52 protein-coding genes, 1 tRNA gene and 2 riboswitches are annotated in these 56826 nt (G+C 66.0%); of the genes, 19 read left to right on the top strand and 34 right to left on the bottom strand.

Annotated features, from left to right (window positions below):
* Positions 1-44 precede the first annotated feature (44 nt).
* Together AC50YA_RS08690 and AC50YA_RS08685 are read left to right on the top strand one after the other, a co-directional pair.
* Positions 45-404, top strand: coding sequence for an ArsR/SmtB family transcription factor (locus AC50YA_RS08690; RefSeq protein ID WP_494981887.1), 360 nt, complete (start codon positions 45-47; stop codon positions 402-404).
* Positions 401-883 carry an SRPBCC family protein gene (locus tag AC50YA_RS08685; RefSeq protein WP_494981886.1) on the top strand — a complete coding sequence of 161 codons (483 nt, stop codon included), beginning with the start codon at positions 401-403 and terminating at the stop codon, positions 881-883. The genes AC50YA_RS08690 and AC50YA_RS08685 overlap by 4 nt, the downstream gene beginning before the upstream one ends.
* A 142-nt stretch (positions 884-1025) precedes the next feature.
* Here AC50YA_RS08685 and AC50YA_RS08680 read toward each other — a convergent pair whose 3' ends face one another.
* Both AC50YA_RS08680 and AC50YA_RS08675 read right to left on the bottom strand, forming a co-directional pair.
* The gene (locus AC50YA_RS08680) at positions 1026-1871 is read right to left on the bottom strand and encodes an aldo/keto reductase (RefSeq protein WP_494981885.1); all 846 of its coding nucleotides are present in this window, start codon (positions 1869-1871) and stop codon (positions 1026-1028) included.
* 40 nt (positions 1872-1911) lie between these two features.
* Entirely contained in the window at positions 1912-2910 is a 999-nt protein-coding gene (locus tag AC50YA_RS08675) for an MFS transporter (RefSeq protein ID WP_494981884.1), read from the bottom strand.
* 169 nt (positions 2911-3079) lie between these two features.
* Here AC50YA_RS08675 and AC50YA_RS08670 point away from each other — a divergent pair, with 169 nt between their 5' ends.
* Positions 3080-3529, top strand: coding sequence for a MarR family winged helix-turn-helix transcriptional regulator (locus AC50YA_RS08670; protein WP_494981883.1), 450 nt, complete (start codon positions 3080-3082; stop codon positions 3527-3529).
* 142 nt (positions 3530-3671) lie between these two features.
* Here the strand turns inward: AC50YA_RS08670 and sucD are convergent, their stop codons facing one another.
* The 6 genes from sucD to AC50YA_RS08640 all read right to left on the bottom strand — a co-directional run bounded on the left by sucD (position 3672) and on the right by AC50YA_RS08640 (position 11688).
* Positions 3672-4574, bottom strand: a complete 903-nt coding sequence (gene sucD / locus AC50YA_RS08665; protein ID WP_494981882.1) for a succinate--CoA ligase subunit alpha — start codon at positions 4572-4574, stop codon at positions 3672-3674.
* Positions 4575-4585: 11 nt separating this feature from the next.
* Positions 4586-5755 carry an ADP-forming succinate--CoA ligase subunit beta gene (gene sucC / locus AC50YA_RS08660; RefSeq protein ID WP_354249575.1) on the bottom strand — a complete coding sequence of 390 codons (1170 nt, stop codon included), beginning with the start codon at positions 5753-5755 and terminating at the stop codon, positions 4586-4588.
* 222 nt (positions 5756-5977) lie between these two features.
* On the bottom strand, positions 5978-6685 hold the full coding sequence (locus AC50YA_RS08655; protein ID WP_494981881.1) for a hypothetical protein: 708 nt from the start codon (positions 6683-6685) through the stop codon (positions 5978-5980).
* Between the two features lie 18 nt (positions 6686-6703).
* On the bottom strand, positions 6704-8023 hold the full coding sequence (locus AC50YA_RS08650; protein ID WP_494981880.1) for a glycosyltransferase: 1320 nt from the start codon (positions 8021-8023) through the stop codon (positions 6704-6706).
* A 132-nt stretch (positions 8024-8155) separates the two neighbouring features.
* The gene (gene pcrA, locus AC50YA_RS08645) at positions 8156-10744 is read right to left on the bottom strand and encodes a DNA helicase PcrA (protein ID WP_494981879.1); all 2589 of its coding nucleotides are present in this window, start codon (positions 10742-10744) and stop codon (positions 8156-8158) included.
* A gap of 98 nt (positions 10745-10842) precedes the next feature.
* Complete coding sequence (locus AC50YA_RS08640; RefSeq protein WP_494981878.1) at positions 10843-11688, bottom strand: inositol monophosphatase family protein; 846 nt, start codon at positions 11686-11688, stop codon at positions 10843-10845.
* A gap of 32 nt (positions 11689-11720) precedes the next feature.
* Here AC50YA_RS08640 and AC50YA_RS08635 point away from each other — a divergent pair, with 32 nt between their 5' ends.
* Entirely contained in the window at positions 11721-12365 is a 645-nt protein-coding gene (locus tag AC50YA_RS08635) for a hypothetical protein (RefSeq protein ID WP_494981877.1), read from the top strand.
* Here the strand turns inward: AC50YA_RS08635 and AC50YA_RS08630 are convergent.
* Positions 12362-13120, bottom strand: coding sequence for a DUF998 domain-containing protein (locus AC50YA_RS08630; protein WP_494981876.1), 759 nt, complete (start codon positions 13118-13120; stop codon positions 12362-12364). The genes AC50YA_RS08635 and AC50YA_RS08630 overlap by 4 nt on opposite strands.
* 83 nt (positions 13121-13203) lie before the next feature.
* Here AC50YA_RS08630 and AC50YA_RS08625 point away from each other — a divergent pair.
* The 3 genes from AC50YA_RS08625 to AC50YA_RS08615 all read left to right on the top strand — a co-directional run bounded on the left by AC50YA_RS08625 (position 13204) and on the right by AC50YA_RS08615 (position 14244).
* A tRNA-Arg gene (locus tag AC50YA_RS08625) sits at positions 13204-13276 on the top strand.
* A 1-nt stretch (position 13277) separates the two neighbouring features.
* A complete protein-coding gene (locus AC50YA_RS08620) occupies positions 13278-13754 on the top strand; it encodes a DUF6314 family protein (RefSeq protein WP_494981875.1) in 477 nt (158 codons plus the stop codon).
* Positions 13755-13815: 61 nt separating this feature from the next.
* The gene (locus AC50YA_RS08615) at positions 13816-14244 is read left to right on the top strand and encodes an NUDIX hydrolase (protein ID WP_494981874.1); all 429 of its coding nucleotides are present in this window, start codon (positions 13816-13818) and stop codon (positions 14242-14244) included.
* Positions 14245-14310: 66 nt separating this feature from the next.
* Here the strand turns inward: AC50YA_RS08615 and AC50YA_RS08610 are convergent, their stop codons facing one another.
* Both AC50YA_RS08610 and AC50YA_RS08605 read right to left on the bottom strand, forming a co-directional pair.
* Positions 14311-16224, bottom strand: a complete 1914-nt coding sequence (locus tag AC50YA_RS08610) for an ABC transporter ATP-binding protein (protein WP_494981873.1) — start codon at positions 16222-16224, stop codon at positions 14311-14313.
* Complete coding sequence (locus AC50YA_RS08605) at positions 16221-17885, bottom strand: ABC-F family ATP-binding cassette domain-containing protein (protein ID WP_494981872.1); 1665 nt, start codon at positions 17883-17885, stop codon at positions 16221-16223. The genes AC50YA_RS08610 and AC50YA_RS08605 overlap by 4 nt, the downstream gene beginning before the upstream one ends.
* 251 nt (positions 17886-18136) lie before the next feature.
* On the opposite strand from AC50YA_RS08605, the gene AC50YA_RS08600 reads away from it, so the two are divergent.
* Together AC50YA_RS08600 and AC50YA_RS08595 are read left to right on the top strand one after the other, a co-directional pair.
* The gene (locus AC50YA_RS08600) at positions 18137-18901 is read left to right on the top strand and encodes a hypothetical protein (protein WP_494981871.1); all 765 of its coding nucleotides are present in this window, start codon (positions 18137-18139) and stop codon (positions 18899-18901) included.
* Positions 18898-19635, top strand: coding sequence for a hypothetical protein (locus AC50YA_RS08595; RefSeq protein ID WP_494981870.1), 738 nt, complete (start codon positions 18898-18900; stop codon positions 19633-19635). The genes AC50YA_RS08600 and AC50YA_RS08595 overlap by 4 nt, the downstream gene beginning before the upstream one ends.
* A gap of 251 nt (positions 19636-19886) precedes the next feature.
* Here AC50YA_RS08595 and AC50YA_RS08590 read toward each other — a convergent pair whose 3' ends face one another.
* The 10 genes from AC50YA_RS08590 to AC50YA_RS08545 form a co-directional block, all read right to left on the bottom strand.
* Positions 19887-22922 (bottom strand): alpha-mannosidase, encoded by a 3036-nt coding sequence (locus AC50YA_RS08590; RefSeq protein ID WP_494981869.1) that lies wholly within the window; start codon positions 22920-22922, stop codon positions 19887-19889.
* 136 nt (positions 22923-23058) lie between these two features.
* Positions 23059-24006: a formate dehydrogenase accessory sulfurtransferase FdhD gene (gene fdhD, locus AC50YA_RS08585; protein WP_494981868.1), complete on the bottom strand. Its 948-nt coding sequence runs from the start codon at positions 24004-24006 to the stop codon at positions 23059-23061.
* Between the two features lie 126 nt (positions 24007-24132).
* Complete coding sequence (locus AC50YA_RS08580) at positions 24133-25566, bottom strand: molybdopterin molybdotransferase MoeA (RefSeq protein WP_494981867.1); 1434 nt, start codon at positions 25564-25566, stop codon at positions 24133-24135.
* Complete coding sequence (locus AC50YA_RS08575) at positions 25532-25825, bottom strand: DUF6457 domain-containing protein (protein WP_494981866.1); 294 nt, start codon at positions 25823-25825, stop codon at positions 25532-25534. The genes AC50YA_RS08580 and AC50YA_RS08575 overlap by 35 nt, the downstream gene beginning before the upstream one ends.
* Positions 25822-26547 (bottom strand): molybdenum cofactor guanylyltransferase, encoded by a 726-nt coding sequence (gene mobA, locus AC50YA_RS08570; protein ID WP_494981865.1) that lies wholly within the window; start codon positions 26545-26547, stop codon positions 25822-25824. The genes AC50YA_RS08575 and mobA overlap by 4 nt, the downstream gene beginning before the upstream one ends.
* A 47-nt stretch (positions 26548-26594) precedes the next feature.
* Positions 26595-27095: an HNH endonuclease gene (locus tag AC50YA_RS08565; protein ID WP_494981864.1), complete on the bottom strand. Its 501-nt coding sequence runs from the start codon at positions 27093-27095 to the stop codon at positions 26595-26597.
* Positions 27096-27331: 236 nt separating this feature from the next.
* Positions 27332-28078 (bottom strand): NlpC/P60 family protein, encoded by a 747-nt coding sequence (locus AC50YA_RS08560; RefSeq protein WP_494981863.1) that lies wholly within the window; start codon positions 28076-28078, stop codon positions 27332-27334.
* A gap of 172 nt (positions 28079-28250) precedes the next feature.
* Positions 28251-28925 (bottom strand): C40 family peptidase, encoded by a 675-nt coding sequence (locus AC50YA_RS08555; protein ID WP_494982034.1) that lies wholly within the window; start codon positions 28923-28925, stop codon positions 28251-28253.
* 70 nt (positions 28926-28995) lie between these two features.
* A riboswitch (cyclic di-AMP (ydaO/yuaA leader) is annotated at positions 28996-29158 on the bottom strand.
* Positions 29159-29306: 148 nt separating this feature from the next.
* The gene (locus AC50YA_RS08550; RefSeq protein ID WP_494982033.1) at positions 29307-30125 is read right to left on the bottom strand and encodes a M23 family metallopeptidase; all 819 of its coding nucleotides are present in this window, start codon (positions 30123-30125) and stop codon (positions 29307-29309) included.
* Positions 30126-30134: 9 nt separating this feature from the next.
* Positions 30135-30353, bottom strand: a riboswitch (cyclic di-AMP (ydaO/yuaA leader).
* Positions 30354-30507: 154 nt separating this feature from the next.
* On the bottom strand, positions 30508-31203 hold the full coding sequence (locus AC50YA_RS08545) for an iron-dependent transcriptional repressor DtxR (protein ID WP_494981862.1): 696 nt from the start codon (positions 31201-31203) through the stop codon (positions 30508-30510).
* Positions 31204-31478: 275 nt separating this feature from the next.
* Between AC50YA_RS08545 and serC the strand changes: the two genes are divergently transcribed.
* A complete protein-coding gene (gene serC, locus AC50YA_RS08540) occupies positions 31479-32609 on the top strand; it encodes a phosphoserine transaminase (RefSeq protein ID WP_494981861.1) in 1131 nt (376 codons plus the stop codon).
* Between the two features lie 67 nt (positions 32610-32676).
* On the opposite strand, the gene AC50YA_RS08535 is transcribed toward serC, so the two are convergent.
* From AC50YA_RS08535 to AC50YA_RS08525, 3 genes are read right to left on the bottom strand one after another with little or no spacing between them, the layout of a single operon-like run.
* On the bottom strand, positions 32677-34011 hold the full coding sequence (locus AC50YA_RS08535) for an MFS transporter (protein WP_494981860.1): 1335 nt from the start codon (positions 34009-34011) through the stop codon (positions 32677-32679).
* Positions 34012-34055: 44 nt separating this feature from the next.
* Positions 34056-34610 carry a DUF3027 domain-containing protein gene (locus AC50YA_RS08530; protein ID WP_494981859.1) on the bottom strand — a complete coding sequence of 185 codons (555 nt, stop codon included), beginning with the start codon at positions 34608-34610 and terminating at the stop codon, positions 34056-34058.
* 9 nt (positions 34611-34619) lie between these two features.
* Positions 34620-35003, bottom strand: a complete 384-nt coding sequence (locus AC50YA_RS08525; RefSeq protein WP_160677866.1) for a cold-shock protein — start codon at positions 35001-35003, stop codon at positions 34620-34622.
* A 147-nt stretch (positions 35004-35150) separates the two neighbouring features.
* On the opposite strand from AC50YA_RS08525, the gene AC50YA_RS08520 reads away from it, so the two are divergent.
* The 6 genes from AC50YA_RS08520 to AC50YA_RS08495 all read left to right on the top strand — a co-directional run bounded on the left by AC50YA_RS08520 (position 35151) and on the right by AC50YA_RS08495 (position 42270).
* Positions 35151-35384: a hypothetical protein gene (locus tag AC50YA_RS08520; protein ID WP_252564047.1), complete on the top strand. Its 234-nt coding sequence runs from the start codon at positions 35151-35153 to the stop codon at positions 35382-35384.
* Positions 35385-35394: 10 nt separating this feature from the next.
* The gene (locus AC50YA_RS08515) at positions 35395-37905 is read left to right on the top strand and encodes a helicase-associated domain-containing protein (protein ID WP_494981858.1); all 2511 of its coding nucleotides are present in this window, start codon (positions 35395-35397) and stop codon (positions 37903-37905) included.
* Positions 37906-37918: 13 nt separating this feature from the next.
* Entirely contained in the window at positions 37919-39562 is a 1644-nt protein-coding gene (locus AC50YA_RS08510; protein WP_494981857.1) for a DNA repair helicase XPB, read from the top strand.
* Between the two features lie 116 nt (positions 39563-39678).
* A complete protein-coding gene (locus AC50YA_RS08505) occupies positions 39679-40389 on the top strand; it encodes a response regulator transcription factor (protein WP_111908573.1) in 711 nt (236 codons plus the stop codon).
* 2 nt (positions 40390-40391) lie between these two features.
* Entirely contained in the window at positions 40392-41873 is a 1482-nt protein-coding gene (locus AC50YA_RS08500; protein WP_494981856.1) for a sensor histidine kinase, read from the top strand.
* Between the two features lie 109 nt (positions 41874-41982).
* Positions 41983-42270, top strand: coding sequence for a WXG100 family type VII secretion target (locus tag AC50YA_RS08495; protein ID WP_056347304.1), 288 nt, complete (start codon positions 41983-41985; stop codon positions 42268-42270).
* Positions 42271-42290: 20 nt separating this feature from the next.
* Here AC50YA_RS08495 and AC50YA_RS08490 read toward each other — a convergent pair whose 3' ends face one another.
* Complete coding sequence (locus AC50YA_RS08490; RefSeq protein WP_494981855.1) at positions 42291-43325, bottom strand: RNase H family protein; 1035 nt, start codon at positions 43323-43325, stop codon at positions 42291-42293.
* Between the two features lie 211 nt (positions 43326-43536).
* Here AC50YA_RS08490 and AC50YA_RS08485 point away from each other — a divergent pair, with 211 nt between their 5' ends.
* Entirely contained in the window at positions 43537-44847 is a 1311-nt protein-coding gene (locus AC50YA_RS08485) for an ABC transporter substrate-binding protein (protein WP_494981854.1), read from the top strand.
* 133 nt (positions 44848-44980) lie between these two features.
* Here AC50YA_RS08485 and groL read toward each other — a convergent pair whose 3' ends face one another.
* The 5 genes from groL to AC50YA_RS08460 all read right to left on the bottom strand — a co-directional run bounded on the left by groL (position 44981) and on the right by AC50YA_RS08460 (position 49541).
* Positions 44981-46609, bottom strand: coding sequence for a chaperonin GroEL (gene groL / locus AC50YA_RS08480; protein ID WP_494981853.1), 1629 nt, complete (start codon positions 46607-46609; stop codon positions 44981-44983).
* Positions 46610-46900: 291 nt separating this feature from the next.
* On the bottom strand, positions 46901-48154 hold the full coding sequence (locus AC50YA_RS08475; RefSeq protein ID WP_494982032.1) for an ABC transporter substrate-binding protein: 1254 nt from the start codon (positions 48152-48154) through the stop codon (positions 46901-46903).
* 23 nt (positions 48155-48177) lie between these two features.
* Positions 48178-48384, bottom strand: a complete 207-nt coding sequence (locus AC50YA_RS08470; RefSeq protein WP_494981852.1) for a cold-shock protein — start codon at positions 48382-48384, stop codon at positions 48178-48180.
* 158 nt (positions 48385-48542) lie between these two features.
* The gene (locus AC50YA_RS08465) at positions 48543-49160 is read right to left on the bottom strand and encodes a LytR C-terminal domain-containing protein (protein WP_494981851.1); all 618 of its coding nucleotides are present in this window, start codon (positions 49158-49160) and stop codon (positions 48543-48545) included.
* Between the two features lie 51 nt (positions 49161-49211).
* The gene (locus AC50YA_RS08460; RefSeq protein ID WP_494981850.1) at positions 49212-49541 is read right to left on the bottom strand and encodes a DUF3263 domain-containing protein; all 330 of its coding nucleotides are present in this window, start codon (positions 49539-49541) and stop codon (positions 49212-49214) included.
* Positions 49542-49645: 104 nt separating this feature from the next.
* Here AC50YA_RS08460 and AC50YA_RS08455 point away from each other — a divergent pair, with 104 nt between their 5' ends.
* Positions 49646-50416 (top strand): uracil-DNA glycosylase, encoded by a 771-nt coding sequence (locus AC50YA_RS08455; RefSeq protein WP_494981849.1) that lies wholly within the window; start codon positions 49646-49648, stop codon positions 50414-50416.
* A 14-nt stretch (positions 50417-50430) separates the two neighbouring features.
* Positions 50431-51270, top strand: a complete 840-nt coding sequence (locus tag AC50YA_RS08450; protein ID WP_494981848.1) for a siderophore-interacting protein — start codon at positions 50431-50433, stop codon at positions 51268-51270.
* A 22-nt stretch (positions 51271-51292) separates the two neighbouring features.
* Here AC50YA_RS08450 and AC50YA_RS08445 read toward each other — a convergent pair whose 3' ends face one another.
* From AC50YA_RS08445 to AC50YA_RS08430, 4 genes are all read right to left on the bottom strand, one after another.
* A complete protein-coding gene (locus AC50YA_RS08445; RefSeq protein WP_494981847.1) occupies positions 51293-52780 on the bottom strand; it encodes a threonine/serine exporter family protein in 1488 nt (495 codons plus the stop codon).
* 39 nt (positions 52781-52819) lie between these two features.
* On the bottom strand, positions 52820-54136 hold the full coding sequence (locus AC50YA_RS08440) for a peptidoglycan bridge formation glycyltransferase FemA/FemB family protein (protein WP_494981846.1): 1317 nt from the start codon (positions 54134-54136) through the stop codon (positions 52820-52822).
* An 86-nt stretch (positions 54137-54222) separates the two neighbouring features.
* A complete protein-coding gene (locus AC50YA_RS08435) occupies positions 54223-55296 on the bottom strand; it encodes a lipid II:glycine glycyltransferase FemX (protein WP_494981845.1) in 1074 nt (357 codons plus the stop codon).
* Between the two features lie 328 nt (positions 55297-55624).
* A partial coding sequence (locus AC50YA_RS08430; protein ID WP_494981844.1) for an aminomethyl-transferring glycine dehydrogenase occupies positions 55625-56826 on the bottom strand: 1202 nt, incomplete at its 5' end.

Here is a 56826-nt window from a genome sequence, read left to right as displayed (position 1 = left end):
TCAATGAATTGGTTGATTACCGACTCAGAAAGGTCTGCACCACGATGAACCCCGACGACGGCACCTTGGACTCGGCCTTTATGGCCCTGGCCGACCCCGTGCGGCGGCGGATCATCGCCCGGCTCAGCCGCGGGCAGGCAACAGTCAACGAATTAGCGGAACCCTTTGCGATCACCAAACAGGCGGTCTCGAAGCACATCCAGGTCCTCGAGCAGGCCGGGCTCGTCACCCGCAGCAGGGAAGCCCAGCGCCGGCCCGTCCACCTGAATCCCGCACGGCTGGAGGCACTCACAGCGTGGATCGACCAGTACCGGCTGGTCCGCGAAGAGCAGTTCCGCAGCCTGGACGCCGTGCTCCGTTCCAATGCCGCCACCGGCGGCGCACACCCGAAGGAATCATCATGAGCAATCCCCTGAACCTCACCGTTCCTGAAGGACTCCCGTTCATCGATTTTGAGCGCGAGTTCGACTTCCCCGTTGCGGAGGTGTTCCGCGCCCACAAGGACCCCGCCCTGATCACCCAATGGCTCGGCCCGCGTGGCATGAAGATGGAAATCAACCACTTCGATTTCCGGACCGGCGGCAGCTACAGCTACCTGCACACGGGGCCCGACGGCGTGCCATACGAGTTCAGCGGCGTTTGTCACACCGTCCGGGAGAACGAATTCGCCATCCAGACCTTCGAATTCGGCGGCTATCCGGACGTCGTCAGCATCGAGTTCCTCACCTTCGAGGACCTCGGCAACGGCCGTTCCCGCGTCCGTGGCCACTCCGTCTACCCCACACTCGAGGCCCGTGACGGCATGGCGCAGTCCGGCATGGAGGGCGGCATGACCGAAGGCTACGAGCGGCTCGACGAACTGCTCAGCGGCGCCAAGGTCTAGGACAGGCCCTAAACGCGTACGACGACGGCCGGTTACCTTTCCGAAAGAAGGTAACCGGCCGCTGTCACACCGGTGGTCGAGCCTGTCGAGACCCGCCGCCACACCGGTGGTCGAGCCTGTCGAGACCCTAGTGTGTGCTTTCCTAGCCGTTGAACTCCGCCGGGTGCGGACCGGTGCGGCCGTCCCGCTCCAGGCCGTCGATGACCGACAGTTCCTCGGCTGTCAGGTCGAAGCCGAAGACGTCCAGGTTCTCCCGGATCCGCTGCGGAGTTACGGACTTGGGGATGATGATCCGGCCCTGCTGCAGGTGCCAGCGCAGAATGGCCTGCGCGGGGCTCACACCATGCCTTGCCGCGATGGACGCGACGGCCGGATCCGCCAGCACGGCACCCTGGGCGAGCGGGCTCCAGGCCTCCGTGGCGATCCCGTGAGCGGCGTTGAAGCCTGCAATGTCCCGCTGCTGCAGGGCCGGGTGGAGTTCAATCTGGTTGATGGCCGGGACCGTGCCGCCCAGGTCAATGACCTTCTGCAGGTGTTCGGGGAGGAAGTTGGAGACGCCGATGGCCCTGGCCCTGCCGCTGGCCAGCAGGTGCTCCAGCGCCCGCCAGGATTCGAGGTACAGGCCGGTCGCCGGTGCGGGCCAATGGATGAGGTAGAGGTCCAGGTAGTCCAGTCCCAGCTTGTCCAGGCTGGCCTCGAACGCAGCGAGCGTGGCGTCGTAGCCGAGATCGGCCACCCACAGTTTGGACGTAATGAACAGCTCTTCCCGGTCGATGCCCGACTCGGCGATGGCGCGTCCGGTACCTACCTCATTGCCGTAGATGGCTGCGGTATCGATGCTCCGGTAACCAGCAGCAAGCGCGTGGCTGACCGCGGCAGTGGTGTCGTCGTCGGACACCTGGAAGACGCCGAACCCCAGCTGCGGCATCCGCACGCCGCTGTTGAGGGTGATCTCGGGGATGGACGTGCTGATGGGGGTGGAAGTCATGGGTTCTCCTGTTGCAGGTTGAGGATTGAGGTTTGAAGGATTAGTGCAGGACGGCGACGGGCTCTGCGGCCACGCGTCCGCCGGGGGCAGAGGATGCCTGCCGGACGGCCCGCTTGGCTCCGGTGGCGGCGATGATCTTCACCACGAGCCCCAGCAGGGCGATGCCCGCGCCGGCCCAGATAGGCGAGGTGTAGCCGAGTCCGGCGGTGATGGTCACTCCGCCGAGCCAGGCACCGAGGGCGTTGCCGACATTGAACGCACCGATATTGGCGCCGGAGGCGAGGGTGGGGGCGCTGGAGGCGTACTTCATCACGCGCATCTGCAGTCCCGGCACGGTGGAGGCCGCGAAGCCGGAGACCTCGGTGAGCGTGAAGGCGATGTACGTGAAGGCGCCGAACATACCGCCGTAGCCGAGGATCGTGACGAGGATGGAGAGCCACACCTGGCCGGGCGCGCAGTTCACTGCGCAGGGTTCCGGGCGTGGTGTCCCCATGGCCGGTCTCGGAACCAGCGCGAGGATTCCCGCCAGGGCGATGACCCCGATGACGGTGATGGCCCAGAACGTCGAGCGCCAGCCTGCGGCCTGTCCCAGCATGGTGCCGAACGGCACGCCCAGGACGTTGGCGGCGGTGAGCCCGGTGAACATGATGGCGATGGCGCCGGCCTTTTTGGTGGGGGCAACCATGTCCGCGGCCACCACGGCTCCGATCCCGAAGAAGGCACCGTGCGCCAAGGCGGCGATGATCCGGCCGATCATCATCATCCCGTAATCGGGAGCGATGGCGGAGACCAGGTTGCCGGCGATGAACAGCACCAGCAGGACGGCGAGAACGGGCTTGCGTTCGAAGCGGGTCACCGCCGCGGTCAGCACCAATGCGCCGACGACGACGGCGAGGGCGTACCCGGAGATCAGCCAGCCTGCCGTGGCTTCGCTGACCAGGAAGTCGGCGGCAACCTCGGGCAGCAGGCCCATGATCACGAACTCGGTGAGTCCGATGCCGAACCCGCCAAGGGCGAGGGCTATCAGGCCAATGGGCATGTGGATGCTCCTTTGAAAACTGTACGGAATGAGATAGGACGCGTAAGCTAGTAGTTGCAGACGCGTTATTTATTGTTGCGCAAGCAGATACACCGCGCAAGCAACTATTATCGATTGTGCTCCGCCTCACGCCACCAGGCGGCTGGAGCACCCGCGAGAGGAAAGACAGATGGGCATCAAGGACGACGCCGTGGAGGTCCGGGCACAGGGTTGGCGCACGCTCACGGCGCTGCACGGCCTGATCGAGGGTGAGCTGGAACGCTCCCTGCAGGCCGAATCAAAGCTGTCAGTGGTGGAGTACACCGTGCTGGATGCGCTCAGCCGCCAGGACGGCTGGCACATGCGCATGCAGCAGCTCGCCCGGGTCACCGCGCTCAGCGCCAGCGCCACCACCCGGCTGGTCAACAGGCTTGAGGACCGCGCCCTGCTGACCCGGATTCTCTGTGCGGACGATCGCCGTGGCATCTACACCGAGCTCACGCCCAGCGGCATCGGCCTGCTGGAGGAAACCCGGCCGGTCCATGACGCCACGCTGGAACGCGCCCTGGCGGAGGCCCAGGAGATTCCCGAGCTGGCCGCGCTGGTGGACGCACTCCCCCGGCTGCACGCGAACGCCTAGTTTCCGCCCACCCTCCGAGTACGACGGCGGACGGTCACCTTCCGGAAGAAGGTGACCGTCCGCCGTCGTACTTAACCAAAAAACGCGGGACCACCTCCGTCCGATGAGGACGGCAGGTGACCCCGCGCTGTACTTTTTGGTGCTAGAGCGTTGCGAAAACTTCGCGCAGCAGCTTGGCGGTCTCGGACGGCGTCTTGCCGACCTTCACGCCTGCAGCCTCGAGGGCTTCCTTCTTGGCCTGGGCGGTTCCGGCGGAACCGGAGACGATGGCGCCGGCGTGGCCCATGGTCTTGCCTTCCGGAGCGGTGAACCCGGCAACGTAGCCAACAACCGGCTTGGTGACGTGTGCCTTGATGTAGTCGGCAGCGCGTTCTTCAGCGTCGCCACCGATTTCGCCGATCATCACGATCGCCTTGGTCTCGGGGTCAGCCTCGAACGCGGCCAGGGCGTCGATGTGCGTGGTGCCGATGACGGGGTCGCCGCCGATGCCGATCGCGGTGGAGAAGCCCAGGTCGCGCAGTTCGTACATCATCTGGTAGGTCAGGGTACCGGACTTGGAAACCAGGCCGATGGGGCCTTTGCCCGTGATGTTGTTCGGCGTAATGCCAACCAGCGCCTCACCCGGGGTGATGATGCCGGGGCAGTTCGGGCCGATGATGCGCGTGACCTGGTTGCCGTCGGCGTCAACCGTGGACTGGGCCAGTGCCCAGAACTCGGCGGAATCCTGGACCGGCACACCTTCGGTGATGACGACGACCAGGCCGATGCCGGCTTCGATGGCTTCAACAACGGCGTTCTTGGTGAACGCCGGCGGGACGAAGACGATGGAGACGTCGGCGCCGGTTTCAGCCATGGCTTCCTTGACGGTGCCATAAACGTTGATTTCGGTGTCGCCGTGCAGGACCGTGGTGCCGGCCTTGCGGGCGTTGACGCCGCCAACAATGTTGGTGCCGGCCTTCAGCATCAGGGCGGTGTGCTTGGTGCCTTCGCCGCCGGTGATGCCCTGGACGATGACCTTGGAGTCCTTGTTCAGATAGATAGACATGGTGCGTCCCTTTACTTAGCTGCGTTGGCGAGCTCGGCGGCCTTGTCGGCGCCCTCGTCCATGGTGGCGGCCAGGGTAACCAGCGGGTGGTTGGCCTCGGCCAGGATGCGGCGGCCTTCTTCAACGTTGTTGCCGTCGAGGCGGACTACCAGCGGCTTGTTCGCGTTGTGGCCCAGCTCGGCCAGCGCGCCGACGATGCCCTTGGCGACGGCGTCACACGCGGTGATGCCACCGAAGACGTTCACAAACACGGACTTGACCTGCGGGTCGCCCAGGATGACGTCGAGGCCGGCAGCCATGACCTCGGCGGAAGCTCCACCGCCGATGTCCAGGAAGTTGGCGGGCTTGACGTTGCCGTGGTTTTCACCGGCGTAGGCAACAACGTCCAGGGTGGACATGACCAGGCCTGCACCGTTGCCGATGATGCCCACTTCGCCGTCCAGCTTGACGTAGTTCAGGTCCTGCGCCTTGGCCTTGGCCTCGAGCGGATCGGCAGCGTCCTTGTCTTCAAGGAGGGCGTGCTTGGCGTGGCGGAACTCGGCGTTCTCGTCGAGGGAGACCTTGCCGTCCAGTGCCACGATGTCGCCGGCGCCGGTCTTGACCAGTGGGTTGACCTCAACCAGGGTGGCGTCTTCCTTCTTGAAGACGTCCCAGAGCTTGAGGATCACGGCGGCGACTTTGCCGCGCAGTTCCTCATCGAAGCCTGCAGCTGCAACGATTTCGTCAGCCTTGGCCTGGTCGATGCCCACAGCGGGATCGATGGCGATTTTGGCGAGCGCCTCAGGGCGTTCGACGGCGAGCTGTTCGATTTCCATGCCGCCTTCTACCGAGCACATGGCCAGGTAGTTGCGGTTGGCCCGGTCCAGCAGCACGGAGAAGTAGTACTCCTCGGCAATGTCGGCACCCTGGGCAATCATCACCTTGTTAACGGTGTGGCCCTTGATGTCCATGCCCAGGATGTTGGTGGAGTGCTCAAACGCCTCATCGGCGGTTTTGGCAACCTTGACGCCGCCAGCCTTACCGCGGCCACCGGCCTTAACCTGGGCCTTAACGACAGTTACGCCGCCGATTTTCTCGGCAGCTGCCTTTGCTTCTTCTGGGGTGTACGCCACGATGCCGGCAAGCACGGGTACACCGTGCGCCTCGAACATATCGCGCGCCTGGTATTCAAACAGGTCCACGGTTTAGTGTCCTTCTACGTCGAAGTAGTTTCTGTACAGTCGGGCACCGCCGAAGACGATGACCGGGCTGCGGATTGCCTGCACCTGCGGCCAGTTCGGAAACGGGCCCCACTGCGCAATGCTCCATTCGGAACTCTAGTCCTCTCTGAGGACCGGCCCGTTCCACAGTACCGCTTATGTGAGTAACGACACTATTCTATGGAGCGTAGAAAAACCCCTAGATTACGGGGTTTTTGAGGCCTCTGCGGGTGCCGGAGAAGCTGTTGCCGCTTCCTTGGAAATAAGTTCGTAGCGGTCCCGGGCCACAAAGAACCCGACGCCGGCCGAGACGTTTCCGCATGCCACGCCGCCGTTGTAGGCGGCACAGCGCAGCCCGTTCCGTTCCAGGTTCTGGCCCTCGGCGAGGACCGGCAGTTCCGTCAGCGGACCGGCCCTATTCCCCTTGGGTCCGTACGCTGCCTCCATTTGTGTGACGCCGGAACGGCACTCCCCGTACGTTGCCTTGTCCGGGCTGAGCAGCGCCGTCCCGCCCAGATAGCCCAGGCCGGTGCCAGCGCAGTCGTCCCTGATGTCGCCCGCGGCAGGTTTGGGGTAACCGGCAAGCTCACAATGCGCCACGGGGACGGTGGCGAGCTTGTTGTTGGCCGCGTCGCTGAAGCTGTTCGACTCATACGGGAGGTTGAGGTGTTCCCCACGGGCCGACGTCAGGGAACACACGATGTTCCGGTCCTCCGTGATGAAGGACAGGACGTCGCCGCTGGCCCTGAACGCGGCGGGGTCGGCCAGCGCTGCCTGTTCGAGTTGCTCCATTGCCGGCAGCGGCGGCGGCACCGCGTACCCCGGGTCCTCTGTGGTGATGCTGCAGGCAGTGCCTGCCAGCAGGAAGAAGGCGGCCAGGATCCCCAATACAGTCCGTCTCATGGCCTCCATTATGCCCCGGTAGCGGCCTCAGCCCGGTGTGCGCCTGCCCGCGGCCTCCACTACTGCGGCAGCAGCTTCAGCGGGATCCTCACCCTCGAACTGCTCCTGCATCTTCCGTGCGCGGCTCTTCCAGCCGGGATCCGCCAGGACCTTTCCCACTGCAGCGGCGATGTCGGCGGGCCTGGGTGACTCCGTTCTGAGGTTAATACCGACGCCGGCGTATTCCACCCGGGCGTTAACATCACTCTTGCCCTCGTTGATGCCCGACACCACCAACGGAACACCCTTGGACAGGCTCAGCTGCACACCGCCAAATCCACCGTTGGTGATGAAGACATCCGTAAAATCAAAGACCTCGGCGAAGTCCACGTAGTCCCGCACCACCACGTTGGGCTGCGCGTAGCGGGCTTTCAACGCCTCGGTGCCGTGCCCGCCGGTCGCGACGATGACCAACGCATCCATGTCCTTGACCGCGTCAAGCGCCGGAACGATGAGTTTGTCCTGATCGAGGTTGTCCACAGTTCCCTGGGTTACAACAAGTGTGGCCGGATACGACCGGGGAAACCCGCCGTCCCCGCCGTCCCCGCTGGACCCGCTGGACCGGGTGGCGGCCTGTCCAGGCGTCCGGTACGGCAAGAGCGCACCGACGTAGTGCACTTTGGGGTTGACCCGGCGCCGCGGGAAATCGAGGGATTCCGGGCCGGTCTGGATAATGGCGGCCGAGCACCGATAAGGTTCGTCCGTCAGCCGGCCTTCCCGCGGAACAGCCTGGCCGTAGGCGGCGTGCTGCCGGCGGTAGCTTTCGCTGGCCGGCCGCAGGATGACCTTGTCGGACAGCAGCCCCGCCAGGCCTTGGACCGCCTTCTCCACGGGATTGCGGGGCGGCCGGAACCCGAAGAAGAGCGGTGGTACCTGCCGGTCGCTTTCCATGTTGGGGATCGCGACAAAATTCACCACCGGCTTGCCCATCAGATGGGAGAGGAGACGGTGAATAAACATGGAGCTGTCCACCACGGCAACATCGAAGGGATACTGCTGCGCGGCTTCACGGATGTCCTCGAAGAAGTGGCTGACGTTGCTGGCGAATATTTTCTCGCCGTCGAAGCCGATAGCCCGTGGGCCCTTGAGCTTGGCCCGCTCCGGGTAGAGCTCATTGAGGTTGTCCGCGCGGTGCTCGGTGGCTCTGAGGAAGGGGAAATGCTGGATTCCCATTCCTCCGAGCCTGTCTGCATAGACGGGACCCGTATACCAGGCCACCTCGTGGCCGCGGCCCTTGAGCCGCATCGCCACGCCCGTCATGGGGTTGAAATGGCCGTCAATGGCCTGGCTGGCGAACAGGATCTTCACGGTGGCGCCCCCGAATCTGCTGTGCTCAAGTGGCCTGCGCTTCACCGGTTTTCCGGCTTCACCGATTTCCCGGCTACGGGCGCGTTCCTGAACTGTAAGCCCGCAGGGGTGCCCGGACAAGGGCAAGCGTGGCTAGGCGTCGAGCTTCGTGAGCGGCGCGTACCGGAGCAGGAGGCGCTTCTCGCCTACGTCGAACTTCACCTTGGCGACCGTCTTATCCCCCGCGCCTTCCAGCGCCAGCACCGTGCCGTTGCCGAAGCTGGTGTGGTTGACCTTGTCGCCCACACTGACGGCCACAATCTCCTTCTGCGGCTGGACCCGGTTCTTGGCGATGGCCGCGGGAACGTCCGCGTTGAAGCCTGCCGACGAGTCGGCGGCCGCACCGCGGGACGTGCCGGCGCCCCAGAAGGATCCGCCGTACCGGCTGGAGCCGATCGTCGCACTGCTCCCCCACCCGCCGGACTGCTTGCTGGTGCCTTCGCGTTTCCACTCCAGCAGCTCGGCGGGAATTTCCTCGAGGAACTGGCTGGCCGGGTTGTACTGGCTTTGGCCCCACATGCTGCGGACTTCGGACCGAGTGACGTAGAGGCGCTTGCGCGCGCGGGTCAGACCCACGTAGGCCAGCCGGCGTTCCTCGGCGAGTTCCTTGGGGTCCGTGGCCGAGCGCTGGTGCGGGAACAGCCCGTGCTCCATGCCGGTCAGGAACACCACCGGGAATTCGAGTCCCTTGGCGGTGTGGAGGGTCATCAGCGTGACCACCCCGAGGCGTTTGGCTTCCGCCACGGCGGCGTCGATGTCCGCGCCCGGCGCATCCGGGATCTGGTCGGCATCAGCCACCAGGGACACCTGTTCCAGGAAAGCGCCCAGGGACCCTTCCGGGTTCTCCTGTTCGTATTCACGTACGACGGCGACGAGTTCCGCCAGGTTCTCCACGCGGGACTCGTCCTGCGGATCAGTGCTGGAACGCAGCCCGGCAAGGTAACCGGTCTGTTCCAGGACGGCCTCCAGCGCAGCGGCGGCGCCGGAACCGGAGGCAACCTCTGCGAGGTCTCCCAGCAGTTTCACAAACCCGAGGACAGCGTTGACGGAACGGGTGGCCATGCCGGGGGCTTCTTCAGCCCGCCGGGCGGCGGCCATAAATGACATCCGTTCGCGCTGGGCCAGCGCGGCCACGGCACCTTCGGCGCGGTCACCAATGCCGCGCTTGGGTTCGTTGAGCACCCGGCGCAGGTTGACGTCGTCGTCCGGGTTCACCAAAACCCGGAGGTACGCGAGGGCGTCCTTGATTTCCTTGCGGTCGTAGAACCGCGTGCCGCCCACCACCTTGTACGGCAGGCCAACCCGGACCAGCACGTCCTCAATGGAACGGGACTGCGCGTTGGTGCGGTAGAAAATGGCAACGTCACCGGGGCGGAGGTTGTCCTCGTCCTGGAGCCGGTCAATCTCCTTGGCAATGAACTGGGCCTCGGCGTGCTCGTTCTCGCCCACGTAGCCGATGATCTTGTGGCCCTCGCCCTCGGCGGTCCACAGCCGCTTCTCGGGGCGGTTGGGGTTGCGTGAAATCACGGAGTTGGCCGCGCTGAGGATGTTCTGCGTGGAGCGGTAGTTCTGCTCCAGTTTGATGGTGCGGGCGTCCGGGTAGTCCTTCTCGAATTCGACGATGTTGCGGATGTCGGCGCCGCGGAAGGCGTAAATGGACTGGTCGGAGTCGCCGACGACGGTGAGTTCGGACGCCCCGGGGCCCTCACCCACAATTTCGCGGACCAGGGCGTACTGGGCGTGGTTGGTGTCCTGGTACTCGTCCACCAGGACGTGCCGGAACCGCCGCCGGTAGGAATCAGCGAGCGCCGGGAAGGCGCGGAACATGTAAACGGTCTCGGCGATGAGGTCATCGAAGTCCATGGCGTTGGCCTGGCGCAGCCGCTGGGTGTAGCCCTTGAAGACCTCGGCCACGGCCTGTTCGAACGGATCGTTGTAGTTCGCGGAGGACGAGTAGGAGTCGGCGTCGATGAGCTCGTTCTTGAGCGCTGAGATCTTGTGCTGGATGGCCTTGGGCGCGAACTTCTTGGGATCCAGGTCCAGGCTCTTGGAGACCTGGATGACCAGCCGCAGCGAGTCCGCGGAGTCGTAGATGGAGAAGTTCGACTTCCGGCCAACGTTGGCTGCCTCCTGGCGCAGGATCCGCACGCAGGACGAGTGGAACGTGGAGATCCACATGATCTTGGCCCGTCCACCCACCAGCGCCGAGATGCGCTCCCGCATCTCGGCGGCGGCCTTGTTGGTGAACGTGATGGCCAGGATCTCACCGTGATGCGCGCGGCGTGTGGCAATGAGGTAGGCGATCCGGTTACTGAGGACGCGGGTTTTTCCCGAGCCGGCGCCGGCCACAATAAGCAAGGCGCCGCCGGCGTGCTTAACGGCCTCCTCCTGCTGCGGGTTGAGTCCCTGCAGGAGTTCCTCGGCATTGGGCCGGTGGTGGACCGGCTCGCCGTTGCCGTCATGAGCGGGCTGCTGATTGGCCCAGCCGCCCGTGCGCTGGGCGCCTTGGTCTGCTGCGTGTTCGGGGCCGTTGGCGGGCCCGCCGCCAGACCCGCTACTGGACCCGCCGCCACCGAATTCGGCGGCCGCGGCAAGGCCTTCCGGGCGCGACTTGGTGCGGGCGGAGGCTGGCGCGGCGGCCTTGAACGGTCCGTCAGAGTACGGGTCAAACAACATATCCATGGTGCCTACAAGTCTAGGCGGTGGGGCTGACAGTCAGGTCCAGCCTGTGGATAACACCGCTAGCCCAATCCCGGAGGCGTCCAAAAACCGGTCCGGACTCAGGCCACGGAGCCCGACTCAAGCGCGGCACGCAACTCCCGTACCGCCGTCGTGCCTCCCGCCATAAACCATTCCAGGCCGTTGACCAGCACAGTGTCCGTGGCGCCGCCGGCGGCGCGGACGATTGCCTTGCCCGGCAGCCAGTCCCATTCCGGGCAGCTGTGCTGGAACCAGCAGCCCAGCTGGCCATCGGCCACCCGGCCCAGATCGCAGGACCCGGAGCCGAACATCCGCAGCGCAGCGGCGGAGGTCGCGGCCGCGTGCCACGGCATGGCGCAGAGCGGATCCATCAGCCAGGTGGGGTGGATGTAGGTGGCCGCGCCGAGTTCGGCGAGCGCGGTTGCGTTGCGCGAGCGGCCGTCCTGGACAGTGCCCGTGGCCCGGTAAGCGGTCAGCACCTCGCCGTTCAGCGTGGCTGCGTGGGCCTTGCCGCCGAGCCAGAGTTTGTCCTCGTCCGGCTGGAAAATCGCGCCGAGCAGCACATCGGACGAGTCCTTCAGCGCGAGGGCCGAGCACCAGTACGTGGATCCGTGCAGGAAGTTGTAGGTGCCGTCCACGGGATCGATCACCCAGGTGCGGCCGCTGGTGCCGGCCACCGAGGCGCCCTCTTCGCCCACGATGCCATCCTCCGGCCGGCAACGCTGCAGTTGCCCCAGCACGTAGGCTTCCGCAGCGTGGTCCGCAGCGGTCACCACGTCGGAGATGGAGGTTTTCTGCTGCGACTGGAGTCCGGCCATGCGCATCAGGAGCGCGAGCTGCCCGGCTTCGCGCACCAGCGCTGATGCCAGCTGGTAGTCGTCCAGGGCGGGGTCAAGTTCAAGGGCGCTGTGCCTGCCAGTGGTCATGGACCCAGTTTATGTGGCGGGATAATGGTGCCATGGCCAAAACCCCAGCGCAGCGGATCAAGAAGCACGGCTCCAAGGCGGCTGTTCCACAGCACAGCCTTCCGCCGGTCATCAACCCCACCACCGGCCGTTCGCCGCAGAAGGCCCAGAACAACACCAACCTGATCCTCATCGCAGGCGTAGTGGCCAGCCTGTTCCTGTTCTGGTACGTCCACCTGCTCACGCTGCAGCAGCTCACCCAGCTCTCCGGCGGCCTGGCCATGCCGGACTCCCTGGTGGGCGGTTTTGACGCCGGCTACGTTGGCCAGTTGAACGCCGCCATGGACAACGATGCCCGCGGCCAGCTCAACTACGTCCACAAGACGGCCGGCACCCTCTTCCCGCTGATCTTTGGCTTCACCTGGCTGCTGCTGATCGGGACCAACGTCGCCAGGAAGACCCTCCGCTGGGCACTCTGGGCCGTCCCGCTGCTGTTTGTGGTGGTCCGGCTGTGGGGCAATGTCGCCATCGATACCGCAATGGCTTCGGAAACGGCCGACGCCGGCCAGGTCGCCTTGGCGTCCGGGCTCACCGTTGCGGGGTGGGTGCTGTTCGTCCTCAGCCTGCTGGCCGGGGCAGCGGCAGTGTTCCTGAAGAAAAAGCCGTTCCTGGAAAAAGAGCCCGCAAAAACCGGCTAGGCCCGCGCCGCAGCAGCGGGTCCCTCCTTGCGGTGCCGGTGTACACGTTGGGCGATCACCAGGCCCGCCGCCGCCACGCCCACGGTGACCGGATAGCCCATCAGCCGTTCCAGGCTGCCCGGCTCCGGCACGTCCATGCCCGTGAGACCGCCGGTCAGCAGCGCGGCGAGCGACACCAGCCCGCACACCAGGACGAACCAGCCCAGGGGCGTCTGCCGCAGCCACAACGCGCCCAGCAGCAGCAGGGCCAACGCGCCGGCAAGAAAGTACATCAGGGCGCCGGCAAAGTGCCAGCCGGAGCCGACATCTTCCGGCACCAAGCCCACGATCATGGTCCCCGCACCGGCGGTGCCGGTCAGGATCCGCACCCAGACCGCGGCCAGCCAGGGCTTCCGGCGCCCCCGCTGGACGCGGGCGCCGGCCCTGGCGGCGACACACAGCAGCCCCGAACCCAGCAGCAGCGCACCGAGCAGCATCCCCAGCCCCTGGACCATAAACGAGGCGTTCATCAGCCAATGCAGCGGCGAACACACGTCCCGTCCGTCGTAGATCCCGCAGCTAAGCGCACCGAGGTCGCTGATGTATCCGGTCCGGCGGTCGTAGGACTGCGGGCCGCCCCAGGCGCCGATCACGGCCGCTTCCGCCACAAAATACTGCAGGACACTCAGGACGGACCAGGCGCCGATGTACTGGCGGGTGGAGGCGGTGTCCGGGAGGTAGGCCACGGCGGGGGCGGACGTCGGGGCTGATCTCATGCCAAGAGCGTAGTACGGCCCGCCACCTTGTATGCTTGTATCCGTGTCCGGACGGACCGGCCTTGCCGGAACAGCGGATACGCGCCCTCGTAGCTCAGTGGATAGAGCACGGCTCTCCTAAAGCCGGTGTCGTTGGTTCGATTCCAATCGAGGGCACTTGAATCTTCCTTCACCGGAGTTTGACCTCCGCGCCTACCTGCTCGGCCCCTCGCCGGCCGGGAACTGGCCTGTTCAGGGAACCTGGGCCCTCGAACGGCAGTTGCTGGACCGGGCGGCCGGCACCCACGGAACCTTTGCCGGCGTCGTACGATTTTCCCCCGCGGACGACGACGGCCTGGCCTTCCGTGAAGAAGGCACCATGCGCTGGCCCACCTTTACCGGCCCCGTCTCCCGCGAATACGTCCTGAAGCCTGCCGACCGGTCCGACGCCCTGGACGTGTTATTTGCCGACGGGCGGCCGTTCCACCGGATGAGTTTCACGCCGGAGGCCAACCTGGACCAGCACTGGTGCGATCCTGATACGTACCGCGTGGCCTACACCTACGAAGGCCCGGACACATTCAGTTACACGTGGGATGTGACCGGCCCGCGCAAGGACCTGCTGCTGACGTCGGCACTGAAGCGGCAGGTCTGAAGCGGCAGGTCTGAAGCGGCAGGTCTGAAACGGCAGGTCTGAACAGGCTAGGCTCGGAACCGTGAAAGCCCGCATTGTTGTCTCCGCCGTCTGTGTCTTCGACGACGCCGGCCGGCTCTTGACCGTCCGCAAGCGCGGCACCAGCATGTTTATGCACCCCGGCGGTAAGCCCGAGGCCGGTGAAACCGCCGTCCACGCCGCGGCGCGGGAACTTCAGGAGGAAGTGGGGATCGTAGTGGATCCGCGCGAGCTGGAGCTGATGGGCATCTGGATCGCCGACGCCGCCAACGAGGCCGCCACTGACATTGAGGCCACGGTGTTTACCGCGCCGGGAACCTGGACGGCGCACCCGTCAGCTGAGATCGCCGAGATCCGTTGGCTGGACCTGGCCGCGCTGGATCGGGGTGCACCGCTGCCCGCGGACCTCGCTCCGCTGCTCACGGACCACATCCTGCCCGAACTGGCCGCGCTGCGCCCCGGCCCCAAGTAGGTAGCAGTAAGTGTCGTTTTGACGGCTCAAAACGACTGTGAGGCTACTCAGTTGGGGAAGGCTGCGCTAGTACTCCGGAACGGCTTCCGCTGCCACGGCCGAGGCCTCGGCGAACTGCGTCTGGTAGAGCTCGGCGTACCGTCCCTCGGCGGCCAGCAGCTCCGTGTGGTTCCCGCGCTCCACGATCTGCCCGTCCTCCACCACCAGGATGACGTCGGCGGCGCGGATGGTGGACAGCCGGTGGGCAATTACCACGGCGGTGCGCCCCTCGAGCGCTGCGCCCAGGGCCGCCTGTACAGCGGCTTCGTTCGTGGAATCCAGGGCGGCGGTGGCCTCGTCGAGGATGACCACGCGGGGCTGGGAAATCAGCAGCCGTGCGATGGTGAGGCGCTGGCGTTCACCGCCGGAGAGCCGGTAGCCGCGCTCCCCCACCACGGTGTCCAGGCCGTCGGGCAGGGACCGGATCATGGTTTCGAGGCGGGCCTGCCGTATGGCGCCCCACATGTCCTCTTCGGTGGCGTCCGGCCGGGCGAGCCGGAGGTTGGAGGCGATGGATTCGTGGAACAGGTGCCCGTCCTGGGTGACCATGCCCAGTGTGTCGCGCAGGGAATCGAAGGTCGCGTCCCGGACGTCCAGTCCGGAGCCGGGAAGGGTGCCGCCGAGCCGTACGGCGCCGGAATCGACGTCGTACAGCCGGGAAAGCAGCTGCGCAATAGTGGACTTTCCGGCACCGGAGGAACCCACCAGGGCGACGGTCTGCCCGGGTTCCACCCGGAAGCTGATGCCGTGCAGCACCTCTTCGCCGCCACGGGTGTCCAGCGTGGACACTTCCTCGAGCGAGGCCAGCGAGACCTTGTCCGCCGATGGATAGGCGAAGCGGACGTCGTCGAATTCCACGGACACGTGGCCCGGCGGGATGGCGACGGCGTCGGGCTTCTGCTGGATCAGGGGCTTGAGGTCCAGGATCTCGAAAACCCGCTCGAAGCTGACCAGGGCACTCATGATTTCCACGCGGGCGTTGGACAGGGCGGTGAGCGGGGCGTACAGGCGGGTCAGCAGCAGTGCCAGCACCACCACGTCGCCCGCGGCGAGCTGCCCGCCGATGGCCAGCCAGCCGCCCAGGCCGTAGACCAGGGCCAAGGCGAGCGCGGATACCAGCGTCAGCGCGGTGACAAAAGTGAACTGCAGCATGGCCGTGCGGACGCCGATGTCCCGGACGCGGCCGGCCCGGACAGCGAACTCGCGGGATTCCTCGTCCGGCCGGCCGAAGAGCTTCACCAGCGTGGCGCCCGGAGCGGAGAACCGCTCGGTCATCTGGGTGCCCATGGCTGCGTTGTGGTCTGCGGCCTCACGGCGCAGGTCCGCGAGCCGGGAGCCCATCCGGCGGGCCGGGATGAGGAAGATCGGCAGCAGGATCATGGCGAGCACGGTGACCTGCCAGGACGTCCCGAGCATCACGATCAGGGTCAGGATCAGGGCCACCACGTTGCTGACCACGCCGGACAGTGTGCCGGCGAAGGCGGACTGGGCGCCGATGACGTCGTTGTTCAGGCGGCTGACCAGGGCCCCGGTGCGGGTACGGGTGAAGAACGCAATGGGCATCTTCTGCACATGGTCAAAGACCCGGGTGCGCAGGTCCACGATCACGCCTTCGCCGATATTGGAGGACAGCCAGCGGCTGACGAGTCCCAGGCCTGCTTCGGCCACGGCCACCACGGCGATCAGCATCGCCAGCCGGATCACTTCGTCGGTACCCGTCTTGGCCACGATGGCGTCAACCACCTGGCCGGCCAGCACAGGGGTTGCGACGGCGAGGAAGGCCATCACAATGGACAGCGCCACAAACGCGATCAGTTTTGTCCGGTGGGGGCGCGCGAAACCCAGCACCCGCTTCAGGGTGGCCTTGGAGAAGGGCCTGGAGCCGTTCTTGGCCCGGGAGATGTTGTACAGGGAGTGCCAGGCAACGCCGTCCATGCTCATCGCTGTTGCTCCGTTGCGTCTGCCATCAGTTCAGTTACCGTTCCGTTGTCCACATTCCACCGTACATCCAGCCGCACGTTCTCCAGCAGCCTCCGGTCGTGGGTCACCAGCAGCAGTGCGCCCTCGTAGCTTTCCAGGGCCTCTTCCAGCTGTTCGATGGCGGGCAGGTCCAGGTGGTTGGTGGGTTCGTCCAGGACCAGCAGGTTCACTCCGCGTGCCTGCAGCAGCGCCAAGGCGGCGCGGGTGCGTTCCCCCGGCGACAGCGAATCCACGGGGCGAGTGGTGTGGTCCGCCTTGAGCCCGAACTTGGCCAGCAGGGTGCGGACCTCCGCCGGCGTCAGGTCCGTGAGCACGGCTTCGACGGCGTCGGAAAGGAAGAGGCTCCCGGCCAGCAGTCCGCGGGCCTGGTCAATTTCACCGATGGCCACCGAGGCACCCATGGCGGCGTTCCCGGCGTCGGGTGCCTGCACGCCCAGGAGCAGGCGGAGCAGCGTCGACTTGCCGGCTCCGTTGGGGCCGGTGATGCCGATCCGCTCCCCCGCGTTGAGCTGCAGGTTCACCGGGCCCAGAGTGAAGCTTCCCTGCTGAACGACGGCGTCACGCAGGGTGGCCACCACCGCACTGGACCGGGGTGCCTGGCCAATGGTGAACTGCAGCTGCCATTCCTTCCGCGGCTCCTCCACCACGTCCAGCCGGGAAATCCTGGATTCCATCTGCCGGACCTTCTGTGCCTGCTTTTCCGATGACTCGGTGCTGGCGGCCCGGCGGATCTTGTCATTGTCCGGGCTCTTCTTCATGGCGTTCCGCACACCTTGGGAGCTCCACTCGCGCTGGGTCCGGGCACGGGAGACCAGGTCTTCCTTGGTGGAGGCAAATTCCTCGAACTTTTCCCGCGCGTGCCGCCGCGCCACGGCACGCTCCTCCAGGAAGGCTTCGTAGCCGCCGTCGTATACAGCGACGGAATTCTGCGCCAGATCCAGTTCCACAATGGTGGTGACGCAGCGGGCCAGGAACTCGCGGTCATGGGACACCAGCACCACACCGCCGCGCAGGCCCTGGACAAATGCTTCCAGCTTGGCCAGGCCGGCCAGGTCAAGGTCGTTGGTGGGCTCGTCCAGCAGCACAACATCGAACCGGCTGAGCAGGAGCGCAGCGAGGGCCACGCGGGCGGCCTGGCCGCCGGAGAGCCCGGTCATGGGAGCGTCTGCTCCTGTGTCCAGGCCGAGGTCGGCCAGGACTGGCGGGATGCGTTCGTCGAGGTCTGCCGCGCCGGATGCCATCCAGCGGTCAAAGGCCAGGGAGTAGGCGTCGTCGGCTCCCGGTGCGCCGGAGCCCAGAGCCTCTGCGGTGGACTCCATCTCCACGGTCGCCTGGGCGCAGCCGGTCCGGCGGGCGATGTAGCCGGCCACGGTCTCGCCGGCGAAGCGCTCGTGTTCCTGGGGCAGCCAGCCCACAAAGGCATCGGCGGGGGCGAGGCTGACGCTGCCGCCCTGTGGCTGGTCCACGCCGGCCAGCAGGCGCAGCAGGGTGGATTTGCCGGCGCCGTTGGCGCCCACCACACCCACCACGTCGCCGGGGGCCACCGTGAGGGAAAGTTTGGCGAACAGCGTCCGGTGGTCGTGGCCGCCGGAAAGATCTTTGGCAACAAGGGTTGCAGTCATAGGTTGGTCCATCCTCTCGCCGCCGCCCGGCCGGAGGAGCCCGCCTGAATCGGCCCGAAACTGCGGTGAATCCGCAATGTGCCGCCCCGAAAAGTGCCGGGGCACTAAAGAGCCCGCCGGTCCGGACTTGGGGGGTGTACGGACCAACGGGCTCGACCATCAAGCATAGTCGACTCAGCACGCCGCACCAAACCGCCTGCGGGAGATCAGGCTAAAATCAGAAGCGACCATCCGTTCTGCAGAGAGCCGTTATGCCCATACCTGCCAAGGCGTTCCAACGCTGGCTGCACGGCATCGCCCCCCACACGAGCACGTCCGACATCTGCCGCGTGTCCGGCATCAAGCGGACCACGCTGGCCCAGCAGCTTGTCCGGGGCAAGGTGGCAGAGGCAACAGTGGTGAGCATCAGCCGGGCGTACAACGTCAACCCCGTCTCGGCACTGGCGGCGTTCGATTCCTACAGCCAGCTCGCGGACGCGCACCCGCCCACCAGGGCCGAACTGGTCAGCCAGATCTCCACCCCGGACCTCCTGCGTGCGGTTTTGGCCCGTTCCGCCGGGGACCCGGGCGGCGCGCCGGCGGCTGCCGCGGCTGCCGCGGCTGCCGCGCCGGCCGGTTCGCCTGCGTTGGACCCGGCCCCGCACGCCACCTCGGTCAAGAACTGGGTAGAGGCCATCGACGACGGCGAACTGCGGCACCGGGTCTCCGCCGCCACCGGAATCGCTCCGCAGAACTATTCGGCACAACTGACCGCAAACCGGCTGGCTCCGGAACTGGCGATTGCCACCTCCGTTGCCGCCGGCGTCGGCCCTGCCGGCGGCCTGGTTGCCACCGGGCTGGTCACGGAGGCGGAGGCCGGCTGGCCTCCCGGAGCCCGGCAGGCCGCGCTCGACAGCCTGTCCGACGGACAGCTGACCACGCTGGCCGGCGACCGGCTGCAGACACTCGGCCGGGCCCTCCGCCGGCAGGAACATGACCATGAAAAAACCGAAAAGATCTGGGAGAACCTGGGATGATCGAAATCCTGCAGTGGTCCACGCTGACTGTCTGCGGCCTGGTGGCCATCGCCCGCGTTCCCAGCGCGCTGAGGGGGACGAACAGGACACTCTTCTACATTTTTTCGCTGATGACGCTCGCGATCCTACTCAGCATCCAGGCGCCATACGTTGCCATCGACCAGGCGCTCGGCGGCGTCAATGCGGCCAACCTCCTGCTCCGCTTTGTCATCTTCGCAGCAATTTTCTTCGTGGGCATCCGCGTCACCCGGGGCTTTGGGGCCGACGATGCTTACCGGCTGCTCACGGGACGGATCGGGATGGCCGTCCTGGGCCTGATCTCCCTCGCCGTGCTTGTGCTGTTTCTCATGATGGATACGGCAGGGTCCTCCGCAGGCATGGGCGCGGTGTCAGTCAAGGACGCCCGGAACGGACTGCTGGTTGAGTACTATGGTGCCGCAGGCCGCGCCTACCCTGCCTATGTTTCGCTGGTCCTGCTGCCATCCATGGTCCGCGCCTGCCGGAGCAGTTTTCCGCTCTTGGTCCGGGTGGCGGCATTCCTGCTGGCCCTCGGAGCGATTGCCATTGGCGCGAGCCTGTTGTTCCCGGCGCTCCCACCGGCCTTGGGCTCAGTGGAGTTTGTCATCAACTACACAGCCGTCCTGTGTTTTGTCATCGGGCTGGCGCTGATCTGGGTAGCCAAGCTGCGGTCAGGGCGGAGCGGGCCGAGACAAAAGACTTCTACTGCAAAGTAGCCTTCACACTTTCACAAAATCATTAGACGTGGCACAATCATGAATGTGTGGAGTTGGGCGCCGGTGTTTGCGAACGGGGATAAATTCTTGGACGCCGGGCCTGTTGAGTCTTTGCATTCTTTGGGGGGATGAGTGGTGGCGGGCCGTTGGGGACCGCCCCCACTCAGCCATTTAACGGCCGGGTCCCTTTTCTGACCCTCCCACCGCTGCCCCTCCCGCCGCTGACCGGACAGCTGGCATCCGTGCCGCACCTACCGCGCGAACCTCAGGGTCACCAGCTGGAACGGGCGCAGCCAAAGCTCCACCGACTGCTCTGCTGCGCCGGTTGTGACGCCCGGGGCGTTTGTGGCCCGCTCCAGCAGGTCCGTGGCCTGGATGCCCTTGACCGGGAAGTTGGCCGTGAGTATGCCTGCGGACCGTTGCCCCAAGGACTCATAGAGGCGGACCACAACATCGCCCGAACCGTCTTCGGCAAGCTTGACGGCTTCAATGACCAGCGCCGGGTTGTCCACGGTGAACAGCGGCTCCACACCGCGGGCACCCTTCACCAGCCGGGGCGCAAGGTTGGTGCGGTACCCCTCTTCCACGGCTTCGGCGATTCCGGCGCCGGGACGGATGGTCACGGTCAGTTCCTGGTGGCCCCGGTCCGCCGTCGGGTCCGGGAACTTCGGTGCCCGCAACAGGGAGAGACGCACCGAAGTGGTGGTCCCGCCGTCGGAATCCCGCACGTTCCTGGTGACATCGTGTCCGTAGGTGGCCGCATTGGAAATCGCGACGCCGTAGCCGGGCTCGGCCACGTGGATCCAGCGGTGCGCGCAGATCTCGAACTTGGCAGCCTCCCACGAGGTGTTGACGTGGGTGGGACGGAGGACATGGCCGAACTGGGTCTCTGAAGCGGAGCTGTCCGCCCTGACGTCCAGCGGGAAGCCCAACTTAAGCAGCTTCTCGCTCTCCTGCCATTCAACGGCGGTGGTGATGGTGAGGGAGCCGCTGCCGGCATCCAGCGTGATCCGCTGGGTGACCGGTGACGAGCCGGCAACCCGGTCAACCACCACAACCGCACTGGGTCCGACGTGCTCCAGCCGGATGGCCTGCGCCGCCGTGAGGGCCGTGACGTTGCGGCGGTAGAACTCATCGATGTCCCAGGCGTCCCACTGGTTGGGCGTGTCCCGGTGCAGTTCCAGCAGGTTGCCGCGCGCTCCGGGAGCGATGGCTTCGCGTCCCGTGGCGTAGTCGGTCAGGGAGGCAAGCAAGCCATCGGCATCCAGGACCGCCCTGATGATGCCGTTGTCCAGCACATAACCGCAATCCGCAGCGGTTGCCTGAACCGGCCGGCCGGCCGGCGAAAGCTCTGCGGCCGCCAAGGCCGGAACCCCGTTGCGCGCGTGCGGTGCGGCGTTGAGCAGGAAGGTCCGCGACCCCTCGCCAAGCAGCGCTGCCGCCGCCTGTCCAATGAGGGATTCGAGGCTGGCGCTGATGGCGGCGTAGTTACGTTCCGCGTCCTGGTGGACCCAGGCGATGGAGCTGCCGGGCAGGATGTCGTGGAACTGCTGCAGGAGCACCAGCCGCCAGAGCCGCTTCAGCTCCGCCGCCGGGTACTCGAAGGAACCGGTGGCGCGGACAGCAGCGGTGGCGCACCAGAGTTCGGCCTCGCGGAGCAGGTGTTCGCTGCGCCGGTTGCCGCGTTTGGTCTGGGCCTGGCTGGTGTACGTGCCGCGGTGGAGTTCCAGGTACATCTCCCCCACCCAGACGGGCAGGGAGGAATACTCTTCCTCCGCCTGAGTGAAGAAACTCGCGGCGGAACCCACGCGGACTTTGGGCGAACCTTCAAGGTCTGCGGTGCGGCTGGCGGCAGCCAGCATTTCGCGCGTCGGCCCACCGCCGCCGTCGCCGTAGCCGAACGGGACGAGTGAGGTGTTGCCGCGCCCGTGGTCGCGGAAGTTCCGCTCGGCGTGCGCCAGTTCGCGTCCGCTGAGCTCGGCGTTGTAAGTGTCAACGGGCGGGAAGTGCGTGAACAGCCGGGTGCCGTCGATGCCTTCCCAGTTGAAGGTGTGGTGCGGCATGCGGTTGACCTGGTTCCACGAGATCTTCTGCGTGAGGAACCAGCGGCTGCCGGCCGACTTGACGATCTGGGGCAGGGCCGCGGAATAGCCGAACGAATCCGGGAGCCAGGCTTCGCGGCATTCGACGCCGAACTCGTCGAGGAAGAAGTTCTTGCCCTCAATGAACTGCCGGGCCATGGCCTCGCCGCCGGGCATGTTGGTGTCCGACTCGACCCACATGCCGCCCACCGGGACGAACTGCCCGGCCTTGACCTTCTCCCGGATCCGGCCGAAAAGCTCGGGGTAGAACTCCTTCATCCAGGCCAGCTGCTGGGCTGAGGAGCAGGAGAACACAAAGCCCGGATCCTCATCCATCAGCGCCACCACGTTGGAGAACGTCCGGGCACATTTGCGGATGGTTTCGCGCACCGGCCAGAGCCAGGCGGAGTCGATGTGGGCGTGGCCGGTAGCCACCAGCTGGTGGGCCGAAGCGTACGCGGGCCGGGACAGGACCTCTGCCAGGACTGCCCGACCGGCCGCGGCGGTGCCGGGGACGTCGTCGGGATCCATCCGGTCCATCATGCGCTCCAGCGCACGGAGGATCTCATGGCGCCGCGGCTGCTCCGGGGAGAGCTCGTGCATCAGCCCGACGAGGGTCCAGATGTCCTGCTGGAGTTCCCAAACCGTCTGGTTGAGTTCGGCGATGCCGATCCTGCCCAGCCGGTATTGCGGTGCCGTGCCTGCCGTTGCCTTGTCTCCGTACGGCGTAGCGGCGAAGGTCCAGCCCTGCGCCATGTCCGGGTTGGCGGCCGCTTCAACGTAGAAGTCAACGGACATGCCGCTGCCCAGGAGCTTCAGGGGAATGTACTGGTTCCGGGGCGAAATGGCCTTGATGATGGTGCCGTCCGGGCGCCAGGCGATGCCCTCGCACTGGAATCCGGGGGCTTCGTTGATGAAGCCAAGATCCACCACGATTTCGACCGCGGTGTCCGGGCCGGTGCCCCAGGCCTCCGGGACGTCGCCCTGCAGGCGCAGCCATTTGGTGCCCCACGGCTTGCCCCAGGCGGCACCGTGTTCCTGCGGCGCGAAGTGATTCCGCAGCGCTTCCATCACGGACACCGGTTCGCCGGGCGCATCCCAGCTGCTCAGGTTCAGCGGAACGCTGCGGGTGTAAACGGCGGGAATGATCCGCTCGCGGACAAACCGGTCCAGGCGGACTTCGGTGATCCGGCGGTCGTCATGCAATGTAAACCCTCTTAGGTGCTTGAACTGGAGTACTCGAATCCGGACCTACGCGTCCAATCGATGGATAAAATCTACCGGCTAGTAGCTCAATAGCCAAGCGCCACCGGAAATCTCCGCCGAGATGTTGACGCCGTTTTTATCCCGGTATCTTCGCGCTGACCGCCGCCGGGTCCTCCCCGGAAACCGGTGCGGGCGCCGGCGCGGGAACCTGCGCCGGAACCCGCGCGGCGGGCAGCGTAATCCTGCCCTGTCCGGCGTAGATATTCAGGCTGGTGCCCCGGCTGAATCCTGCCAGGGTCATGCCGCTGGCCTCCGCCAGCTCCACGGCAAGGCTCGACGGCGCGCTCACCGCCGCCAGCACGGGAATGCCCGCCAACGCCGCTTTCTGGACGAGTTCAAACGACGCGCGGCCCGAGACCTGCAGGACCAGCCCGCGCAGCGGAAGCAACCGCTCCCGCAGGGCCCAGCCCACCACCTTGTCCACGGCGTTGTGGCGTCCCACATCCTCGCGGAGGCACAAGAGCTGCACGCCGCCGTCGTCCGCTATGCGGAAGAGGCCCGCGGCGTGCACTCCGCCGGTGACGTCAAAAACGTCCTGGGCTTCGCGGAGCCGCCCGGGCAGGGAAGCCAGAACGTCCGCGGGCACGGTCAAAGGATCCGCCGCCGGGCTGAAATGGGAGGACTTGCGTACTGCCTCGATCGAGTCCGTGCCGCAGATACCGCAGGAGCTTGAGGTGAAGACGTTCCGTCCCCTGGCCGGGAGTTCGACGTCGGGCCGCAGCTGGGCTTCCACCACATTGAAGGTCTGGACGCCGTTTTCGTCCTCGCCGGCACAGAACCGCAGCGACACCAGCTGCTCCGGAGCCCAGATGATCCCCTCGGACACCAGGAAGCCGGCCACCAAGTCAAAGTCGTCCCCGGGCGTCCGCATGGTCACCGAAAACGACAGTGCACCGATCCGGATTTCCAGCGGCTCTTCGACGGCGAGGACATCCTCGCGGTGGCGGACCGGGAACTCAAGGGCATTCGGCGAGCCGTCCAAAACGTACTTGTGCACCTTGCGGCGCTGCGTGACGCGCCCCATCAGCGAATCACCAGACTGTCTCGAAGGGCGCAGTGGACGTTCCGGACCTGCCGGCTGGCGCTGTTCATGGGTCCATCATCGCATCACTGGCTGGGCTGTGGCGTGCGTGATTCCGCGGCACGGCGCCTATCCCAGCAGGGCACTCCAGTCCACCGGACCGGCGGGCTTCGCAGCGTCCTTGCCGGCCGCCCGGGTGGCTGCCTTGGCGGCGGGCCGGCCCTTGGACTTGGCGCCTGGCTGTTCGGGCGCGGGCACCGGCGGTCCCCACGGCAAGGCAAACGCCGGGACGGGTTCGCCCAGCTGCACGCCGTGCGGCGGAACAACCATCACCCCGTGCGCCGACGTCAGCCCGCGCATCATCCCGGGACCTGTGTGCTTGGCCGGTGACGCCATCCCGTAGAGCAGGCGGAAGGGCATCAGCCTGGTCCGGCCCGGCTCCGGTTCGATGGTGGTGCCGCACGGGACCTCCTGCACCGGCGGCATGGTGCCGTGGCCCAGCGCCGCCAGCAGCGGTTCGCCCACCGTGGACAATGCCATCATCGCGGCCAACGGGTTTCCGGGGAGCCCCAGGACAAAGCGCCCGTCGGGAAGCTCGGCCAGGACAGCCGGATGGCCGGGGCGCATGGCGATGCCGTCGATAACCAGCCGCCCGCCCAGTTCCGCCACGGCCCGGCGGAGGTGGTCGGTGTCCGAGACGCCCGTACCGCCGGTGGTGATCACGACGTCGGCCGGCAACGCGGAGGGGTCCGGCACCTCGGGCGGGAGGTCCGCCAGGCCTTCCAGCCACTCAGCGTAGGAGTCGCCGATCCGTTCCTGGCCGCCATTGATACCGCCGAGCATTTCCACCACGGCCGCGAGCTGCGGGCCGAAGGTGTCCCGGACCTGTCCGGGACCCGGCAGCCCCTGGGCCACAACCTCGGAACCGGTCAGCAGGAGTTTAACGACCGGCTTGCCCTGGACCAGCAGGTCATCGTGCCCGGCCAGGGCTGCGACCGCCAGATGGGCCGGGTTCAGTGTTACGCCGGCTTTGACCAGCACCTCCCCCGCAGCCGCTTCCTCGCCGGCCTTCCTGATGTGCTGGCCGTTCCCGGGCTCGCCGGGGCGGGCGGTGCCGCCGGTCATCAGCAGCGGCAGGCCGTCGTCGTCCGTTCCAAGCACGGCACTTTCGCTGCGCAGAACCGCTTTGGCGCCGGGCGGAATCAGTCCGCCCGTGACAATGGGGCTGGCCTGGTGGGGTGCCAGCCGCTGGCCCGCCTCCGCAACAATCCACGGGCCGCTGCCGTTGACGGCCCAGCCGTCCATCGCAGACGACCCATAGTGCGGCATGTCGTGCAACGCGGTGATGTCGCTGGCCAGGACCCTGCCCAGGGCCTGGCCCAGGGGAACCCGTCCCGGCGGAATCGGCGTTGCGATGTCAAAAGCGGCTTTGCGCGCCTCGTCCCAGGTGTGGGCAAGGGGCTGTGCCGGGGCTGTCTGCTGCTCGGGGCTTTCGGGTTCGCCGGGGGCGGCGGTCACTGAACGGAAGTCATTCGACGGGGGTCCCGGCGGACTCGGCGTCATAGTCGGCAGCAAGGGTGCGGGCGCGGTCCATGGCCGCGGTCATGGCGGCGGCATTCGTGGTCTGTCCCGATCCCGCGGCCAGTCCGGCGGCGAAACCGGCAATAAAGGTGGTGAGCGGGGCGGCCGGGCGGACCACCGAGTGGGCTGCCACGCCGGCCAGCGACAGGATGGTGTTGACGTCGATCTGGACGTCTTCCAGCTCATACGCCTGGAGCAGGGCCCTGCACCACTCTTCCAGCGTCTCGTCCTGGCTTTTCACGCTCTGCCTCCCAAATCATCTGCGGCGGTGTTGCCCCGGAGCCCGCTCAGGGGATCCGGGCCGGCCACTCCTAGAGCGGCGGCATCGTCCCAGGTGTCCACGTCGGCCGTGGAGCCGGCGGGAACGGCGACAAGCTGCACGTCCAGACTAGCAAGGAGTGACCGCACCGAACCGTTGATTAAGCGTCCAGCGCTTTCCAGTTCCGCCACGGAACGTTGTAGCGCGGCTGTGCCATAAAAGCCGACCAGAGGCTGGCGGCGGCCATCCTCCGAGACCGCCACCGCGCCGTCCGATTCCGTGCCCTGTGGCACTCGTGCGGGGTCTCCCCCGGAGGCGGGTCCAGCGGAGGGGGGTCCTGCTGCACGCAACGCAGCCTTCAACGCCGATACCGCCTGCCCCACGTTGGGCATGTCGCAGGCCAGTACCAGTGTCAGCGGGGGACGGTTGCCGCCGGCAGTGGCGAGGGCTGCGAGCCCGGCTGCAATAGCGGCTGCGGGACCGCCAAACGGCGGTTCCTCGCGGCAGCGAAGAAACCCGGCCGGGACTTCCCCGGCGTCCGGACCAACCACGACGGCGGCCCGGGCTCCCCCGGCAGCGGCGGCGGAGCGGCGTAACAGGGAGTCGCCGTGGTACGTCAGACTCTGCTTGGGCACGCCATCGAGCCGCGACGAACGGCCGCCGGCGAGGATGACGGCATCGAAGTCGAGGGGGTCAGCGTCCACCCTCCCAGCTTAACCGTGCGGGCTGGAATTACCGTGCGGGCTGGAATTCAGGCGGCCTTTTCAGGCAGCAGGAACGGATCCCAGGCCGGCGTGGGCTTCTCAAGTTCCTTGATCTGCCAGATGGTGCCATGCGGCGGTTCCGGGACAAACCTGAGCTTCCAGCCCATTTCAGCCGGAGTGTGGTCGCCCTTGGTGTTGTTGCACCGGAGGCACGCGGCCGCCAGGTTCTCCCAGGAGTCGGCGCCGCCACGTGATTTGGGCTGCACATGGTCGATAGTGTGGGCAACTTTGCCGCAATACGCGCACCGGTGACCGTCCCGCCGAAGGACTCCGCGGCGGCTGACCGCGGTGCTCTGGTTGTATCTGGGGCGGATGTAGCGGTTCAGGAGAATCACGGACGGGCGGCCCAGGATGTCCTGCGGTCCCACCACGGGATCTTCGCCCTCGGCAATAACACTGGCCTTGCCCGTGAGCACAAGCACCAGCGCCCGGCGAAAGGTGACTACCGCCAGCGGTTCATATCCAGCATTCAGAACGAGAGTGCGCATGCACGTACCTCTTCGTGGCCGCACCCGTCAGGGGCACGAGGGCCGGCTGCCCCCGGCATATCCGGGCTATGGATCGACACCACAAGAGTAAACAAAGAATCCCGGAATCAACTAATCCCCGAAGTAACCGGGGTCACGTGTCGGGCCCGGGCACCCGTCCGGAGCAGTGCCGCGGCCCGGAGACAGCAAAGGACCCCCGCCGTGAGGCGAGGGTCCTTTGAAGACTGACTCTGGCGCTAGGACACGCGGATGAAGACCGGTCCTGAGCCAACGTTGGCGCTGAACACAACGGTCTGGTTGCCGTTGTAGCCGCCGTGCACTGCCTGGCCGTTACCGGCGTACACGGCAATGTGGGCCACGCCCGCGCCGCCGTCGGCGTAGTAGATCAGGTCGCCGGGCTGGGCCTCGGCGGCGCTCACGGTCTTACCCAGGGACAGGTAGCCGGCGGGCCAGCCGTGGTAGTTGATGCCCACGGCGGCCAGGGCGTTGGTCACCAGCATGGTGCAGTCCTGGCTGACGCCGAGCTGTGCGTAAGCAGCAGACAGGATGGCAGCACCCTTGCCGCTGGCAGCGACCGGAGCCGAAGGAGCAGCAGGAGTTGCTGACGCTACCTTGACGGTTGCCGCGGCCTTAGCCGGAGCTGGAGCTTCAACAACGGGCGCGGGAGCCTCAACCGGAGCCGGCGTGGTGGTCACGGCAGGCTTCTCGTAGGAGATGGCAATGGTGGACGCAGCCGAAATGATGGCCGGGGCGGAAACCTCAACCTCAAGGTTCGAAGCGGACGCACCTTCATGCTGGACTCCAGTGTCCGCCGCGTTCGCAGCGAGACCACTGGTCAGGACAAGGCCGGAAGCAGCAGCGATAACCGCAGCCTGACGGCCCATGCCACCGGCGTTGTCGCCGACAGCCTTGGCAATGACAGCCAGCGAGTTGGTCTTGGTGACCTCGGCGCGGTGCCGTGCAACAGTTGCACGTGTAGTCATTAATTTCTCTCTTTCGTTTTCCTCAGGACCGCGTGGGCAGCCCAAGGGCTTTGGACGCGCCGGCATCTTGGGGGTACGCCGGCACGCCCCGAACGGGGATTTAGCGAAGAGTTTCTGTCGAAGAAACGTGTTCCGGCAGCACTGGGCTGCAGGAACTACTGAAGTGCAGGACCTACGGGGCCATCGTGAAGAACGCGGAGGACCCCGTGGATGCCGCGGAGTGGAGCAGCGTGCCCTGTGACGGGTTCAGTGCGCTGATCATCATGCCGTTGCCGACGTAAATGCCGACGTGGGCGCCGCCATTCTGCATGACCAGGTCACCGGGAGCCGGTGTGGCGGTGGGCCGCATGGCGGTCCAGGCATTGGTGCGGGGAATGCTGATGCCGGCCTGGGCGTAGACCCACTGCGTGAAGCCTGAGCAGTCCCAGCCATTGGGAGTGGTGCCGCCCCAGAGGTAGGGGTGGCCGATACCGGTGTAGGCAAGTGCTGCCAGGCCCGAAGCGGCGGCGGAGGAGACAGTGTCAGCGAGCTTGGAGGCCGCGGCCTCGGTTGCGGCAGCACCCTGAGCCCCGGTTTCGGAGGCCGTGGACTGCGCACGGACCGTCTCAACCTTCGGTGCCGGCGTGGTCTTGATCACGGGGCGCTCGAAGGAAACGGTAGCCGTGGGCGCCGCAGTGACGGCAAGTGCCGTCTGCGCGGAACCGGACTCGGTGGAGGCGGATACGCCGGCGGTGGTGTCCGCGGCGTTGGCCGGAAGCCCCATGCTCAGGATCAGACCTGATGCAGCTGCGATAACAGCAGCCTGGCGACCTACGGTCCCGGCATTGGCACTGACCGCCTTGGACACGGAGCCCAAGGGGTTGGTGCGAACCGGTTGTGCGCGGTGACGCGCAGAATTATGGCGTGAAGACACGAAGGTAGCCTCTCCCAATGCCTGCGAGGTGAGCTGTCGGATTCGGATGGGAGTCACCCGGCCGCGCTGCTTCACAGTGGAAGCTTTGCGACTTAACCCCAAGGCCTTCAGAATCGAAGGCCAAAATTGGTTCCCCCGCCCCTGCCAGACGATGTCATGCGAACGGACCTTGAGCGGTGGCAGAGCTAGGCAATCCACTCAAGAACGTCAACTTCGGAAAAGTTGACGCGCTTTAGACGTTACAGGAGTTCCGAGCCAATGTCACATTCAGGTCACGGCACGTCGCTGCGATTCGATAGTTTGCCATCATTTGGGTCAGAGCCAGCCGGTGGGGTCAACCACTTCGCCATTGACCTGGACCTCGAAGTGGAGGTGGCAGCCCGTGGACGCGCCCGTGGTTCCGCTCAGGGCAACCACATCGCCGCGGCTGACCGTCTGGCCGACCTTGACGCTGGCGGAGGAGAGGTGGTTGTAGGTGGTTTCAAGGCCATTGCCGTGATCCACCACTACGCGGTTGCCGCCGCCGAACTGGTGCCAGCCAGCGAACGTCACAGTGCCGCTAGCGGCGGCCAGGACGGACGTCCCGCACTGTGCCACATAGTCCTGGCCGCGGTGGAAGTCTCCGGTGCCGCCGGTGATGGGGCTGACCCGGAATCCGAAGGGTGAGGCCGTAACCAGCTGGGCCAGCGGCGGGCCGAGGCTTCCGGCAGAGGCGGCGCGGGTTATGGATCCCGCGGACTGCGAGCTCAGCAGCTGCTTCAGCTTGCCGTCGGGGTCACCCTGGGTAACCACGGACGAGCGGCTGAAATCAATCTGGGCGGCGGCTTCGGCGGTAACTTCGGGCTGCGGAGCGGCGGAAACGGCCGACGCCGCCTGGCCGGGTTCCGGAGTGGCCATTACGGGGCCGGTCACAGGGACCGTCACGGTGAGCGCCAGGCCTGTTGCTGCCAAGGCGATGCCGGCCTTCTGGCCGAGGCCGCTGGCAGCGGCGAAATCGGTGATCTGCCGGAAGGGTCCCCGCCGGCGGCGTGCTTCCCGCTGCGGGTCGCGGGGCCTCTCCGCAGAGAAATCCTCGGCCGCTCTGGGCGCCGAAGCGGGGCCCACCGCGCGACGGCGGCCCCTGGAGTGTTGCATGGTCAAGAATGTTCCTCTCTGGGTAGCCTGCGAAGTTAGCTGTCGGATTCGGGTCAGAGAGTTCAAAGACCCGGTCCGCCGTGACAAGCACTTGGCGCAGAGATATCCCGTGAGGATCCTTCGCTGGAAGAGGCTTGCTGCTGACGGACTTCACCCCAAGGCAGTCTTGCGACTGCCGGTTGTGGTTCCCCCGCCTCTGCCAGTTGGTGACTCGTGCACCTGATCCGCTGGCAGAGCTCGGCTCCGGATCAGGTAACGCTTTTGTATCGACGCTGAGTTTCAACTATAGGTGATTAAGTTGGACAGTAACAATTCCGTTATCTTTGCGGAATCTGGAGCCACTGCGCTATAGCGCAGCCCCAGGCGGGGGACCGCCTGCCCGTCAGCTGACCGAAACGAAGACGTGCGATGCCACTTCAGGGGGCAGTTCAAGCGCCCCTTCAATTCCCGGAACCCGTACGGAAATGTACTCCCCCACGCGCTCCAGGGACACCGAAGCGCCGGGCCTGATTCCGCCTTCGTCCAGCTGGACCAGCAGCTCAGGTTCCACCTGGATGGGCTCGGCCAGCCGACTGACCGTCACGTTCGACGCCGGCCCGTAGCCCTGCATCGCATCAAGGAGATTAATCACAGCGGCGTCAGGCAACGCAGGCGCCGGCCCGCCCAGGGCGGCCAGCCCGGGGATGGGGTTGCCGTACGGGGACTCGGTGGGATGGTTGAGCAATTCGTAGATGCGCTGCTCAACGCGTTCGCTCATCACGTGCTCCCAGCGGCACGCTTCATCGTGGACGTAGGCCCAGTCCAGGCCAATCACATCCGCCAGGAGTCGTTCCGCCAGCCTGTGCTTGCGCATCACTTCCGTGGCGCGTTTCCGCCCGGCTTCGGTCAGCTCCAGGTGACGGTCTCCCGAGACCACCACCAGTCCGTCGCGTTCCATCCGGCCGATGGTTTGGGACACCGTGGGGCCGGAATGCCGCAGCCGTTCGGCGATGCGTGCGCGAAGAGCAACGATGTTCTCCTCTTCAAGCTCCAAAATGGTCCGAAGATACATCTCCGTAGTATCGATCAGATCCGTCATCCAGCTCAGCTCCTCGAGCGCAGTACCTTGCGTTGTCCCACCGTATCGCGTCCAGCAGCGGCGAGGTCCGGTAAAGAGCTTAGCCTATTTTGAATTTGTCCGGATAATCCCCGAACGGGGACAAACGGTCTCATTGGCCGGACTATGACGGCGCAGGTTCCCGCCCAATCGCGGGGTTCAGGCAGAATAAAGGAGGTCCTTATGCAGTCACTGCCGACTACCGGCCAACCCACCGCCCGGACGTGAGCCACGTCCATGCCGAAATTGGAGCCCCCGTGAGCGAAACCAGCATCACTATTCCTGCCGACCTCCTGCCAAAGGATGGACGGTTCGGCGCAGGCCCGTCCAAGGTCAGGCCGGAGCAGCTCGAAGCGCTCTCTGCGGCGTCCAAGACCATCCTGGGCACCTCCCACCGCCAGGCTCCCGTCAAGAACCTCGTAGGCTCCGTCCGTGAAGGCCTCAGCCAGTTCTTCCGCGCCCCCGAAGGCTACGAAGTGGTCCTCGGCGTGGGTGGCTCCACCGCTTTCTGGGACGTCGCCAGCTTCGGCCTGGTGGAGAAGAAGGCCCAGCACCTGTCCTTCGGCGAGTTCGGCTCCAAGTTCGCCTCAGCCACCAACAAGGCCCCGTTCCTGGACGCCTCCTCCATCATCAAGTCAGAGCCCGGCACGCACCCGGTATCGGCCGCCGAGGCAGGCGTGGATGTCTACGCCTGGCCGCAGAACGAAACCTCCACCGGTGTCGCGGCTCCGGTCAAGCGCGTTGCGGGCGCCGACGCCGGTTCCCTGGTCCTGGTGGACGCCACCTCCGCAGCCGGCGGCCTGGACGTGGACGTCTCCGAGGCCGACGTCTACTACTTCGCCCCGCAGAAGAACTTCGCGTCCGACGGCGGCCTGTGGCTGGGCCTCTTCTCCCCCGCCGCGCTGGAACGCGCCGCCCGGGTCAAAGCCAGCGGCCGCTGGATTCCGGATTTCCTGGACCTCCAGACCGCCATCGACAACTCCAAGCTGAACCAGACCTACAACACGCCCTCGCTCTCCACGCTGGTGACCCTCGACGCGCAGGTGCAGTGGCTGAACGCCAACGGCGGCCTGGACTTCGCGTCCGCCCGCACCGCTGACTCCGCCGGCCGGATCTACTCCTGGGCCGAGGCCTCCGAGTACGCGACCCCGTTTGTGGCCAAGGCGGAGGACCGTTCCAACGTCATCGCCACCATCGACTTCGACGACTCGATCGACGCCGCCGCGATCGCCAAGGTCCTGCGGGCCAACGGGATCGTGGACACCGAGCCGTACCGCAAGCTGGGCCGCAACCAGCTCCGGATCGCCACGTTTGTGGCCATCGAGCCGGCCGACGTCTCCGCACTGCTGGCAAGCATCGACTACGTGGTGGGCGAACTGCGCAGGTAGCGCTCCCGCAGCGTACCGCTGCCGTTACCGCGGCTGCCGTTGTGGCACGAGCGGTAACGTGACGGCGTCAGCGTCCGACGGCGTCGTCCGGGTTTTCGTCCCGGGCGGCGCCGTTTGCGTTGTCCCCCGGTTGTTGGACGCCCAGATGGGAGACAACGCCGAAGTACCGCAGGCCGCGGGCGCGCCGGTTGAAGGTGAGCCGGAGCTGCTGCGCGCGGATGATCCAGATCATTCCGATCACGGCGGCGATGATCCCTGAGGCGGCCGCCACGGCAAGCGACCACCGGGGGCCGGCGACGTTGGCCACCCATCCCACCAGCGGGGCGCCGATGGGTGTTCCGCCCATAAAGATGGCCATGTACAGGGCCATGACCCTGCCCCGCATGACGGGATCGGTGGTGGTCTGGACGTAACCGTTGGCGCTGGTCATCATGGTGATCGCGAACAGGCCCACCGGCACCAGCGCGACGCCGAACCAGAAGTAGTCCGGGGCTAGCGCGGCCAGTCCCGAGGTCACCCCGAAGGCAGCTGATGCGCCGAAGATCATCCGCAGGCGGGGCTTGCCGCGGCCGGCCGAGAGCAGCGCACCCGCCACGGAACCGATGGCCATGATGGAATTCATAAGCCCGAAGGCGCTGGCGTCCAGCCCGAATTCCGTACCCACCATGGCGGCGATGAACAGCACGAAGTTAAGCCCGAGTGTTCCCACGATGAACACGGCGACGAGGACCACCAGAATGTCCGGCCGGAACCGGACATAGCGCAGCCCTTCTCTGATGCGGCCCTTGCCCGGAGCCGCCCGGGGAAGCTGGCGCAGTGACGCTGAGGGGATTTTCCACAGGCTCAGGAGCATGGCCAGGAACGTGGCGGTATTGATCAGGAACACCCAGCCGGGACCTACCGCCACGGTGAGGATGCCGGCCACCGCGGGTCCGATCATGCGGGCGACATTGAAAGAGGCGCTGTTCAGTGCTACGGCGTTGGGGAGGTAGTCGTCCCGGACAAGCTCCGAAACGAAGGTCTGGCGCACCGGGGCATCGAGGGCGGAGACCATGCCCAGCAGCAGGGCGAAGCCGTAGACGTGCCACAGCTGGCCGGCGCCGAGGACCACCAGGACGCCTAGTCCGGTGCTCAGGAGGGCCATCACTGACTGCGTCATGATCAGCAGCTGCCGGCGGCTGTACCGGTCAGCCACGAGGCCGGCGACGGGCGCCAGGAACAGCTGCGGCCCCAGCTGCAGTGCCATGGTGATGCCCATGGCTCCGGCGTCGTGATCGGTGAGGTGGTCAAACACCAGCCAGTCCTGGGCCGTCCGTTGCATCCAGGTTCCGATGTTGGAAACCAGTGCGCCGATGAACCAGATCCGGTAGTTGAGGATGTGCAGGGATTTGAAGGTGGACATCAGTGCCGGCCTTCTTGGTTCTCAACCCTGCGCATTTTCAACTGCTAGTCAGCCTCGCCGGCAGGCTCGTCGTCCTCGGATTCTTCGTCCTGGCCTTCGGACCCGGGAGTGTCAGCCTGCGAAGTATCCGGCTCCGAAGTATCCGGCTGCGAAGCGAAAGCCTCCGCAGCGGGTGACTCCTCTTCCTCTGCCGCCCTGGCGTCCTCGGGGCGGACGCGCTCGGCCCACGGCACCCACTCCGGGGAGAGGATGGAGTCCTCCGACGGCAGGAGCCCAAGCTCGCTGACCGTGACCACCTTGGAGCGGGAGTTCCTGGTCAGGACCGCGTACCACTGCCAGCCGTGGTAGCCGGCCATTTTTGACTCGAAGAGGTGTGTGACCAGGCGGTCGCCCTCGCTTTTGGCGGCCAGGTGCGCACCGATGTCCGACCCCGCAGTGATGCCTTCGATGGCGGCTCGCGCCTCGCCAACGGCAGCAGCGAGGAAGGCATCCGGCTTTCCGGTACGCCACAAGGGCACGCCGGTACGGCGCGTGGCCTCGGCTTTGGCGCCCTCCGTCTCCGGTGCTGTGGTGTCCGGCTGTTCAGCTTCCGCGTTCATGGCCAAGACCTAGACGTCCAGCTCGTCGGCAACCTTACGCAGGGCAGCCGCGATGGCCTTGCCCTTGTTGCCTTCCGGGTATTTGCCCGCGGACAGGGTTCCGGAGAGGTTGTCCAGGACGCTGACCAGGTCCTGGACGAGCGGCGCGAGGTCCCGGGCGCTGGGCCGCTTGGCCTTGGCGATGGACGGCGTCTTGTCCAGGACGCGCAGGCCCAGGGCCTGGGCACCCTTGCGGCCGTCGGCAACGCCGAACTCAACCCGCGTGCCGGCCTTCAGCTCCGTGATGCCGTCGGGCAGCGATGATTTGGGCAGGAAGACTTCCTGGCCGTCCTCGCCTGCGAGGAATCCGAAACCCTTTTCCTTGTCATACCACTTGACCTTGCCGGTAGGCACGTAATCAACCTTCTTCGTTCTGACGTCTTCTGACACGGCCGGCAGTCACCGCATCCGCACTGATGTGCGGGTTCAGGGTATGACAGCGACGGACCGTATTGGTCTGTTCCTCAAGGTTACCGGTCGCCGGCTGTTAGCGTTACCTGCATGACACCCTCGCGATACCGGCGCCCACTGATGATCTGCGCAGCGGTTGTTGCCATGCTTTCCCTCGTGGCGGTGGGAGCCGTCATGGCGCTGGCCTTCGCAGGCTCCGCTGCTCCGGCCTGGGTCACCGCCACCGCCCTCTACGGGTTGCCTGTTGCGTTCCTGCTGATGCTGTTCCTGGTCCTGGACAGCGTGGCGGGCCGGCGCCGGGCAGGAAAGTCCAGCGGGCGGTAACGTTGGACTGATGTCCCTTATCCGCGCGCTCAGCAGAGAACTGGAAGCACGCAGCGATGACTCGTTGCGGGCGCTCTTTGCAGCGCGGCCGGACCTTATGTCCCCCGCAGTTCCTGACTTTTCCGCCCTGGCCGCGCGGGCAAGCGCGAGGGTCAGCGTCCAGCGTGCGCTTGAACGGCTCAACCGGCCACAGATGCAGGTGCTGGAAACCCTGCATCTGTGCACCAACACGGACACCGAACACAGCGCATCGGCGGCGGGCGTCCGGAAACTCATTGCAGGGTCCTCGGTGGCGGCGCTGGAACGCATCCTGGCCTCGCTCCAGGAACTGGCTTTGGTGCACCGGGCCGAGCCGCCGCATGGAACGGCTGTTTCGGGCCACCGCCAGCGCTACTACCTGCCGGTGGGAAGCCTCAAGGACGTGGTGGGAATCTATCCTGCCGGACTGGGGCGCAGCTACACCGAACTGGTCAGGCTTCAGCCCACGTTTGCCCAGCGCGTAGTCCAGCTCGTCGCCGAGCTGCACCGCAGCGGCGTCTCCATCCAGAACGCCACCACCCCCATGGAGGCAGCCCTCGCGCTGCAGCATTGGACATCCTCACCCGAGGCGCTCAGCGCGGCTTTGGCCGGCGCCCCGGAACGCACGACGGCGTTGCTCGCCAAATTCCGCAACTGGGCCATGGGTGCCGTCCCCCAGGCGCAACGGAAAGCGTCGGTCTCGAACCAGGGCGCCGACGTCGGGCCCGTTGACTGGCTCCTGGCCCGCGGCCTCCTTGTCCCCCTGGACGCTGCGCACGTGGAACTGCCGCACAGTGTGGGGCTATCCCTGCGCGGCGGCGCCGTCATCAATGACTTCTCCCTTTCCCCGCCGGTTCCGGAGCTGGGCAGCACCACCGCTGCGCTTCGCCGGAACGCGGCGCTGGGCGCCATCGCTGAAACCCTCCGGCTGGTGGGTGATCTCCTCCACGCCGTCCGCGAACAGCCGCTGGCCACGCTGCGCAGCGGCGGCGTCGGTGTCCGGGAAATGAAGCGGCTGGCCGAGACGCTGCGCATCGACCAGCACCGGGCGGGCCTCCTGCTGGAGCTCAGCGCCCTCTCCGGCCTGTTGCGCCTTGATGTGGACTCGTCCTCCTGGGTGCAGCCCCCGCAGCTGGAGTGGCTGGCCCTCCCCCGCCAGGAGCAGTGGCTATGGCTGGTCAACGCCTGGCTCGCGAGCGAGCGTGTGCCCTCACTGGTAGGTCAGCCCGTTAATGGCCCCGGCGGCGTCCCTGCCGCGCACCGCGCCCTGGCCGGGAACACCGTTAATGCCCTTTCAGCCGAGGCGCAGCGGCCGGACGCCCCTGTGGTCAGGAAGCGGATCCTGGAAATACTGGAAGAGCTCACCCAGGAGGCTGCCGCTGCGGACGGCACGGCACCGGTCCTGGATGCCGCGGCAGTGCTCCAGCGGGCTGAATGGACGCAGCCGCGGATGGCGCGCCGGTTCAGTTCCCTGATCAGGGGTGTGCTGGCGGAAGCGGAGCTGCTCGGATTGATCGGCTCCGGTGCGTTGAGCCAGCTGGGGAGCGCCATTGCCGAAGACAAGCCGGACGAAGCTTTGGGCATCCTGGGCGAGCATCTGCCTGCGGCGCTGAACCACGTCCTGCTCCAGGCGGACCTGACGGCAGTTGCCCCGGGTTACCTGGCTCCGGAGCTGGCAGAAAAGCTTCTGGTGATGGCCGACGCCGAGGGGCAGGGGCCCGCCACCATCTACCGGTTCTCCGCCAACTCGGTCCGGCGGGCGCTGGACGCCGGGCATGACGCGTCGAGCCTGCTGGAGTTCCTCCGTGAGCATTCGGCCACGGCCGTGCCCCAACCCTTGGAATACCTGGTGGAGGACACCGCGTCCCGGCACGGCCGGCTCCGGGTGGGAACGGCCGCCAGCTTTATCCAAAGCGATGATGAGGCAACGGTGCTGGAGCTGGCGGTGGAGTCCAAGGCGGCCGGCCTGGGGCTGGCCCGGATTGCGCCCACGGTGCTGATCTCCACGGCTCCGCCGCGGGAAACAGCGCAGGTCCTGCGCGGACTGGGCCTGTCGCCGTCGGTGGACCAGGCCGAACCCGGAGTGGTCCGGCTCCGCCGCACCGCCGGTGTTCCGGGCAGTGCCCGCCCCGTCTACACAGCGCCGCGGACCGCGCCCGCCGAGGACGATGTCGTTGCGCAGCTGGCCGTCCTGCGGAACGGGCGGGCCGTCCTGCGGAACGGGCGGGCCGGCGCCTCCGGAAACCACACACATGCAGTGCCTGGCACCGGCGAAGCTGCCACCCAGCTTGGTCTGGAGACCCTGCAGCGTGCTATCCGGCTCAAGCAGCGCGTGAGCATGAACGTGGTGGACAACCAGGGGAATTCCTGCCTTGAGACAGTGGTTCCCCTGTCCGTAAACGGCGGTCGCGTCAGGGTCTTCGATCCTGCCAAGGAAACCGAGCGGGTACTCTCCATCCACCGCATTATCGATATTGAGGCCGCAGAAGAACTGCGCCAGTGAAGGACTCCCCCGCGTGAACGACGGCCCGCTGATCGTCCAAAGTGACAAAACCATCCTGCTCGAGGTGGACCACGAACTGGCCACCGAGGCGCGCCACGCGATCGCCCCCTTCGCTGAACTGGAACGCGCCCCGGAGCACATGCACAGTTACCGCCTGACGCCGCTGGGCCTTTGGAACGCACGCGCCGCCGGCCTGGACGCGGAGAAGGTCCTGGACACCCTGCTCAAATACTCGCGGTTCCCGGTGCCGCATTCGCTGCTGATCGACGTCGAAGAAACCATGTCCCGGTACGGGCGGCTGCGGCTGGAGAAGGACCCGCAGCACGGCCTGGTGATGCGCACGGACGACTACCCGGTGTTGGAAGAGGTCATTCGGGCCAAAAAAATTCAGCCCCTGCTGGGGCCGCGGATCGACGGCGAAACCATTGTGGTCCACTCCTCGCAGCGCGGCCAGCTCAAGCAGCTGCTCCTGAAAATCGGGTGGCCGGCGGAGGATCTGGCCGGTTATGTGGACGGCACACCCCACCTGATTGCCCTGAACGAGGACGGCTGGAAGCTCCGCCCCTACCAGCAGCTCGCCACCGAGAATTTCTGGGCCGGCGGCAGCGGTGTGGTGGTCCTGCCCTGCGGCGCCGGGAAAACCCTGGTGGGTGCCGCGGCTATGGCCACAAGCTCCACCACAACCCTCATCCTGGTGACCAACACGGTGGCCGCCCGGCAGTGGAAAGACGAGCTGCTTAAGCGGACGTCCCTGACGGAGGATGAAATCGGCGAGTACTCGGGCTCGGTCAAGGAGGTCCGCCCGGTCACCATCGCCACGTACCAGGTCCTCACCACCAAGCGTGGTGGCCTGTACGCTCACCTGGAGCTACTGGATGGCCACGACTGGGGCCTGATCATCTATGACGAAGTCCACCTTCTGCCGGCGCCGATCTTCCGGATGACCGCGGACCTGCAGGCCCGCCGTCGGCTGGGCCTCACCGCCACCCTGGTCCGCGAGGACGGTCGCGAAGGCGAGGTCTTCAGCCTGATCGGGCCCAAACGGTACGACGCGCCCTGGAAGGACATCGAAGCGCAGGGCTACATCGCCCCAGCGGACTGCGTGGAGGTCCGGATTGACCTGCCGCGGGACGAACGCGTGGCCTATGCCATGGCCGAGGACGCGGACAAGTACCGGCTGTGCGCCACGTCCGAGTCCAAGACCCTGATCGTGGAACAGCTGGTGGCCCGGCACCAGGGCGAGCAGCTGCTGGTGATCGGGCAATACATTGACCAGCTGGACGAGATCGGCGAGCGCCTGCAGGCTCCCGTCATCAAGGGCGACACCTCCGTCAAGGAACGGCAGAAGCTCTTCGATGCCTTCCGCGCCGGCGACGTGCACACCCTGGTGGTGTCCAAGGTGGCCAACTTCTCCATCGACCTGCCGGAGGCCTCGGTGGCCATCCAGGTCTCCGGTTCTTTCGGGTCGCGGCAAGAGGAAGCCCAGCGCCTGGGCCGGCTGCTGCGCCCCAAGAAGGACGGCCGGGCGGCCCGCTTCTACTCGCTGGTGGCACGGGACACCCTGGACCAGGATTTCGCGGCCAAACGGCAACGCTTCCTGGCAGAGCAGGGATATGCCTACCGGATCATGGATGCCAAGGATGCAGGCGCCGCCTGACAAGTGCCCGGTGTTTCTGTCCAGCGATCGGGACGGGCACCGCCACGAGCGCACTCCCCATGGAACACCCACCATCCATCCAGAAAACTCACAGATTCTGGGAGCATGATGGGAGCATGAAGAAGACGGGCCCAGAAGCCAAGCTGCTAGTTGTTGATGACGAACCCAACATCCGCGAGCTGCTGTCCACCTCGCTCCGGTTCGCAGGCTTTGAGGTGGTCTCTGCCGCCAACGGCCGTGATGCGCTGGCCGCCGCGGAGCTCCACGCGCCCGATCTGGCGGTGCTGGACGTGATGCTGCCGGACATGGATGGCTTCACCGTCACCCGCAAGCTGCGGGCTTCGGGCAAGCACTTCCCGGTCCTGTTCCTCACGGCGAAGGACGACACCGAGGACAAGGTCACCGGCCTCACAGTGGGCGGGGATGACTATGTCACCAAGCCGTTCAGCCTGGACGAGGTAGTGGCACGCATCCGCGCGGTCTTGCGCCGCACGCAGCCCATGCTCGACGACGACGCCGTGATCCGGGTAGATGACCTGGAGCTCGACGACGACGCCCACGAGGTGCGCCGAGGCGGTACCGTGATCGAACTGTCCCCCACGGAATTCAAGCTCCTCCGGTACCTCATGCTGAACCCCAACCGGGTGCTGTCGAAATCCCAGATCCTTGACCACGTCTGGGAGTACAACTTCAACGGCGATGCCTCGATCGTCGAGTCCTACATCTCCTACCTCCGGCGCAAGGTGGACATTGATCCGGACGCACCGGCCCTGATCCAGACCAAACGCGGAGTGGGCTACGTGCTCCGGACGGCAGAGAAGCGCTGACCTTGCTGCAGCGGTGGAAATCGGCCTCGTTGAGGTCCCAGCTGGTGGCCATGATCATGGCACTGCTGATTGTTGCGCTGACCTCAACCGGTGCCGGCACCCTCACCCTGCTGCACAGCTACCTCCAGGCGCAGGTGGATGACAAGCTGCTTGCCGCCGTCGACCTCGCCAGCAAGCAGCGCTCGTTCACGCAGCTGCAGGCACCAAACCCGATGGTCCCCACTGAATATTCACTGATCCTCTATACCCCCGGCGAGGACCCCCAGCTGTTCGGGGGCGATCCGGATGACCATCCGGACATCACCGCCATCTCCGTCGAGGACGCCCAGAACCGGGGCACGCGCCCGTACCAGGTCCGGGGCACCGACGGCCAGAACTGGAAGGTGGTCGCGGTGACCGTGCTCAACGGCGGGCGTCCTGCCGTGGTTGTCATCGGCTTGCCGCTGCAAGGCGTGGACGATGTCCTCAAGCACGCCACCCTGGTGGTCTCCGGCGTCGGCCTGCTCACCCTGCTGCTGGCCTCCCTGATCGCCAGCTGGACCGTGTCCCGGTCGTTCCGGCCACTGGCCAAAGTGGAAAAGACCGCAGCTGCCATCGCCGCCGGCGACCTTTCCAGACGTGTGGACATCGAAAATCCCGGCACGGAAGTGGGGCGGCTCGGAAGCTCACTGAACGCCATGCTGGCGCATATCGAGGCGGCCTTCGCCGCCCGGACAGCCTCCGAAGGCAGAATGCGCCGGTTCGCGGCCGACGCCTCGCACGAGCTGCGTACCCCGCTCGTGACCATCAGGGGTTTTTCCGAGCTCTACCGCCACGGCGCGCTGGCCACCGACGAGGACGTGGCCACGGCCATGGGACGGATCGAAAGCGAAGCCAAACGGATGGGTTCGATGGTGGAGGACCTCCTGCTGCTGGCGCGCCTGGACGAACAGCGCCCGCTCCAGCAAAAGCCCGTTGACCTCCAGCTGCTCGCCCACGATGCGGTGGTGGACACGCAGGCAAGCGACCGCATGCGCCACATCTCCCTGGCCGGCCTCGGTGACGGTCCGGCCGCACCCGCGCCGGTGCTCGGTGACGAAGCCAAGCTGCGCCAGGTGGTGGGAAACCTCGTTGGGAACGCCCTGCGCTACACCCCGGACGGCAGCCCGATCGAACTCGCCGTCGGCATCCGGACCTCCGACGGCGGGCAGCCGCTCGCCGTGATCGAGGTCCGGGACCACGGCCCTGGCATCTCAGAAGAGGATGCGTCCAAGGTCTTCGAGCGTTTCTACCGCGCGGATACGTCCCGGACGCGTGAGACCGGCGGCAGCGGCCTGGGTCTCGCGATTGTGGCTGCCATCGTGGGATCGCACGGCGGGTCCGTGAGGGTGGAAAAGACCGACGGCGGCGGGGCCACCCTGGTGGTCAGCCTGCCTGTCCGGGACGACGCCACCGACGAGGCCCACGCCGCTCAAGACAGCGATGGGAAGGTTATCCACATATAGCAATGGGGCGTGGCGTGCCGGCAGCGCCCGTCCGTAGGCTCGCTGTAGTGGCCCGGAGCAGCCGGGCGGGCAGCAGATGCTGTCCCACTACTTCGAGAGGCAGCAAGCCATGAGCATCATTTCCGTTGACACCGAACTCCTTCAGCTCAAGTCGGCCAACGTCAAAGCAACTGTGGACCGGATCAGCTCCGACGTCCAGGCCATGAAGCGCGGCCTGGACGAGCTGCAGTCCACCTGGCGCGGTTCGGCTGCCAACAACTTTCAGGCCCTGGTAACCGAATGGACACTCACCCAGGGCAAGGTGGAGGCATCGCTGGCATCCATCAACATGGCACTGGCCTCGGCAGCGTCCACCTACGCCCAGGCCGAGCAGGGCAACACCCAGCGCTTCAGCTGAGTCCGCAGCCGAAATGGCCTCTAAGCCTCCGGCGTCCCCTGGCGGAATCGGAGCCGCCATCTGTTGCCGTCCAAAACCCACAGTGAGCTATGGAAAGCCGTGCCTGAGCGCGAGTAGCTTCGGCATGTCAGCAGGATCGCGCTGGTGCCGATGCGGTCCGCGCCCAGGATCTCCAGCTCGGTGTGTTGCACTGGTTCCTCTTCCAGCGCCATCATCGTGGCGTCACGGGTCCACACCCTGCCCGAAGTTCCGATCTCCATAAAATCAGGGTGCAGGAGGACGCCGGTGCGGCCGATATCGCCACGGACGTCGGGGCCTGACAATTCACGTTCGAGGGCCTCGACGATCGATTCGGGGCTGGTCTCAGAGCCGGCGGACTCCGGCGGGACGAAGGAGTCGCTCTCCAGTTCGCTGAAGAGGTCCGGCTCGTCGTAGGGGCCTTGGTCGAAGAGGTCCTGGCCGTACGAGCTCTGGCCGTAGGAGCCAGCCCCGCCGGCTGTGGTGGGGGCTTCGATACTGGTCACTGCAGTGCTTGCCCCAGGGCTGACGGCAACCCGGCTATCAACCGCCGGGGCAACCGCTTCCGGGGCGCCGGCGAAGCCTGGGCCTGAACGCGCCGCCACACCCTGCTGGTACGCGGTGGCGGCGGCACGTGCGCGGACATCGGCTGCCTCATTGAGGTCGTGGCCTGCGTGGCCCTTGACCCATTCGAACGTGTATTTGCGGCCGACGATTTCCCGGTCCAGTTCCTTGAGTAGCTCCACGTTCAGGACGGGTTTGCCGTCGGCCTTGCGCCAGCCCTTGCGCTTCCAGCCGGGCATCCATTTGGTGATGGAGTTGATCACGTACTGGCTGTCGCACAGGACCCTCAGGTCCTCCTCCGGGACGTGCGCCGTAGCGCGGAACAGATCCAGGACGGCCATCAGCTCGCCCTGGTTGTTGGTGCCGTGCGGCCATCCCCCGGCGCGCCAGCAGTCGTCGTTCACATACCAGGCCCAACCGGCCGGGCCGGGATTTCCTAAAGCCGAACCGTCGGCCGCTGCAGTAATTGTCACGGAACCATCCTGCCAGACGGCGACGACAACCGGTTCAGCCAGCCGTCGGGAAACCGTTTACCGAAAAGTCTTGACGCCGAAGTCGAAGCGCGGCAGAATCGGAATTCGGACCGGGAAAGCGCTTTCTCAGTCGAGGCTTCTCCGCCGGCATCGACGCCGTCACGGGAACACGCGTGGGTTGGGCCTCCACCCTATTGAGGAAGGCACATCAATGAAGATTCGGACCATCAACCGCAGGAAGTTCCAGTTCGGCGCAGTCGCCGTCGCTGTTTCACTGCTTGCCGCAGGCTGCGGTACACCCGCAGCCTCCAGCGGAAATGACGAAGTCACCCTGCGGTTCGCCTGGTGGGGCAATGAGTACCTCAACGCGCAGACAGAAAGAGTCATCGACGCGTTCGAGGCCGAACATCCCAACATCAAGATCAAATCCGAGCCGGGCGAATGGGCCAGCTACTGGGACAAACTGGCCACCACCACCGCGGCCAATGACGCACCGGATGTCATCCAGATGGACCAGAAATATATCGCCGAATACGGTGGCCGCGGGGCGCTGCTGGACCTGTCCAAACAGGGCGGGATCGACACCTCAAAGCTGGACAAGGAATCACTGGCGTCCGGCCAATACGACGACGCACAATACGGGCTGAGCACCGGGAAGAACGCGTATGTCATCATGGCGAACACCAAGGTCTTTGAGGCAGCAAACGTGCCCGTCCCGGACGACACCACCTGGACCTGGGACGACTTTATGGACACCGCCGCGAAACTCAGCGCGGCCGGTGACGGGAAGAGCTACGGCGCAGCCTATGGCAGCAACGAGGCGGACCTCATCATCTGGCTTCGGCAGCACGGTGAAAACCTCTACTCCCAGGATGGGAAACTGGATTTCGACTCCGCCACGGCCGCTTCGTTCTGGGAACGGCTGAAGGAACAGCGCGAATCCCAGGCCAGCCCGCCGGCCTCGGTGGCCACCGAGGACTCCGGCGCGGGCCTTGAGGAGAGCCTGTTCGGCACCAACCGGGTGGGCATGGCATGGTGGTGGACCAACCAGCTGGGATCGCTGGAAACCACCACGGGCAGCAGCATCAAGATGCTCCGCGCGCCCAGCACCGGCGGGAAATCTGCGGATAACGGCATGTACTACAAGCCCACCATGTTCTGGTCCGCGTCCTCACGGTCCAAGCACCCGGAAGCGGCGGCAACCTTTATCGATTACCTGGCCAACAGCCCCGCGGCAGGCGCCATCCTCATGACAGACCGCGGCGTGCCCAGCAACTCTGAGATTGTCGAGGGCATCACCCCCACCCTCAAGCCGGCAGACACCACCGTGGTGGCCTTCCTGAAGGACATCGCACCGGACATCGCCGACGCGCCTCCCGTCCCGCCGGTGGGTGCTGGCAGCGTCCAGAACGTCATCAAACGATTCACCGACGAAGTCCTCTACGACCGGATGACTCCCCAGGCGGCCGCCGAGGCCTTCAAGAAAGAAGTCGAAGGAATGCTCGCCACCGCCCGCAAGTAACGGAGCCCGCGGCCTGCACGCCAGGCAACCAGGCGCCAGTCGCTGGTCCTTAGCCAGGCAAAAATAATGCGGCCCCCTCCAGTGGAGGGGGCCGCATTATGGTTTGCGCGGAACGTATTCCGGGCGTTGGGGGCTAGAAGCCGCCCATGCCGCCCATGTCGTCGCCGCCACCCATGGCCGGAGCGTTCTTCTCCGGCTTGTCGGCCACTACAGCCTCGGTGGTGAGGAACAGACCGGCAATGGAAGCCGCGTTCTGCAGTGCAGAGCGGGTCACCTTGACCGGGTCGTTGATGCCGGCAGCCAGCAGGTCGACGTATTCGCCGGTTGCTGCGTTCAGGCCGTGGCCTGCAGGCAGGCCGCGGACCTTGTCGACAACAACGCCCGGCTCGAGGCCGGCGTTGAAGGCGATCTGCTTCAGCGGGGCGTCGATGGCAACGCGGACGATGTTCGCACCGGTTGCTTCGTCACCTGTCAGGTTCAGGTTCGCGAACGCCTTGGCGCCGGCCTGGATCAGTGCAACGCCGCCACCGGCGACGATGCCTTCTTCAACAGCAGCCTTCGCGTTGCGGACAGCGTCCTCAATGCGGTGCTTGCGTTCCTTGAGCTCAACTTCGGTTGCGGCACCGGCCTTGATGACTGCAACGCCGCCGGCCAGCTTGGCCAGGCGTTCCTGCAGCTTCTCGCGGTCGTAGTCCGAATCGGAGTTTTCGATCTCGGCACGGATCTGGGAAACGCGGCCAGCGATCTGGTCGGCGTCGCCGGCACCTTCAACGATGGTGGTTTCGTCCTTGGTGACAACAACCTTGCGGGCGCGTCCCAGGAGTTCCAGTCCGGCGGTCTCCAGCTTGAGTCCGACTTCCTCGGCGATGACCTGGCCACCGGTGAGTACAGCGATGTCGGCCAGCTGGGCCTTGCGGCGGTCGCCGAAGCCCGGAGCCTTGACGGCAACGGACTTGAAGGTGCCACGGATCTTGTTGACGATCAGGGTGGCCAGGGCCTCGCCCTCGATGTCTTCGGCAATGATCAGCAGCGGCTTGCTGGACTGCATGACCTTTTCCAGGACAGCAACCAGTTCCTTGACGTTGGAGATCTTAGAGTTGACGATCAGGATGTAGGGGTCCTCAAGGACCGTTTCCTGGCGCTCAGTATCGGTAACGAAGTAAGCGGAGATGTAACCCTTATCGAAGCGCATGCCTTCGGTGAGCTCGAGCTCCAGGCCGAAGGTGTTGGACTCCTCGACGGTGATGACGCCTTCTTTGCCCACCTTGTCCAGGGCTTCAGCGATCAGGGCGCCGATTTCGTCGTCACCGGCGGAGATGGAGGCAGTAGCCGCAATCTCTTCCTTGGTTTCGATTTCCTTGGCGGAGGCCAGCAGTTCAACCGTGACGGCCGCTACTGCCTTCTCGATACCGCGCTTGAGGGACAGCGGGTCAGCGCCGGCCGCGACGTTGCGCAGGCCTTCCTTGACCAAGGCCTGCGCCAGCACGGTAGCCGTGGTGGTGCCGTCGCCAGCGACGTCGTCCGTCTTCTTGGCAACTTCCTTGACCAGCTCGGCGCCGATCTTTTCGTAAGGGTCGTCCAGCTCGATCTCCTTGGCGATGGAAACACCATCGTTGGTGATCGTGGGGGCGCCCCACTTCTTTTCGAGGACGACGTTGCGTCCACGCGGGCCGAGGGTGACCTTGACGGCGTCGGCGAGGATGTTCAGGCCCCGCTCAAGACCGCGGCGTGCCTCTTCATCAAATGCAATGATCTTGGCCATAACGGCAGTAGTCCTTTCGGGACAGTCGTTAAGAATGAACCTCACTGCAGTGCCCGCGACGGACGATCCTTCACCGGCGGCCTCTGTATGCCACGGCTGGGGATCTCACTCCAGCTAGGTATTTCTCTCGCTCCACGACCGCCGCCAAGCTCCGCTGCCGGAAAAACCGGACGTCGCTTTAGCAGTCGGTACGTAAGAGTGCTAACTCAATAATTAGCACTCCCTAGGTGAGAGTGCAAGCGAAAGACCCCTTAAATCGCGCCGTCAGGGCGACCCGTTCGCCACTGGCGATCAGCCTGCGGCCCGGCCTGCCGCCTCACGGCCGGTGAGCACTGCCCTGTTGTCTGCGCCGTAGGTGAACACCATGTAGTTGGCCGTGGTGATGTCACCGTTGGAATCGAAGGCAACCGGCCCCGATTCGCCGTCGTAATTAATGTTTGCCCCGGTTTTCAGGACCGCGACGCAGTCGGTGTAGGACAGGCAGGGCTTGATGGCCGGGCCAGAGGCCTGCGCGGCGGGCTGCCCGCCTGCCGTCCCGCCGGACACGGCGATCAGGTTGGCGGCGATGGAGCGGCCGGCGTCGTCGTCAGCTTTGGCTGCCGCCAGGACTGCAAGGTTCACGGCGTCGTAGGTCTCTGCGGCGAACGAAAGGTCTTTCAATGCCGGGTTGACCGAAACAAGCCGGGCCTGGAAGTCCGCGGACGGCAGCCGGCCTGGCACCACTGCACGGGCGCCGTCGAGGGCCTTGGATCCCAGCCCCGGACCGTACTGGGCGAAGGCGCCGTCGCTCAGGATAATGCTCTTGCCCGACAGCCCCGCGTTATTGAGCTCTGCGAGGGCACCCTGGGCGTCGTCCCTGGCGATCAGCACCACGGCGTCAGGCGTGGCAGCCTTGGCAGCGGCTGCCGCGTTCCCGGCGTCGCCGGGCTTGAATGCGGCGGTGGAGACCGTCTCGAGGCCGGCGTTTTTGGCGGCACTGGTTACCGCGGCCGACACGTCCTTGCCGTAGGTACTGTCCTGGTGGACCACGGCAAGGCTCTTGGCGCCGCCGTCCTTGGCCAGTTTCACCAGCACCGAGGCCTGGGCAACGTCCGCCGCGGCCGTCCTGAAGTAGTAGCCGCCGCTCTTATAGCGGGACAGGCCGGCAGCAGAGTTGGCCGGCGAGACGAGCGGGATGCGGGCAGTCGAGAGGACGTCGATGGCGGCGGCGGCGTGGCTCGAGTCCGTGGGTCCGATCACCGCGTCAGCGTTGGCTGAGGCCAGATTCCTGGCCTGGGCATCTGCGCCGTCACCGGCGCCGACCACCAGATCGACAGGCCTGCCCTTGTGACCGCCGGCCGCGTTGATTTCCTTGATGGCAAGTTGCGCCGCAGCGAGCTGCGAGTCGTTGAGGAAGGCCTGCTTCCCTGTGCTGTCCTGGATCAGCCCGATCCGCAGCGTACCGTCACCGGATGCCTCAGCGGATTCAACGCGGGCGTTGCCCCCTGATCCGGCACAGCCGGCCAGGGCCAACAGGAGCGCCGCCCCCGTAGTTGTGTGGACCATTGTTGAGCGCAGGCTGCGGGAGATCACTGAGCGGGCCGGACGCTTTCTGCCTGCGGGCCTTTCTCGCCTTCGCCGACTTCAAGTTCGACGCGCTGTCCCTCATCCAGGGCACGGTAACCTTCGCCCTCAATGGCCGACCAGTGCACAAAGACATCGTCCCCGGAGCCGTCCACCGTAATAAAGCCGTAGCCCTTTTCGGCGTTGAACCACTTAACCGTTCCCAATCCCATGATGTCCACTCTTTTCCGTCGTGCCGTCGGTCCCCGTCGGAAGTGTGCCGCTTGTTGCGGACCGAAGCCTGAAATCACTCTAGCGATAAGCCATCCGGCGGGCCGAGCCACACTGCCGCTCCGGTGCCCAAAAGTTATTCAGGCGTGACCGCGAGGCGTTACTGGTAGCCCGGCCCCAGGACAACAACCAACGGCACCTGGAATTCCTGGCTCTCCACCAGGGTAGGAATGTTCAGGAGTTCCGAGACTGCTTCGGCGTTGGCTTTTTGCGCCGGGCCCGAATAGAAGATTGCGGATGTCTTCTGCGGTGCGCCGCCCCAGTTCCCCACCTGGCCCAGTGTCCAGCCATCGGCTTGGACCATCGAGCTGATGCGTCCGGCGAGCCCGGCCGTACCGGCCGCGTTGTAGATGGCAACGCGCTGGGTCTTGTCCAGCACCGCCGCGGAGGGAACGGCACTGGGCGAAGCGCTGGGATCTGCCTCCGGGCTCTCAGAGGGCTCCGGGTTCGCGAAGGATCCAGCGCTGACCGACGGTGCCGCGCTTGCCTCGGGCGCCACGGTTGATTCCAGGCTGGTGGAGGCTTCACTGCCGGTCTGGGTGAACCCGAGCTTGGGAAGGATCAGGAAGGACATCACTCCGATGGCCAATGCCGCAACCCCCACCGCAAGGATGGGCCACAGCTTGCGGCGGGCAGGCGCCGAGGCCGCACGGTGGACTCCTTGCCGCGAGGCGGACTCCGGAACCTTATCGAATTCATCCCGAGCGTATTTGGTCATGGTGGGGAGACGTCCTTGTTGATTGCTGCTGATGGCTCAGCACGAGCGTGGTCAGGCGTCGGAACCCAGGCGTCGTGCAGTGCGTGCCCGGTGACGCGACGTACGTAGTCTACGCAATCTCTTGACCAGCATGGGGTCGTGGGCAAGTGCAGCCTCGGTGTCAATGAGGGCGTTGAGTAGCTGGTAGTAGTGGGTCGCGGACAGATCGAACAGCTCCCTGATGGCCTGTTCCTTGGCCCCCGCGTACTTCCACCACTGCCGCTCCAGTGCCAGCATCTGCTGGTCGCGCTCGCTCAACGGGGAGTCACGGAGCGTAAAATCCGCCAGCAAAGTACCGCGCTCCTCCGGCTCCGGCACATGTTCCCGAGCAGGCTCCGCCACGGCACACCCCTTCGCTGGTTGAGTAGAAAATCTCCTACCCATGTTACGGCGTGAATAACATCTATGTCATTTCCACCCCTTGGAGGTCCTGCGAGAATGGGAGCGTGTTTGATTCTGACGCGTTGTTCGAACTGGCGGCGGACCCTGCCGAGGCCGTTGGCTTTGCCGAAATGGCCGCCCTGCCGCTCAGTGAGCTGATGGCGGCTGACTGGGCGGAGGCGCTGAGCCCCGTTGAGAGTGAGCTGCGCGGCGCCCTGAGCTTCCTGGCTGCGGAAGTTGCCGCTGGGCACCAGGTGCTGCCGGCGCCGTCAAACGTTCTGCGTGCCTTCCGCCAGCCGCTGGCCGGAGTGAAGGTGCTGGTGGTTGGCCAGGACCCGTACCCGACGCCGGGCCACGCGATCGGCCTGTCCTTCGCCGTTCACGGGCGGACCCGCCCCATCCCGCGGAGCCTGGCCAATATCTACCGCGAACTGGAGGCCGATCTCGGCATTCCCGCACGCGTCCACGGCGACCTGTCCGCCTGGGCCAGCCAAGGGGTCCTGCTGTTGAACCGGGTCATGAGCGTCCGAGCCGGGGCTGCCGGCTCCCACCGGGGCAAAGGCTGGGAGGCCATCACGACGGCGGCAGTCACCGCGGTGGCCGGCCGGCGCACTTCCGACGGCGGCCCGGCCCCGCTGGTGACGGTGCTGTGGGGCAAGGACGCGGAGAGTGTCCGGCCCCTTCTGTCCGACACGGCGGTTGTGTCCAGCGCCCACCCCAGCCCGTTGTCGGCGTCGCGCGGATTCTTCGGTTCCCGGCCGTTCAGCACCATCAACCGGCTGCTGCAGGACCAGGGATGCCTCGGCGTAACTTGGGAGCTCCCCCCGGTCCCTTAGCTTAGGGTTACCTTATGAGCACTGTTCCGGCCGCCACCAGCGCCACAAAAACTACACGTCCGCAGATTGATCTCACGGTCATCCGACGGGAAGAACTCTCGCCCCACATGGTCAGGATCGTGGCCGGCGGCGAAGGTTTTGCCGCCTACGTGAACAACAGCTTCGTGGACCGCTACGTCAAAATTGTCTTTCCTCAGCCCGGCGTTGACTATGCCCGGCCCCTGGACCTGTGGACCATCCGCGAAACCATGCCCCGCGAGCAGTGGCCCTTCACCCGCACCTACACGGTCCGCTGGGTGGACACCGAGGCGCAGGAACTCGCCATCGACTTTGTGCTCCACGGCGACGAGGGGCTGGCCGGCCCCTGGGCGGCTGCCGCGAAGCCCGGCGACACCTTCACCTTCACCGGCCCGGGCGGTGCCTACAACCCTGCGCCCGACGCCGACTGGTACCTTTTTGCCGGTGATGAAGCCGCACTGCCCGCCATCGCCGCCGCCATCGAATCGTTGCCGGCCGAAGCGCGTGGCCTGGCGTTTATCGAGGTGGACAGCGACGCCGACATCCAGCCCCTCCCGTCCCCTGCGGGCGTCCAGGTGACGTGGATCCAGCGCAACGGCGCCCCGGTCGGCGCCGGGGACCTCCTCGTTTCAGCCGTGGCCGACGCCGAGTGGCCAGCCGGTCGGGTCGACGTTTTTGCACACGGCGAGCGCGGCTACATGAAGTGCCTGCGGGACGTGTTTTTTGTCCAGCGCGGCCTTGAACGGAGCCAGGTTTCGTTGTCCGGCTACTGGGCCCAGGGCCGGGTGGAGGACGACTTCCAGGCCGAGAAGAAACTGCCCGTAGGGAAGATCTAAGCAGGGAAGATCTGAGCAGTCGCTAGCGTCGGCGGGCGCGGCGGCGCTCGTTGCTGGCCAGGCTGCGCGTCAGTGGCCGCGCGAGGGTATCGCCGAGCACAACACCGGCTGCGGTGCCCAAGACGATCGCGCCGGCGTTGAGCATACCGCTGGCGCCGAGGAGGACTTCGGATTCCTCGATGGTCAGCACATACATCGACCGGAAAATGGTCAGCCCGGGCAGCAGGATCAGCGCCGCAGGGACGGCTACCACCAGCTGGGGTGCGCCCATCTTCAGCGCCACCACCCGCGCCAGCAGGCCAATCACGACGGCGGCGAGCGCCGGGGAGAACCGGTCACCAACGCCGAGGGACGCGGCACCCAGCAGCACAAAATAGCCCACCACGCCCACGGCTGCGGTGGGCAGCAATAGCTCCCACGAGGTCTGCTCCGTCACGCCGATGGCCATCACGGCGACGGCGATGAAGATCACCAGGACCCAGAGGTCGTAGGCAGGCGGGAACGTCTGGGTGACGCTAATAGGCTGCATTCCGGTCATCGCGCCCACCACAAAGGCAACCGCGATCCCGGCCACAATCGCGCCGAAAGTCAGCAAGGTGGACAGGAACCGGCCCGCCGCGGTCACGGGGAAACCGTTGATGGCGTCCTGGACCGAGGAGACGAGGCGCCCGGTGGGCAAGAGCAGCAAGATGCCGCCCACAACCACAATCGCCGGGGCGTTGGTGAGCTCAAAGCGCCACAACAGCAACGCGGTGAGCGTGACGCCGAAGGAACATGCCGCCGTCGTAAAGAAGTCCGGAACCCGCCACCGGCCCAGCTGGCGGGCGAGCAGGCTGACGCCGATGTTGGCCACGAACGCAATGCCCGAGGACACCGGGCCGCCGCCGAGCACGCCCACAAAGACCCCCGCGAAAACACCGAAGGCTATGGTGACCATCCAGCGCGGAAACGGTTTGGGGCTGGTGATGGCCTCATCCAGCCGGCGGATGGCCTCATCGCGGCCCACTCCCCCTGCCACGATGTCCGTCACCAGCCGGTGTACCTTGGCCAAACCGGCATAGTTGTTGGTCCAGGACCGCACTACCCGAAGCAGCGAGATGGGCGTCTGGTCCTTGGGCGCATAGTTAATGGCCACCGACTGGTTGGTGATGTCCACTTCGATGTTTTTCAGCCCCAGGGCGGCGGTGACGGCAATAATGCTCGTCTCCACCTCCAGGGCGCCTGCCCCGTACCGGAACATGGTCTCGGCAAGGTGCAGGGAAAAGTCCAGGGTCTTGCGTGCGGAGGTGTCCACGCCTCCCACCTGGATCATGGGGTTGGCGTAGGGGCTTCCGGCGAGCCTGTCCACAATGCTCAGCGGCGCCGTCGGCGGGTTCTCCCCCCGAACCAGGCGCCGCAGCATCCTCTTGGCCGCGGCATCCTGGCGGAGCTGGGAGGCTGTAAGCGGCTCTGTTTTGGGCAGCCCGTCGGTGGGAGGCCTGCGCCTTGGATTTTCAGGTCGATCGGTCACCTTGGTGCTCCTCCCTTTCTGGCACTTCGTGGTTTGGTGTCAGGCCTTACGTTTCAGCGGCAGTTTGCCCAGCAGCGTGCGGGCCGCGGCGATGGCCGCACGGACAAGGCGGTTGGCCTGGAAGGCTACCGGCCGCACGGGCATCACGAAGTCACCCAGCAGCTGGACCACGTCGCCGCCGAAGCCCTTCTTGAACTCGTAGCCGCCGTGGCCTTCGTCGTCCTGCCCCTCGATGCCGAAGGTGCCGTAGAAGTTGTAGCGCCTGTAGCCCTTCTCCAGCGCGTGCAACATCATCCCCCAGTACAGCGAGGTGGCGCCGTTGAAGTAAATGTAGTCCTGCTTGGTGCCGCCGATGACGCAGACCACCTCGTCTCCGAAGCAGACAAAGTGGATGGCGGCCACTGTTGCCACGCCCACCGAGTCCGGGAAGCGCTCGATGTCCTTGAGGCTGCGCTCGTAGCTGTCCACGAGGTCCTGGACTACTTTGAGGCGGTTGGCTTTCTTTTTGCTGCCGGTCTCTTCCACTTCACGGCGGAGTTCGGCTGCGGACGCGGATTCCGCTTCCAGGCGTTCGGTGATGGACTTCCGGTACGCGGGGATGTCGATCTTGGCCATCATGAGCTTGGTGAACTCGGCTGAAGTTGTCCGCAGGAGCTGTTCGTAGTATTCGCGTTCCCGGTAGAAGAAGCCCTTCTCGTCTCCCGCGGTGCTCAGCGCGTTGTAGAACTCGTCGAGGGTTTCAAGGGTGGCCTGCTCCAGGAACACGCCGTTCTTTTCAGCCTTCCGGATGGCCTTCCGTGTCCGGTAGCTGGTGCCCATGATGAGCTCCTCGGCGTCCGTGATGCCGTCCAGCTGCTTGATGAACATCCAGTTCACGTTGGCGAAGTTCATGTCCGAGCCCTGGTGTTCAAAACCCAGGCCCGCCAGGTCCGCCACGAGCGGCCTGTTGTCCACGATCTTAGGGTGTTCGGCGCCGTCGGCATCGCGGGCGATGTACGTCAGGTTCGGGGAAATCCGCAGTTCAGCAGCCTTGCGTTCCGCGGCACGTTCCTTGAGAAGTGCGACGACGTCACGCACCAGTGCGGCGTCCGTGTAGTCCAGGAGGGGGCCCTTGGCGCACTCGCACACCTTGTAGCCCCAGCGGTTGGTGGTGTAGTTCAGCTTGCCGGCGGCGACCAGATCGCCGTCGCGCCTGACACCGAACAGCTCTACTGCCTGACCGCGGGCGCGCTGGAAGCGGGTGAAGTCAGCGGACTGGATGAAGTTGTTTTGCGGGTGCTTGAGGGAGAAGGACTCAAATTCGGCATCGCTGAGGACGCTGAGCTCGAGGCCGGCTCCGGCCTTGGTGGGATTCACAGAAGTAACCTCATCTATGGCTGCGCTGCCGCCTGGGGCAGTCGCTGGCCTTCGTGGTGTGGATGGTGAGCGTGGCTTGCGGGCTGTCAGTAGAACTGCTGGCCGGTGCGTGCGGTTTCGAGCCGGCGGAAGATCCGTTCCGCGCCCTTGACCCATAGGGTGTGCCTGACGGGCGACAGTACGTAGTCGTAGCAGCCGACGAAGTCCGTAACCGTCTTCGTGAAGCTCGTCTTGAACATGCCCATGCCGTAGAGGTGGTGGGTGCTGTCCTTGATCAGGCCGGACGGCGGCGTGCCGCAGAAGTCGTACTCGGTGCAGCCGAGTTCCTGCATTCTCCGGATGGCCGACCACTGGACCAGGTGCGAATCGCCGTATTGCTTCCTGTTCTGGGTGGAGCCGCCGTCCTTGTAGGTTGCCTTGGATCCGTAGTTGATCACAAAGGCGCCCACGCTGGGTTTGCCGTCCTCATAGACAAAGAAGAAGCTGCCTTGGCCGCGGGTGCAGAATTCGTCCCAGAACCGGGTGTAGTACTCCAGGCTGCGCAACGGCATGGAGCCCTTGGCGTTGACGGTGTCCGCCATCAGGTCGTACAGCGCCCGGTACGTTTCCGGGTTTGGCTCCTGCTGCACCACTGCGCAGCCTTCGCGTTCTGCCCGGCGGATCGCGTTGCGGGCGCGGGACGAGATGGACCGGAACACCTGGTTCTCCGGTGCCGCGATGTCCAGCAGCGCGGTGGAGTCATTGGATTGGATGTTCGGGGCCTTCACCAGGCCGGCGGCGGCGACCTGTGCCGGGGCTTCCGGGGTGGACACGATGTCAGGCTCAATCTTGATGGTGAAGACATTGAGCTTCCGGCTCCGGGCAAATGCAGCGCACGCGTCCAGCACCGGCTTCAGGTCCTCGACCGCACCCAGGTCAGGGCCCTTGATCAGGTACCACAGGCGGCCCAGCACGGGGAATTTCTTCTCCAGCACCAGGTTGTAGCTGGCAGTCCCGGCAGACTCCAGGACCAGGAAGCGGGCGGTCCAGCCGCTGCCGTTCTTCACGGACGCGTAGGCAGCAGACTGCAGCATGTTGCCGCCGTTCGGGTTGGCCGTGACGTGCTTGTCCCAGTTCTCAATTTCCTCCGCTGTGGCATAGCGGGCGGTGAATTCTCGCAAGGGGGCCGTGTCCAATCTGAGGGGTTGCGTAGCCACAAGTCTAAAGCCACTCGTTAGGGCGGTGGATCCCCGGCATCCTCTGGGCCCACGCCGTCCGGGTTCCCTGGCCGAGCTTGCGAGGTTAGGGGGACGGTGGGGAGCATGCTGCCGGATACCGCGGACCCCCGAGGGGCTGGCGGGCCGGGGTTTTCGAAAGCGTGCGTCAGAGCGACGAGTGGGCCCCCGCCGTCCGGGTGCCCTGACCGAGCTTGCGAGGCTAGGGGGCCGGTGGGGCGCAGCACGCGTGAAAACTCCGGTCTGCCGGGTCCGGACTCTCTGTGCCGGCTTCCTAGTCTTCGAACTCCGACAGCGGCGGGCAGGAGCAGATCAGGTTGCGGTCCCCGGCTGCGCCGTCGATGCGGCCGACGGGCGGGAAATACTTGTCCTGCTTGAGGTGGTGGACCGGGAAGGCGGCCTGCTCGCGCGGGTACTCGCGGGCCCAGTCGGAGGTGACGACGGCGGACGCGGTGTGGGGTGCGTGGCGCAGCGGGCTGTTCTCCACGGTGAAGTCACCGTTGGCCACCTGGTCGATTTCCTTCCGGATGGTGATCATCGCGTCGATAAACCGGTCGATCTCCACGAGGTCCTCGGACTCCGTGGGCTCCACCATCAGCGTGCCGGCAACCGGGAAGGCCAGGGTGGGGGCGTGGAAGCCGTAGTCGATGAGGCGCTTGGCCACATCCTCCGCGGTAACGCCGGTCTTCGCCGTCAGATCACGCAGGTCCAGGATGCACTCATGCGCCACCAGACCGCCCTCACCCGTGTAGAGGACCGGGAAGTACTCGTTCAGCCGTGCCGCCACGTAGTTGGCTGCGAGCAGCGCGGACTTGGTGGCTTCGGTCAGGCCTTCGGCGCCCATGAGCTTCACGTAGGCCCAGGAGATGGGCAGGACGCCGGCGGAACCGAACCGTGAGGCAGAGATCGGGACGTCGTTGCCTTCGGTCCAGGTAGCCGCGTTGCCCGGCATAAACGGTGCCAGGTGGGCCTTGGCCGCGACCGGGCCCACACCCGGACCGCCGCCGCCGTGCGGGATGCAGAAGGTCTTGTGCAGGTTCAGGTGCGAGACGTCGCCGCCGAACTTACCCGGCTGCGCCAGTCCCACAAGCGCATTCAGGTTGGCACCGTCCACATAGACCTGGCCGCCGGCAGCGTGCACCGAATCGCACACCTCACGGACATCGGCGTCGTACACGCCGTGGGTAGAGGGGTAGGTGATCATGATGGCCGAGAGGACGTCCTTGTGGGCCTCGATCTTGGCGTTCAGGTCCGTGTGATCGATGCTGCCGTCAGCCGCGGTGGCGACCACTACGACCTTCATGCCGGCGAGGACGGCGGAGGCGGCGTTGGTGCCGTGGGCGGAGGCCGGGATCAGGCAGACGTTGCGCTGGTCATCGCCGCGGGACAGGTGGTAACCGCGGATCGCCAGCAGGCCCGCGAGCTCACCCTGGGAACCGGCGTTCGGCTGCAGGGAGACCTGGTCGTAGCCGGTAA

The sequence above is a fragment of the Pseudarthrobacter sp. RHLT3-21 genome, from assembly GCF_059383495.1.
The sequence above is the reverse complement of the archived record's forward strand: the minus strand, read 5'-3'. Positions and strand labels throughout refer to the sequence as shown.

What these genes read in the sequence shown, in the direction of transcription:
- AC50YA_RS08680 (WP_494981885.1), bottom strand. Translation starts at nt 1,871, where the DNA reads ATGACTTCCACCCCCATCAGCACGTCCATCCCCGAGATCACCCTCAAC.
- AC50YA_RS08635 (WP_494981877.1), top strand. Translation starts at nt 11,721, where the DNA reads ATGGCCAAAACCCCAGCGCAGCGGATCAAGAAGCACGGCTCCAAGGCG.
- AC50YA_RS08595 (WP_494981870.1), top strand. Translation starts at nt 18,898, where the DNA reads ATGATCGAAATCCTGCAGTGGTCCACGCTGACTGTCTGCGGCCTGGTG.
- AC50YA_RS08670 (WP_494981883.1), top strand. Translation starts at nt 3,080, where the DNA reads ATGGGCATCAAGGACGACGCCGTGGAGGTCCGGGCACAGGGTTGGCGC.
- AC50YA_RS08515 (WP_494981858.1), top strand. Translation starts at nt 35,395, where the DNA reads ATGTCCCTTATCCGCGCGCTCAGCAGAGAACTGGAAGCACGCAGCGAT.
- AC50YA_RS08520 (WP_252564047.1), top strand. Translation starts at nt 35,151, where the DNA reads ATGACACCCTCGCGATACCGGCGCCCACTGATGATCTGCGCAGCGGTT.
- AC50YA_RS08610 (WP_494981873.1), bottom strand. Translation starts at nt 16,224, where the DNA reads ATGAGCATGGACGGCGTTGCCTGGCACTCCCTGTACAACATCTCCCGG.
- AC50YA_RS08675 (WP_494981884.1), bottom strand. Translation starts at nt 2,910, where the DNA reads ATGCCCATTGGCCTGATAGCCCTCGCCCTTGGCGGGTTCGGCATCGGA.
- groL (WP_494981853.1), bottom strand. Translation starts at nt 46,609, where the DNA reads ATGGCCAAGATCATTGCATTTGATGAAGAGGCACGCCGCGGTCTTGAG.
- AC50YA_RS08600 (WP_494981871.1), top strand. Translation starts at nt 18,137, where the DNA reads ATGCCCATACCTGCCAAGGCGTTCCAACGCTGGCTGCACGGCATCGCC.
- AC50YA_RS08450 (WP_494981848.1), top strand. Translation starts at nt 50,431, where the DNA reads ATGAGCACTGTTCCGGCCGCCACCAGCGCCACAAAAACTACACGTCCG.
- AC50YA_RS08475 (WP_494982032.1), bottom strand. Translation starts at nt 48,154, where the DNA reads ATGGTCCACACAACTACGGGGGCGGCGCTCCTGTTGGCCCTGGCCGGC.
- AC50YA_RS08580 (WP_494981867.1), bottom strand. Translation starts at nt 25,566, where the DNA reads ATGACGCCGAGTCCGCCGGGACCCCCGTCGAATGACTTCCGTTCAGTG.
- AC50YA_RS08605 (WP_494981872.1), bottom strand. Translation starts at nt 17,885, where the DNA reads ATGACTGCAACCCTTGTTGCCAAAGATCTTTCCGGCGGCCACGACCAC.
- pcrA (WP_494981879.1), bottom strand. Translation starts at nt 10,744, where the DNA reads ATGGATATGTTGTTTGACCCGTACTCTGACGGACCGTTCAAGGCCGCC.
- AC50YA_RS08640 (WP_494981878.1), bottom strand. Translation starts at nt 11,688, where the DNA reads ATGACCACTGGCAGGCACAGCGCCCTTGAACTTGACCCCGCCCTGGAC.
- AC50YA_RS08530 (WP_494981859.1), bottom strand. Translation starts at nt 34,610, where the DNA reads ATGAACGCGGAAGCTGAACAGCCGGACACCACAGCACCGGAGACGGAG.
- AC50YA_RS08545 (WP_494981862.1), bottom strand. Translation starts at nt 31,203, where the DNA reads ATGACGGATCTGATCGATACTACGGAGATGTATCTTCGGACCATTTTG.
- AC50YA_RS08470 (WP_494981852.1), bottom strand. Translation starts at nt 48,384, where the DNA reads ATGGGATTGGGAACGGTTAAGTGGTTCAACGCCGAAAAGGGCTACGGC.
- AC50YA_RS08630 (WP_494981876.1), bottom strand. Translation starts at nt 13,120, where the DNA reads ATGAGATCAGCCCCGACGTCCGCCCCCGCCGTGGCCTACCTCCCGGAC.
- AC50YA_RS08485 (WP_494981854.1), top strand. Translation starts at nt 43,537, where the DNA reads ATGAAGATTCGGACCATCAACCGCAGGAAGTTCCAGTTCGGCGCAGTC.
- AC50YA_RS08550 (WP_494982033.1), bottom strand. Translation starts at nt 30,125, where the DNA reads ATGCAACACTCCAGGGGCCGCCGTCGCGCGGTGGGCCCCGCTTCGGCG.
- AC50YA_RS08505 (WP_111908573.1), top strand. Translation starts at nt 39,679, where the DNA reads ATGAAGAAGACGGGCCCAGAAGCCAAGCTGCTAGTTGTTGATGACGAA.
- sucD (WP_494981882.1), bottom strand. Translation starts at nt 4,574, where the DNA reads ATGTCTATCTATCTGAACAAGGACTCCAAGGTCATCGTCCAGGGCATC.
- AC50YA_RS08560 (WP_494981863.1), bottom strand. Translation starts at nt 28,078, where the DNA reads ATGACTACACGTGCAACTGTTGCACGGCACCGCGCCGAGGTCACCAAG.
- AC50YA_RS08535 (WP_494981860.1), bottom strand. Translation starts at nt 34,011, where the DNA reads ATGTCCACCTTCAAATCCCTGCACATCCTCAACTACCGGATCTGGTTC.
- AC50YA_RS08565 (WP_494981864.1), bottom strand. Translation starts at nt 27,095, where the DNA reads ATGCGCACTCTCGTTCTGAATGCTGGATATGAACCGCTGGCGGTAGTC.
- AC50YA_RS08685 (WP_494981886.1), top strand. Translation starts at nt 401, where the DNA reads ATGAGCAATCCCCTGAACCTCACCGTTCCTGAAGGACTCCCGTTCATC.
- fdhD (WP_494981868.1), bottom strand. Translation starts at nt 24,006, where the DNA reads ATGGGGCGCGTCACGCAGCGCCGCAAGGTGCACAAGTACGTTTTGGAC.
- AC50YA_RS08655 (WP_494981881.1), bottom strand. Translation starts at nt 6,685, where the DNA reads ATGGAGGCCATGAGACGGACTGTATTGGGGATCCTGGCCGCCTTCTTC.
- AC50YA_RS08690 (WP_494981887.1), top strand. Translation starts at nt 45, where the DNA reads ATGAACCCCGACGACGGCACCTTGGACTCGGCCTTTATGGCCCTGGCC.
- AC50YA_RS08465 (WP_494981851.1), bottom strand. Translation starts at nt 49,160, where the DNA reads ATGACCAAATACGCTCGGGATGAATTCGATAAGGTTCCGGAGTCCGCC.
- AC50YA_RS08495 (WP_056347304.1), top strand. Translation starts at nt 41,983, where the DNA reads ATGAGCATCATTTCCGTTGACACCGAACTCCTTCAGCTCAAGTCGGCC.